The 47,568-nt window shown below is 50.1% G+C and carries 45 protein-coding genes (1 of these 45 running past the window's edge); 20 read left to right on the top strand and 25 right to left on the bottom strand.

Going from position 1 to position 47,568, the window contains the following annotated elements; translation table 11 throughout:
* From A10D4_RS04745 to A10D4_RS04735, 4 genes are all read left to right on the top strand, one after another.
* Positions 1–2,148, top strand: a 2,148-nt coding sequence (locus A10D4_RS04745; protein WP_008488078.1) for a S9 family peptidase, incomplete at its 5' end; no start/stop codon positions are given.
* Between the two features lies 1 nt (position 2,149).
* Positions 2,150–2,770, top strand: a complete 621-nt coding sequence (locus A10D4_RS04740) for an elongation factor P hydroxylase (RefSeq protein WP_008488077.1) — start codon at positions 2,150–2,152, stop codon at positions 2,768–2,770.
* Between the two features lie 134 nt (positions 2,771–2,904).
* Positions 2,905–3,048: an entericidin A/B family lipoprotein gene (locus A10D4_RS13850; RefSeq protein WP_008488076.1), complete on the top strand. Its 144-nt coding sequence runs from the start codon at positions 2,905–2,907 to the stop codon at positions 3,046–3,048.
* A 207-nt stretch (positions 3,049–3,255) separates the two neighbouring features.
* Positions 3,256–4,401, top strand: a complete 1,146-nt coding sequence (locus tag A10D4_RS04735; RefSeq protein WP_008488075.1) for an ATP-NAD kinase family protein — start codon at positions 3,256–3,258, stop codon at positions 4,399–4,401.
* On the opposite strand, the gene A10D4_RS04730 is transcribed toward A10D4_RS04735, so the two are convergent.
* Positions 4,398–4,718, bottom strand: coding sequence for a 2Fe-2S iron-sulfur cluster-binding protein (locus A10D4_RS04730; RefSeq protein ID WP_008488074.1), 321 nt, complete (start codon positions 4,716–4,718; stop codon positions 4,398–4,400). The genes A10D4_RS04735 and A10D4_RS04730 overlap by 4 nt on opposite strands.
* Positions 4,719–4,936: 218 nt before the next feature.
* Here A10D4_RS04730 and gpt point away from each other — a divergent pair, with 218 nt between their 5' ends.
* On the top strand, positions 4,937–5,422 hold the full coding sequence (gene gpt / locus A10D4_RS04725; RefSeq protein WP_008488073.1) for a xanthine phosphoribosyltransferase: 486 nt from the start codon (positions 4,937–4,939) through the stop codon (positions 5,420–5,422).
* 62 nt (positions 5,423–5,484) lie between these two features.
* Here gpt and A10D4_RS04720 read toward each other — a convergent pair whose 3' ends face one another.
* The 4 genes from A10D4_RS04720 to tsaA all read right to left on the bottom strand — a co-directional run bounded on the left by A10D4_RS04720 (position 5,485) and on the right by tsaA (position 10,272).
* Positions 5,485–6,312 carry a 5'-nucleotidase, lipoprotein e(P4) family gene (locus A10D4_RS04720; protein ID WP_008488072.1) on the bottom strand — a complete coding sequence of 276 codons (828 nt, stop codon included), beginning with the start codon at positions 6,310–6,312 and terminating at the stop codon, positions 5,485–5,487.
* Positions 6,309–7,646, bottom strand: a complete 1,338-nt coding sequence (locus A10D4_RS04715; RefSeq protein WP_008488071.1) for an alkaline phosphatase family protein — start codon at positions 7,644–7,646, stop codon at positions 6,309–6,311. The genes A10D4_RS04720 and A10D4_RS04715 overlap by 4 nt, the downstream gene beginning before the upstream one ends.
* A gap of 331 nt (positions 7,647–7,977) precedes the next feature.
* On the bottom strand, positions 7,978–9,489 hold the full coding sequence (gene proS / locus A10D4_RS04710; RefSeq protein ID WP_008488069.1) for a proline--tRNA ligase: 1,512 nt from the start codon (positions 9,487–9,489) through the stop codon (positions 7,978–7,980).
* A 69-nt stretch (positions 9,490–9,558) separates the two neighbouring features.
* A complete protein-coding gene (tsaA, locus tag A10D4_RS04705) occupies positions 9,559–10,272 on the bottom strand; it encodes a tRNA (N6-threonylcarbamoyladenosine(37)-N6)-methyltransferase TrmO (protein ID WP_008488068.1) in 714 nt (237 codons plus the stop codon).
* A 221-nt stretch (positions 10,273–10,493) separates the two neighbouring features.
* Between tsaA and A10D4_RS04700 the strand changes: the two genes are divergently transcribed.
* Positions 10,494–11,141, top strand: a complete 648-nt coding sequence (locus A10D4_RS04700; protein ID WP_008488067.1) for a hypothetical protein — start codon at positions 10,494–10,496, stop codon at positions 11,139–11,141.
* Positions 11,142–11,199: 58 nt separating this feature from the next.
* On the opposite strand, the gene rcsF is transcribed toward A10D4_RS04700, so the two are convergent.
* From rcsF to A10D4_RS04645, 11 genes are all read right to left on the bottom strand, one after another.
* Positions 11,200–11,592, bottom strand: a complete 393-nt coding sequence (gene rcsF / locus A10D4_RS04695) for an Rcs stress response system protein RcsF (protein ID WP_008488066.1) — start codon at positions 11,590–11,592, stop codon at positions 11,200–11,202.
* 183 nt (positions 11,593–11,775) lie between these two features.
* Complete coding sequence (locus A10D4_RS04690) at positions 11,776–12,186, bottom strand: H-NS family histone-like protein (protein WP_008488065.1); 411 nt, start codon at positions 12,184–12,186, stop codon at positions 11,776–11,778.
* 180 nt (positions 12,187–12,366) lie between these two features.
* Positions 12,367–14,049: an electron transfer flavoprotein-ubiquinone oxidoreductase gene (locus A10D4_RS04685; RefSeq protein ID WP_008488064.1), complete on the bottom strand. Its 1,683-nt coding sequence runs from the start codon at positions 14,047–14,049 to the stop codon at positions 12,367–12,369.
* A gap of 15 nt (positions 14,050–14,064) precedes the next feature.
* A complete protein-coding gene (locus tag A10D4_RS04680) occupies positions 14,065–16,287 on the bottom strand; it encodes a putative bifunctional diguanylate cyclase/phosphodiesterase (RefSeq protein ID WP_237738527.1) in 2,223 nt (740 codons plus the stop codon).
* A 123-nt stretch (positions 16,288–16,410) separates the two neighbouring features.
* The gene (locus A10D4_RS04675) at positions 16,411–18,360 is read right to left on the bottom strand and encodes an acetoacetate--CoA ligase (RefSeq protein WP_008488061.1); all 1,950 of its coding nucleotides are present in this window, start codon (positions 18,358–18,360) and stop codon (positions 16,411–16,413) included.
* 8 nt (positions 18,361–18,368) lie between these two features.
* Positions 18,369–19,277, bottom strand: coding sequence for a hydroxymethylglutaryl-CoA lyase (locus A10D4_RS04670; protein ID WP_008488060.1), 909 nt, complete (start codon positions 19,275–19,277; stop codon positions 18,369–18,371).
* A gap of 27 nt (positions 19,278–19,304) precedes the next feature.
* Positions 19,305–21,320: an acetyl/propionyl/methylcrotonyl-CoA carboxylase subunit alpha gene (locus A10D4_RS04665; RefSeq protein WP_008488059.1), complete on the bottom strand. Its 2,016-nt coding sequence runs from the start codon at positions 21,318–21,320 to the stop codon at positions 19,305–19,307.
* 3 nt (positions 21,321–21,323) lie between these two features.
* Positions 21,324–22,124: an enoyl-CoA hydratase-related protein gene (locus A10D4_RS04660; RefSeq protein WP_008488058.1), complete on the bottom strand. Its 801-nt coding sequence runs from the start codon at positions 22,122–22,124 to the stop codon at positions 21,324–21,326.
* An 11-nt stretch (positions 22,125–22,135) separates the two neighbouring features.
* Positions 22,136–23,755 carry a carboxyl transferase domain-containing protein gene (locus A10D4_RS04655; RefSeq protein WP_008488057.1) on the bottom strand — a complete coding sequence of 540 codons (1,620 nt, stop codon included), beginning with the start codon at positions 23,753–23,755 and terminating at the stop codon, positions 22,136–22,138.
* A 14-nt stretch (positions 23,756–23,769) separates the two neighbouring features.
* Entirely contained in the window at positions 23,770–24,936 is a 1,167-nt protein-coding gene (locus A10D4_RS04650; RefSeq protein ID WP_008488054.1) for an isovaleryl-CoA dehydrogenase, read from the bottom strand.
* A 59-nt stretch (positions 24,937–24,995) separates the two neighbouring features.
* On the bottom strand, positions 24,996–25,400 hold the full coding sequence (locus A10D4_RS04645; RefSeq protein WP_008488053.1) for a MerR family transcriptional regulator: 405 nt from the start codon (positions 25,398–25,400) through the stop codon (positions 24,996–24,998).
* Positions 25,401–25,610: 210 nt separating this feature from the next.
* On the opposite strand from A10D4_RS04645, the gene A10D4_RS04640 reads away from it, so the two are divergent.
* Positions 25,611–26,792 (top strand): thiolase family protein, encoded by a 1,182-nt coding sequence (locus A10D4_RS04640; RefSeq protein WP_008488052.1) that lies wholly within the window; start codon positions 25,611–25,613, stop codon positions 26,790–26,792.
* Here A10D4_RS04640 and A10D4_RS04635 read toward each other — a convergent pair.
* Positions 26,787–27,644, bottom strand: a complete 858-nt coding sequence (locus A10D4_RS04635) for an EamA family transporter (RefSeq protein WP_008488051.1) — start codon at positions 27,642–27,644, stop codon at positions 26,787–26,789. The genes A10D4_RS04640 and A10D4_RS04635 overlap by 6 nt on opposite strands.
* Positions 27,641–28,537, bottom strand: a complete 897-nt coding sequence (locus tag A10D4_RS04630; RefSeq protein ID WP_008488050.1) for an AraC family transcriptional regulator — start codon at positions 28,535–28,537, stop codon at positions 27,641–27,643. Before A10D4_RS04630 ends, A10D4_RS04635 begins: the two co-directional genes overlap by 4 nt.
* Before the next feature lie 179 nt (positions 28,538–28,716).
* On the opposite strand from A10D4_RS04630, the gene A10D4_RS04625 reads away from it, so the two are divergent.
* From A10D4_RS04625 to rlmM, 10 genes are all read left to right on the top strand, one after another.
* Positions 28,717–30,213 (top strand): CoA-acylating methylmalonate-semialdehyde dehydrogenase, encoded by a 1,497-nt coding sequence (locus A10D4_RS04625; RefSeq protein ID WP_008488049.1) that lies wholly within the window; start codon positions 28,717–28,719, stop codon positions 30,211–30,213.
* A gap of 27 nt (positions 30,214–30,240) precedes the next feature.
* On the top strand, positions 30,241–31,398 hold the full coding sequence (locus tag A10D4_RS04620; protein ID WP_008488048.1) for an acyl-CoA dehydrogenase family protein: 1,158 nt from the start codon (positions 30,241–30,243) through the stop codon (positions 31,396–31,398).
* 9 nt (positions 31,399–31,407) lie between these two features.
* Positions 31,408–32,541, top strand: coding sequence for an enoyl-CoA hydratase/isomerase family protein (locus tag A10D4_RS04615; RefSeq protein ID WP_008488046.1), 1,134 nt, complete (start codon positions 31,408–31,410; stop codon positions 32,539–32,541).
* Positions 32,542–32,571: 30 nt separating this feature from the next.
* Entirely contained in the window at positions 32,572–33,465 is an 894-nt protein-coding gene (gene mmsB / locus A10D4_RS04610) for a 3-hydroxyisobutyrate dehydrogenase (protein WP_008488045.1), read from the top strand.
* A 55-nt stretch (positions 33,466–33,520) separates the two neighbouring features.
* Positions 33,521–34,285, top strand: coding sequence for an SDR family oxidoreductase (locus A10D4_RS04605; protein WP_008488044.1), 765 nt, complete (start codon positions 33,521–33,523; stop codon positions 34,283–34,285).
* A gap of 132 nt (positions 34,286–34,417) precedes the next feature.
* Positions 34,418–34,879, top strand: coding sequence for a hypothetical protein (locus A10D4_RS04600; protein ID WP_008488043.1), 462 nt, complete (start codon positions 34,418–34,420; stop codon positions 34,877–34,879).
* Entirely contained in the window at positions 34,879–35,793 is a 915-nt protein-coding gene (locus A10D4_RS04595) for a transcriptional regulator GcvA (protein WP_008488042.1), read from the top strand. The genes A10D4_RS04600 and A10D4_RS04595 overlap by 1 nt, the downstream gene beginning before the upstream one ends.
* The gene (locus A10D4_RS04590) at positions 35,790–36,440 is read left to right on the top strand and encodes an alpha/beta fold hydrolase (protein WP_008488041.1); all 651 of its coding nucleotides are present in this window, start codon (positions 35,790–35,792) and stop codon (positions 36,438–36,440) included. The genes A10D4_RS04595 and A10D4_RS04590 overlap by 4 nt, the downstream gene beginning before the upstream one ends.
* On the top strand, positions 36,437–36,805 hold the full coding sequence (locus A10D4_RS04585) for a DUF423 domain-containing protein (RefSeq protein WP_008488040.1): 369 nt from the start codon (positions 36,437–36,439) through the stop codon (positions 36,803–36,805). Before A10D4_RS04590 ends, A10D4_RS04585 begins: the two co-directional genes overlap by 4 nt.
* Positions 36,802–37,866, top strand: coding sequence for a 23S rRNA (cytidine(2498)-2'-O)-methyltransferase RlmM (gene rlmM / locus A10D4_RS04580; protein WP_008488039.1), 1,065 nt, complete (start codon positions 36,802–36,804; stop codon positions 37,864–37,866). Before A10D4_RS04585 ends, rlmM begins: the two co-directional genes overlap by 4 nt.
* A gap of 88 nt (positions 37,867–37,954) precedes the next feature.
* On the opposite strand, the gene A10D4_RS04575 is transcribed toward rlmM, so the two are convergent.
* A complete protein-coding gene (locus A10D4_RS04575; RefSeq protein ID WP_008488037.1) occupies positions 37,955–38,965 on the bottom strand; it encodes an isocitrate dehydrogenase in 1,011 nt (336 codons plus the stop codon).
* A 38-nt stretch (positions 38,966–39,003) separates the two neighbouring features.
* Between A10D4_RS04575 and A10D4_RS04570 the strand changes: the two genes are divergently transcribed.
* Complete coding sequence (locus tag A10D4_RS04570) at positions 39,004–39,204, top strand: hypothetical protein (protein WP_008488036.1); 201 nt, start codon at positions 39,004–39,006, stop codon at positions 39,202–39,204.
* A gap of 16 nt (positions 39,205–39,220) precedes the next feature.
* Here A10D4_RS04570 and A10D4_RS14060 read toward each other — a convergent pair whose 3' ends face one another.
* The 5 genes from A10D4_RS14060 to A10D4_RS04550 form a co-directional block, all read right to left on the bottom strand.
* Positions 39,221–39,397 (bottom strand): hypothetical protein, encoded by a 177-nt coding sequence (locus tag A10D4_RS14060; protein WP_156812076.1) that lies wholly within the window; start codon positions 39,395–39,397, stop codon positions 39,221–39,223.
* Positions 39,391–40,761 carry a hypothetical protein gene (locus tag A10D4_RS04565; RefSeq protein ID WP_008488035.1) on the bottom strand — a complete coding sequence of 457 codons (1,371 nt, stop codon included), beginning with the start codon at positions 40,759–40,761 and terminating at the stop codon, positions 39,391–39,393. Before A10D4_RS04565 ends, A10D4_RS14060 begins: the two co-directional genes overlap by 7 nt.
* Before the next feature lie 4 nt (positions 40,762–40,765).
* Entirely contained in the window at positions 40,766–41,140 is a 375-nt protein-coding gene (locus A10D4_RS04560; protein ID WP_008488034.1) for a DUF3192 domain-containing protein, read from the bottom strand.
* A 182-nt stretch (positions 41,141–41,322) separates the two neighbouring features.
* On the bottom strand, positions 41,323–42,678 hold the full coding sequence (gene ppnN / locus A10D4_RS04555) for a nucleotide 5'-monophosphate nucleosidase PpnN (protein WP_008488033.1): 1,356 nt from the start codon (positions 42,676–42,678) through the stop codon (positions 41,323–41,325).
* Between the two features lie 61 nt (positions 42,679–42,739).
* Positions 42,740–44,332 carry a GGDEF domain-containing protein gene (locus A10D4_RS04550; protein WP_008488032.1) on the bottom strand — a complete coding sequence of 531 codons (1,593 nt, stop codon included), beginning with the start codon at positions 44,330–44,332 and terminating at the stop codon, positions 42,740–42,742.
* 300 nt (positions 44,333–44,632) lie between these two features.
* On the opposite strand from A10D4_RS04550, the gene A10D4_RS04545 reads away from it, so the two are divergent.
* Positions 44,633–46,444 (top strand): M61 family metallopeptidase, encoded by a 1,812-nt coding sequence (locus A10D4_RS04545; RefSeq protein WP_008488030.1) that lies wholly within the window; start codon positions 44,633–44,635, stop codon positions 46,442–46,444.
* A gap of 26 nt (positions 46,445–46,470) precedes the next feature.
* Here A10D4_RS04545 and queF read toward each other — a convergent pair whose 3' ends face one another.
* Positions 46,471–47,382 carry an NADPH-dependent 7-cyano-7-deazaguanine reductase QueF gene (gene queF / locus A10D4_RS04540; RefSeq protein WP_008488028.1) on the bottom strand — a complete coding sequence of 304 codons (912 nt, stop codon included), beginning with the start codon at positions 47,380–47,382 and terminating at the stop codon, positions 46,471–46,473.
* 150 nt (positions 47,383–47,532) lie between these two features.
* On the opposite strand from queF, the gene A10D4_RS04535 reads away from it, so the two are divergent.
* Positions 47,533–47,568: the beginning of a SecY-interacting protein Syd gene (locus tag A10D4_RS04535; RefSeq protein WP_008488027.1), read on the top strand. The gene runs 585 nt beyond the window's last position; 36 of the gene's 621 nt are visible here — the first part of the coding sequence; its start codon is at positions 47,533–47,535; the stop codon falls past the right edge of the window.

Genomic DNA, 47,568 nt, shown 5'->3' with positions numbered 1-47,568 from the left:
GAGGCCAGCGCTGCGGCGGATGAGCAACAGCAGCAATATCAACTACGCGTCATTAACACGCAAAATCAGTCACAGCTGACCTTAGCCAGCGACCTTGCCGAGGTCATCGACTTACGCTTTGCCGATGATGGCAAACAGTTAGCGGCGTTGGTCAAAATGTCGGCTAAAGACGCCGATAATCAAGACGATTACCGGGTGTTGTATTGGCGCTACGGGCAACAACAAGCGTTAGCTATTAGCCCGCGTATTAAACAAGCCGGGCAGACCTTAGTGGTGAGTAAAAATAGCCTGCCGCGTTTTAGCAAAAACAGCGGGCAACAGACACGCCTGTTCTTTGGTTTGCAACCGCAGCCTAGTAATGTTGCCACTAATAACGAAAAAAGTGATGACATTTATGATGTTGAGGCGTTATTGGCTAAGCGCGAACTGCAAGTTTGGCATGCTGACGACGCGCGTATTAAGCCGCAAGAAAAGTTGACCTATAAAGATCGTCAGCAGCAAACCGTAAGCGGCGTTTATTGGGTCGATGATGAGCGCTATCAGTTGCTTGCTAGCAAACGCAGCGACGATTTGAACATTAGCGAAAACCGCCATGCAGCGCTACTGCAAGACAGCGACCCTTACTTGCAAGAAATGACTTGGGATGGCTTTTACCACGATTTGTATTGGGTTGATTTAAATAATGGTAAACGGCAGTTAGTGACGTCACGTTTATCCAGCTATTTTGACCGTTCGCTGTCACCATCGGGTCGCTATGTCGCGTGGTACAGCGATAACCAATTACATATTTATGATAGCCGACGTCAGCAACAAAGCGATGTTGTTGCGCCTGAGGGAATAAGTTGGGCTGATGAAGATCACGACTATCCACGCCCGGCGTCTGGTTACGGGATTGCCGGTTGGTTAGCCGATGATGCTGGTTTTATTACCTATGATAAGTATGACGTATGGCAAATTACCCCGGCCGGTAAAGCCATTAACTTAACTCAAGGTCAAGGCCGTCAGCAGCAACTACAATATCGGCTAGTAGATACGCAGCCAGAGCGACTGACGCTGAGCGATACGCCGCTGCTACGCGCCTATTCAACCAGCGACAAGCATTTTGGTTTTTATCGCTTAGAAGTCGATCAACGCGCGCTGAGCCAGCTGATTGAAAAAAATAAAAAGTACGATTTTGTAAAAGCGGCTAAGGATGCTGATGTATTGCTGTTTAGCGAGCAAGATTTTCAGCAGTTTCCTGATTTGTGGGTTACTGATCACCGTTTTGCACAACCGCACCAAGTGACCGATTTGAATCCGCAAATCGATCAGTTTGCGTGGGGTTCCAGCGAGTTGGTGGAGTGGACGTCAAGCAACGGTGAGCCGCTGCAAGGCGTCTTGATCAAACCGGCCAATTACGAGCCCGGTAAGCGCTATCCGGTGTTGGTTTATTACTACCGATTTTTCTCGCAACGGTTGTATGAATTTAACGAAATGAAGGTTAATCATCGCCCCAACTTTCCGTTTTACACCAGCAATGGTTATGCGGTCTTTTTACCCGACGTTAAGTTTACCGTCGGTGAGCCCGGCGCCAGCGCAACTCAAGCGCTAGTACCGGGGGTACAGAAGTTGGTCGATATGGGCGTTGCCGATCCTGATGCGATAGGGCTGCATGGTCATAGTTGGTCGGGTTATCAAACGGCGTTTGTGATCACCCAAACCGACATTTTTAAAGCGGCGGTCGCCGGTGCACCGGTGACCAATATGACCAGCGCTTACAGCGGTATTCGGTGGGGCTCTGGGTTAGCACGACAATTTCAGTATGAACAAACGCAAAGTCGCATCGGTAAAACCTTATACGAAGCGCCGCAGCTTTATATTGAAAACTCGCCAGTGTTTTATGCCGACCGCATCAATACGCCATTAGTGATTGAGTTTGGTGACGAGGATGGTGCTGTACCGTGGGAGCAGGGGATCGAATTGTATTTAGCGCTACGCCGCTTACACAAGCCGGTGGTGATGCTGCAGTACGAGGGCGAACCGCACCACCTGAAAAAATATCCTAATAAGGTCGACTACACGTTGAAAATGAAAGCATTTTTTGACCATTATTTGAAGGGCGAAGCGGCGCCTAAATGGTGGCAAGAAGGTGAAGCTTACAGCGAATAATATGAGCTTGATAAATAAATCAATCTCGGTTGATTGTCGTCATTACCGGCAATTAATCGAGATTTTTTGCCACTGTTTTAGCGATACCGAACAGAGCTGTTTGTTAGCTGGTGATGCTGAACCCTTTTACTTACCGGCGCAGATGTCGTTGCCGAGTGAGATGGAGGTTAGCGCTAGCTTACAACAACGCTTGCAACAGCAGCGGCGGTTAAATCGAATCGTTTTTGCGCATGGCTTTTTTGCCTCAGCATTACACGAAATTGCCCACTGGTGCATTGCCGGCTCGGCACGACGGCAACAATTCGATTATGGCTATTGGTATGAACCCGATGGCCGTAACGCCGAGCAGCAAGCACAATTTGAACAAGTTGAGGGCAAACCACAAGCGTTGGAATGGCTTTTCTCGGCTTGCGTTGGTGTCGATTTTCAAGTCAGTGTCGACAACTTAGGTGGCGTCGAAGTCGACCGTCAAGCGTTTCGGCAGACTGTGTTACGGCAATTACAGCGCTACTTAACTGAAGCCTTATTACCGACTCGAGCCGAGTACTTTGCTCGTGCGTTGTGTGCCTACTATGGGCTTGATTGGAATAACGTGTGCGCCAATTTGTTAGCATTACACTGATCTTTTTTTCGGGCCTATCACTACTGCTTAAATGAGGACGCATCCTCGTTGTTTTATCGTAACGCGGAACTGATCGTTGTCGGTGCAAGCGCGTTAACTCATAAAAGCGACGTATGTAAGAACAAGGAGAGTGTATGAAACGCCCAATGGCATTATTACTGTTACTGGCTTTTAGCATTGGTGGTTTGAGCGCCTGTTCGACGGTTGAAGGCTTTGGTAAAGATATGCAAAAAGCCGGTCAAGCCATCGAAGACGAAAGCGAAGAAAATCAAGACTGATTGCCAAGACAATAAAATGGGATAGTTTGCTAGTGCCAGTTGCTAGCCGCTGTCCCATTGTTGTTTTTGGCGTTACCCGCTTTAGTTAATGCTTACGCTTAGGATGAGTATGCATGCCTATTATTGCGACTTAGCCATGCTGCTGCAGCGCGCTGACAGACGCGTTATACTAGCGAGCTAAAGCTGTTTCCAATCGGATTTACCTGCATGTCAGAAAAATTAGTTATCGGTTTAGCCATTAACCCTTGGGCGGGCGTGGGGGGTAGTGTGGCGCTTAAGGGCAGTGATGGCGCAACAACCGCGCAGCAAGCTATAGCATTAGGCGCCGAGCAACGCGCTAACGCGCGCGTCGACGTCAGTTTAGCGCTATTAACCGATTACCGCGATAAGTTGCATTGGTTGACGGCCGCGGGCGATATGGGTGAGCAAGCATTGTTGCGTGCAGGTATGCAAGCTGAGGTGGTTTATCACAGCAACCCTGCTGGTACAGAGCAGGTCACATCGGCAGCAGATACTCAAGCAGCGGTAAAAGCGATGCTGGCTAAGGGTGTCGACTTATTGGTATTTGCTGGCGGCGACGGTACTGCGCGCGATATTTGCCAATGTGTGCCCGAGCAACAGCCGGTGTTGGGTATTCCTGCTGGGGTTAAAATTCACTCCGGGGTTTATGCTATCAGTCCCACTGCCGCTGGCCGTGTGATTGAAAAGTTGGTTATTGGCGAGCTGGCGAGTTTGCAGTTGGCCGATGTCATGGATATCGATGAAGAGTTATTCCGGCAGGGGCAAGTGCGGGCGCGACGTTACGGTGAAATGTTGGTACCCGCCGAGTTGCAGTATATTCAAGCCGTGAAAATGGGTGGTAAAGAGTCGGATGAGTTGGTGTTAGCCGATATTGCCGCCGATATTATTGAATCGATGGAAGACGATGCGCTTTATGTGATGGGGTCGGGCTCCACGGTTGCCGCGATTATGGAAGAAATGGGGCTGCCGAATACCTTATTGGGCGTCGATGTGGTGCGTAATGAGAAGCTGTTGGCCGCCGACGTTACCGCTGCACAATTACAAAAATTGCTTGCCGAGCACGATAAGCGTTACTTAGTCATTACCTTGATCGGCGGTCAGGGACACCTGTTCGGACGTGGCAATCAGCAGCTTTCGCCGGCAGTTATTCGTTGCATCGGTAAAGCGCAGATCCGAGTCGTAGCGACTAAAACTAAATTAAACGACCTACAAGGACGGCCGCTACAAGTCGACACCGGTGATGTTGCCTTAGACCGTGAATTAAACGGCCTGATTAGCGTCACCACCGGCTATCACGATCAGGTGCTGGTGCGAGTGGCGGCGGTTGATTAATACTGTGAGCGCGGTAAACGCACAACTAAACCGTCTAAGGCCTCGGTCATCTCGATTTGGCAGCTTAAACGACTGTTAGCTTTTGGCTCGACCGCGGCCTCGATCATATCGGCCTCCGCCTCGCTCACTGGCGGCAGTTTATCCTGCCAAGCTGGGTCAACATAGCAATGGCAGGTGGCGCAGGCTAAGACACCGCCGCACTCACCTAAAATACCATCGATCATGTGGTCGACAGCGCCTTCCATGACCGTATGTCCGACCTCGATATCGGCTTCAAATTGGTTGTCTTGTGCATCAATGAAAATGACTTGAGGCATGGCTATAGGTCCTTCGTTGTTTAGCGCGAGTTTATCTATTCATACAGTTGCTGGTTGACCAGCGCTTGATGGCGGTCATTGTAGCAGAAGGCATCAGCCAGTCGCTACGATAGGGTCAATAAGGAAAGCCGATTCAACGCTTATTGCTGTCGGTGAGTGTGCTAAGATGCTGCCAAGTCAATCGTTTTAGCGGTCTTTAATCAGTAAGGATAAGCAGCATGACATGGCATGCCAATAAAGAGTTTTTTGTTTCCTGGGAAGAGCTTCACCGTGCCACTAAAGAACTGGCGCGACGTCAACTACCGGCCGAACAATGGCGTGGTATCATTGCGGTCAGTCGTGGTGGCTTAGTGCCGGCAGCGATTGTCTCGCGCGAGCTCAATATTCGTTTAGTCGACAGCGTTAGCGTCAGTTCATACAACCACACCGAACAGCGTGGTGATTTGCAACTGTTGAAAGACGTCACCGCCAGCGAAGATGGTGAGGGTTTTCTTGTCATTGACGATTTAGTCGACTCGGGTAATACCTTGGCATTTTTACGCCAGCGTTTGCCGCGCGCTAAATTTATTACGGTTTACGCCAAGCCAAAGGGCTTAGCAACGGTCGATGACTATGTCGCCGATTTAGATCAAGAGACTTGGATTCACTTTCCTTGGGATATGCACTTGCACTACGTTGAGCCGTTGGCGGGGCAAGAGGCGTAAAGCGGCTAGCAGCCACGGATGCGTTGTTGCGCAAGTCCGTGGCTGAGCGTCATTGTTGCTTGTTATTGTGGCTGTGGCGACCAGCTACGTAGGCTTTGCTGCCGCAGTTTGAGTTTTTCTGTTTCGCTAAGGCGGTAATAATTCTCGCCTAAACCCGGTTCCCAGTCACCGTATGACGGGTTAGGTAATAAAATAAACCGGTGCCCGAATTCGGCCTGATGCGCATCAACGATCTGCTTACGCTGTGTATTAAGCGTGTGGTAAGTTTGCAGCTCGGGGAAGTCATTCAGATTATCGCCCATCAATACCACAACCTCATAGCCGTCAGCTTCAATGCTAGCCAGGCGTGAAGCTTTATTAGACGAATCTTGTTTTAAGCGCACGGTAAAGTCGCTGACGTTGGGAAAACCAAGCTGTTCAAGATTCTTTTTGGTGGCCGCTTGTGTACGCACCGACCGATTAGACACATAAAACATCGTGCCACCGTTGTCGGTAATGTAATTGGCAAGTGCTACAGCACCGTCGATGGCTGGTGTTTGCACCGCGTTTACCCAGGCGTTCCAGGTGTCGGTCTGATAACCCTGTTGATTGTTAATTTGCCAAGCGGCATAAGGCGAGTTATCTATCATGGTTTCGTCTAAATCGACCATGACCGCTAGCTTTTTGCCTGATTGTGCCTCGCTTTGTTCGGCTTTCGCCGCCGCAAACGCCAATTTAGCCATGTTATAAGCTTGGTAGCATAAGGCGCGGTACTCACCCGCATTTTGCATCCATAACACGCTTTGTACGTTCTGCTCCGGCAACACGCTGGTATTTATCGGCTGCGTTTGTTCGGCATAACCGATACTGGTGAACACGAACAGGGGTAACAGCATTACCATTTTTTTCATTGATTGTTGTTCCTTTGCATGATGTTTTTGCTGAGAGCGGGCTTTAATGCTGGCAATAACGGGGTGATGCTACCATCGATAGGGTGATCAATAGGTAGCTGCAGTAGCGCTGCCACCAGCGGGTAAACGTTCACGTTGGCAAACGCTGGTAGCGTTACGCCGGCTTTAAACGCCGGACCTTCAGCAACAAATAACGCGCCCATGTCGGGATTGTCACTGTAACCATGGGTACCACCGATGTTATTTTTATCGTCATCGCCCGCTTTGTCGGCAAAGCTTTTACTACTGAAATAACGCGGTGCGTCGATACTTAAAATAATATCGGCAACGCGCGGACTATCGACGTAGTGACGATCTTGCAAATAACTTTCATCGACCAGTTGGTAACGACCCGCGGCGCGCTTGGCGAGGCGCTGGCGCTCGGCGGCAATCTCGGCAGCACTAGTGTTTGGCTTAGCATACAGCATCAGGCGGGTACTGCCATTCACCACCTGAAAATGGTCGTTATTAATATCGAGCTGATGATAGTCCATGGCTTGGTCGTGCTGAATGGTGGTCATACCGTGGTCGGCAACGACAATCAAGTTGACGGGCTCATCAAGCTGTTTTATGCCAGCTCGGATTAAACCGATAATGCGATCGACTTCGCTTACCGCCGCTTCGGTTTGTGGGGCATCAGGACCAAAATGATGACCTTGAGTATCGACTAACGAAAAATAGCCAGCGACAAATTGTGGGCGTGCGGTGGGCGGTAATTGTAGCCATGCCAGAATTTGTTGCACCCGCGCTTCATAGGGTGCCGGTTTGGCGTAATGATAGTAATAAGATGGCGTCATACCGTTGATGCGCGCGTCTGATTCTGGCCAAAAATAAGTGGCGCTTTTAACGCCATTGATTTCAGCTAGATTCCATAACGGGATACCCGATATCCAGCTTGAGTCATCTTTACCCATGCCCATTTTATAGCACTGCTGGCGTTGCTTATCGCAAAAGCGGTTATCGACGATGCCATGATGGGTTGGGTATAAGCCGGTGATCAGGCTGATATGATTGGGAAACGTTTTGCTTGGATAGACCGGCAGTAACTGTTCGGCTCGCACACCGTTAGCGGCGATTGCACGTAAATTAGGAGCCGCGTATTTATCGATATAGTCCCAGCGAAAACCATCTAACGAGATCATCACCACTGCGGCGGTCGATTGCTGATGATCTTGGCTGAGCTTGGAGATATCGGTTTGATGATGGCTACAGGCGTTTAAGCTGACAACGCTGAGCAGTGCGGTGCTGAGTGCGAGCGCGCATCGATAAGCATATTTAAGTTTCGAATCTTTCATTCACTGACCATAAAAACAAGGCGTGAAGCGCGGCATCATAACTTGCCTTAATCGCATTCACGGGTATTAACGGGATGCTGATGTTAGCGCGCGATTATGACAGAAAGAGGAAAGGATACTAAGCTTTTACGCGATTTTATTAGCAGGCTTATTGTAAACCCCCAGCATGTAAACACCGGTATGTAAATCCCAGTATGTAAACCTGAGCCGTGTTAACAAACAAAAAAGCAGATAGTGTGTAGCTATCTGCTTTTTATTAAGTGCTCGATTTATGCGTCTATCGCTACTCAGCCAAGCTAGGCTTTAACCGACAACGGTGTTATGACCTGCGTTAAGCCAACTGCGATTGAATAAAGGACAAGCATTGATCAATTTTTAACAGCGATTTATCGCCGCCGCTACGGTGCTTATATTCCACCGCTTGCTCATCCAAATTACGCTCGCCAATGACGATTTGATGCGGTATCCCGACTAATTCCATATCGGCGAACATGACGCCAGGTCGTTCTTTACGGTCGTCAAATAACACCTCGATACCGGCATTTTGCAACTGTTGGTAAAGCGTTTCCGCGACTTCTTGTACACGTGCCGATTTGTGCATGTTCATCGGAATAATAACCACTTGGAACGGCGCCAATGGTGCTGGCCAGCAAATACCACGGTCGTCATGATGTTGCTCAATCGCGGCCGCAACAATACGTGAAATACCGATGCCATAGCAGCCCATGGTCAGAGTTTCGTGTTTGCCGGTTTCTGACAACACACCAATTTTCATCGCTTCACTGTATTTCTTACCTAGTTGGAAGATATGACCGACCTCAATACCACGTGCGATAGCCAGTGTACCTTGACCACAAGGGCTAGGGTCGCCGCTGACCACATTACGAATATCGGCGACCGTATCAGCGTCCGTCAGGCCTTCGGCACTGCGGTCAACGATACGGTAAAGCTGCCCTTGAGGATTCTCTAAACGTTGTAACGGCGCGGCAACCGCTGAGAGCTTTTCTGCTTTGACGCTATTTAATTGATGGTCGGCGCGTAACACCAGCTCAACGTAGTCGACATCGCTTTCGGCACTGGCTTGCACGGCGATACGTTGGATCTCTTTGATATCGCTAGGAGTCACTAAGGCTTCGGCCATTTCGACGTTAGCGGCGTAGTCTGAACTGTCAGAATAGGCAATTTCGTCTTCGCCCGACTTAGCTAACACTTGAAATTCGTGCGATTGATTACCACCAATCGAACCGGTGTCGGCGATAACTGCACGGAAATTGAGTCCAAGGCGGGTAAATATATTGCAGTAAGCTTGATACATTTTATCGTAGGTCTGTTGCAAGCTTTCTTCACTAAGGTGGAACGAGTAGGCGTCCTTCATGATAAATTCACGTGCGCGCATAACGCCAAAGCGCGGCCGGATCTCGTCGCGAAACTTGGTTTGGATCTGGAATAGATTTAGCGGTAACTGTTTGTAGCTGCTAATTTCTTTTCGAGCCAATTCACCGATCACTTCTTCGTGGGTTGGGCCTAGTACAAACTCGCGTTGGTTACGGTCTTGCAGACGCAGCAGTTCAGGACCATAAGCCTCCCAACGTCCTGACTCTTGCCATAAATCGGCGGGTTGCACCATCGGCATTAACACTTCTAGAGCGCCAGCCGCTTGCATTTCTTCGCGTACCGCTTGCTCGACTTTGCGTAACACGCGCAAACCCGTCGGTGTCCATGTGTATAAACCGGCGGCCACTTTACGGATCATGCCGGCACGCAACATCAGTTGATGGCTAACCACCTCGGCGTCGCTGGGGGTTTCTTTCAGAGTTGATAGTAAATACTGGCTGCTGCGCATGGCTTCAAGTCTCTCGCTGGACAGTAAACAGTTAAATAAAGGCTGGATTCTATCAGCGTCGGCGTCGACTCAAAAGTGTTTGTCGCGATTCTCTTGAATTTCGCTGACTAAGACGCCGTTGCTATCGACTTGCCAGCGAATATTTAGATCATATAAAGCGGTGCCATATTGGCGCTCGCCGGGCGCTTGGCGACGTTGATAAGCCGGGCGCGGATCTTGCCCTAACACTTGTTGTATCAATTGCCGTAAATCAGCATAAGTTTGCTGATGCTGCTGTAATTGCTGTTCGGCTACAGCGCTAAAACGCACGGTTAGTGGTGCTGGCGCGTGTTCAGCATAACCACTTTGGCTATCGCTAATGGCATCGGCGTAACCGATGTAGGGTTTGATGTCGTATATCGGCGTACCATCGACTAAATCGGCGCCGCTGACTTGCAGCCGCAACGGACGTTGTAACACGCTGATTAACTTCACCACCGATAAGCCCAGCGGGTTAGGGCGAAAGGTCGAGCGACTCGCAAAGACGCCGATTTTTTGGTTACCGCCTAAGCGTGGTGGCCTGATCAGAGGTTTCCAGCCTTGTGCCGCGGTTTGGTGGAAGGCAAAAATTAGCCACAAATGAGAGAACTGCTCGATGCCTCGCACAGCATCCATGTGTTGCATGGCGTCGCTAAACACCACCTCGCTGATCGCCGACTCGACCAGCCCGGGCTGCCGCGGTACCGAGAATTTTTCGGGGTAGGGCGAACGTATATGTGCAATGGCTTCTAGCTGCAAGGGCATAACGGCGATATCTGATTCGCTAACAGGTGTGCGAATTTCACCACATTATGCGCGTATTGACCAATGAATAACACCGTAAGCTCTCGTTAAATTCACGCTATAAACCTGTAACTCAATGATTTTAAATAATAAAAAATAATTGGCATAAGCGTTGCTCAACCTTTTGCTATACAACAGCGTCTTAATCAGTAAAGAGATTGAAGCACATGGAGAAAATAACAATGAAAAAATGGGTATGGTCTGCAGCGTTAATGGTGATTGGTTCGGTAACTTTGGTTTCGGCAGCAGTAGCCAAGGATAATGAGCAACGGGAAATTTCCGCACAGTACGAGTTTAGCGCTGGCGGTGAGATGATATTTGACGGCAGCGTTGGCGAAGTGACCTTTGTCTATCATGATGACGACAGTGTCGATATCCAGCTAACTGCCGAACAGAGTGATGGCAATTGGTTTGGTTGGAACGACGGTGATGTTGAGGCGCTTGAATTGGTTGTCGAACAACAGGGCAATCGCATTGATATCAGTACCGAGAACGACGACGATTTAGAGCTAACCTGGGTCATCAGTATGCCGCGTTTGAGCCGCTTGAAAGCTGAGCTGGGTGTGGGTGCCATAAACGGTGATATTAAGATGACCGATATTGATATGGAAGTCGGCGTTGGCCAAATTGACGTGCGCTTATTGGGTGACGACTATGAACGTATTATGTTGGATAGCGGTGTAGGCGATACGCAAATCAAAGGTGTCGATAAAATGTCCAGTGAGCGTGCGATGGTGTCATCGGAGAGTCGTAGCGAGGGGCAGGGTAAACATCGCGTAAAAGCTTCTTCAGGCGTTGGTGAGGTGATTGTTACCATCGACAAACGCTAACAAATACCATGCTCCCTAAATCGATGGCGCCGCTTATAGGCGCCATTTTTATGTCGAGTTAGTTTTGCCATCCTACGGCTTGACCAAAACACGCCATTTTGCTGTAACAATAATTATCGCTACGGCTACTTAAATCGAAGCATTGCGTATAGACCACGGCATCGGCTTTAAAGCGATAGGCTTCACTACGTAATGCTTGTTTGGCATCGCTGGCATTTGCTGGAGGTTGGTTTTTTGCTGCCTGGCAAGATTCACCGGTGACAATACTTAATAGTTTAAAGGCGCGATCGGGCGTTTCATCATTCATATAAACGTCGATATTGCGCTCACCAAAATAACGCTTAAAGTTTTCTGGGTCAGCATTGCTTTCAAATTGGTAACTGCTACAACCCGCTAACGTCAATAACGCGGATAACGCTAGGGTAGTGCTCGCAATAGACAGAAATCGCACGGCGATAGGCCCTGATGATTGAAGATGATAGCAGCTAGACTAATCAAGGATGTCGTTGCAATCAAGTGACTTAACGCTACACGCTTATAACGCGCCGTGAAAAAAAGGCCAACCGCTTAACGATTGGCCCATTAGCAAGCTAGTACTGACAGTTACAGGCAGTTACCTGACCTGCGCATGGCTTTACTTGATCAGATAGTCTTCCAGCTTGTTGCCTTTCTCAAGTGCATGCTTCAATGCGTTAGGCATACGACCTTGACCGGTCCAAGTAATACGTTCACCGTTCTCTACGATAGCGTATTTAGGTGGCTTAGGCGCACGCTTTTTACGGGGCTTCTTAATGGCATCGCCGCCGATTTCTTTTTCAATGATATCGGAAACATCAATCCCGGCATCGGCCATCGCTTTTTTGAATTCTTCAATTTTTTGAGCTTTTTCTTGTTCCTCGCGACGCTGAACTTCAGCTTCTTCACGACGATCAGAAATGACTTTCTCAAGTTTCTGCTGGACTTCTTCTAATTCAGAAACTGATAAGTTTTTTGTAGCCGCTTTTAAACGGCGACCATGGGTTAAAATATTAATAAATTCACTCATAACTCACCTTTAGCCTTCTCAACTTGTTTTTAGCCCAGATAGTGTATCCCGAGAATTTAGATTTAACAAATTAAGATTATTAAAAGCAATTAATAAATTAGAAAAATATCGACCATTTACACTTTCTTAATAAAAAAGGCGCAAATTAGCGCCTTTAAGTTTTCATTCGAATATATCTAATTACATATTCGGATAGGTTGGACCACCGCCACCTTCTGGGGTTACCCAAGTAATGTTTTGACTCGGATCTTTGATATCACAAGTTTTGCAATGAATGCAGTTCTGCGCATTGATCTGGAAACGTTGTTGACCCGCTTCTTCGACGACTTCATAAACACCCGCTGGACAATAGCGCTGCGCTGGCTCCGCGTATGTGGGCAGATTGACTTCGATCGGAATACTGGGGTCGCTCAGACGTAAATGACAGGGCTGGTCTTCGGCATGATTGGTATTAGACAAGTAAACCGACGATAATCGATCAAAAGTAATTTGATTATCGGGCTTAGGATAATCAATGGTTTTATGCGCATTAACCGTTTCGGTACAGGCAAAATCGGGTTTCTCATCTTTAAATGTAAAAGGTAGCTTTCCGGCAAAGAAGTTTTGATCAATAGTGTTATAAACACCACCCCAGAAAGTACCAAATTTATGAATTGCGGGACCAAAGTTTCTTGAGCGATATAATTCGTCAAATACCCATGAGTTTTTCATGGATTTATCGAAATCGGTTAATTCAACAGGTGCCGTTTCAGCGTTATTTAACGCAGAAAAAACGCTTTCTGCCGCTAACATACCTGACTTCATTGCGGTGTGGTTGCCTTTAATTTTGGCAAAATTCAGTGTACCTGCATTACAACCCACTAATAGTCCGCCAGGAAAGCTCATTTTCGGCAACGAATGCAAGCCACCTTTAGCGATAGCGCGAGCGCCATAGCTCACACGTTTACCGCCTTGCAGCACGGCTTTAATGCTCGGGTGAGTTTTAAAGCGCTGAAATTCGGCGAATGGATTTAAGTAAGGATTAGCGTAGTTAAGGTCGACAATTAATCCGACGAACACTTGGCCATCCTCGGCATGATATAGATAACCTCCACCGCTAGCGTTCTCGTCTAACGGCCAACCCGCAGTGTGTACTACCTTACCGGGCTGATGAACTTCAGCGGGTACATCCCATATCTCTTTAAAGCCTAAGGCGTAATGCTGTGGCGAAGCGTCGTCAGCCAACTGATAGTCGTTTATTAATTGCTTACCTAAATGGCCGCGACAGCCTTCGGCAAAAATCGTGTATTTAGCACGTAACTCCATGCCCGGCATATAGCCGTCTTTATGCTGCCCATCCGCAGCGACACCCATGTCACCGGTGATAATACCAGCGACCTCACCCGCCTCATTTTTAATCAGTTCGGCAGCGGCAAAGCCGGGAAAGATTTCAACACCAAGCTGCTCCGCTTGCTCGGCGAGCCAGCGACACAGGTTACCCATGCTGGCAATATAATTGCCGTCATTGTGAAATGTTTTCGGTACCGCAAAGGCGGGTAAGCGGGTGGCCTTGTTAGCATCTTTCAACAATAAAATTTCATCTTCGGTGACCGCGGTTTTTAATGGCGCGCCGCGTTCTTGCCAGTCAGGAAACAGTTCATTCAGAGCGCGTGGCTCAAATACTGCGCCAGACAGAATATGAGCGCCCACTTCGGCGCCTTTTTCAACCACACAAATCATCAATTCTTGCTGCTGCTCTTGAGCTAATTGACCGAGCCGACAAGCGGTGGCTAAACCGGCTGGACCGGCTCCGACGATGACCACGTCAAAATCCATGCTCTCGCGCTCGACAGCTTGCTGCTGTTCCATACTTTCCTGTTGCATACGACCCTCCTGCTATCAGGCGATTTCGATAGGGATCAGACCTTGATATTGTTGTAACAAACGTGTCATTTGTTGGGCGGGTATGGGCTTACTAAATAAGTAGCCTTGGCCAATTACGCAGTCACGAGCTAATAAAAAGTCGACTTGCGCTTCGGTTTCAACGCCCTCGGCAACCACATCCAGATCTAAGTTTTTCGCCAGATTAATAATCGTTTGAGTAATAGTAGCATCGTCATTGTCATGGGGCAGGTCTTGTACAAACGACCGGTCTATTTTTAACGACGACACGGGGAAGTTTTTCAAATAAGCCAATGATGAATAACCGACACCAAAATCATCGATAGCTAGTGCAATGCCATGCTCGCGGATGCTATGCATAAAATTGGTATGCGACTGAATATTTTCAATAAAAACTTGTTCTGTTAGTTCTAGCTCGAGTTTTTTAGCCGGTATTTGCGCGTGGTGTATGCTTTCTAAAACACGCTCCATCAGGTCCGGCGAGTGCAACTGTTTACCTGAAATATTGATGGCCATGGATAACTCGTCGTAACCCAAATCATGCCATAACTTTAGCTGCTCGCAGGCGCGTCGCATGACAAAGTTAGAAATAGGGATGATTAAGCCGGTATCCTCGGCAATCGGAATAAAACGGTCCGGACCGATAACCTGACCATCGTCTTCAATCCAACGCACCAATGCCTCTAAGCCAACAATACGGCGGCTAGTCAGTTCTACTTTGGGTTGGTAATAAACTTCCAGTTTTTCTTCGTCAACCGCGTGGCGTAAGCGTTTCATTAATTCAAGCTTATCGGTCAAATCACGGTGTAGCGACTTATTATAAAGGTGATAGGTATTACGGCCATTTTCTTTCGCTTGATACAGCGACGTATCGGCATTACGAATCAGGTTTTCTGCGCTGTAATCGGCATCTTCTGCAAAAGCGATACCGATAGAAGCGCTAATAAATAGTTCATAATCGTCGACGTAAAAGTGTGTATCTAACGCTACCAATAATTGATTGGTAATATCGATAACATCTTCTTGATGGATAATATCCGGTACTGCAATAACGAACTCATCACCACCCGTACGAGCCAAATAAGCCTGTTTCGGAATGATTTTCTGTAAGCGTCGGGCAACACGTTTTAGCAGCTCATCACCAACGGTATGGCCTAGCGCATCATTGACCTCTTTAAAGCGATCGAGGTCGATAAATAGCACCGCCAAGCGGGTACTCTGTTGTTGTGATAACTCGATGTGTTCTTCCAAAAAGCGTAATAGCGCATTGCGGTTAGCTAAGTGGGTCAACCAATCATGTTCGGCCAAATAGGCCATTTGCTTTTCGACTCGTTCCCGTTCTTCAATTTCGGCATACAAATCTAAGTTAGTATCGGCCAGTTCTTGCGCTCGTTTGCGACTACCGGTCAATACCGATAATACAAACGCTATCAGCAAGGTAGTAAAAAATCCCACGACTAACATGACAATCGGCGTGTGGCCAGTCATGCTGCTGAGTTTGCGCTGAGTCGGCCACAAGGTCAGTTGCCAGTTATTGGTTAACGCCTGCACATCAACATTGACGCCGTGGCTGTCGAGCAAGTCGGTATCGCCTTGAAATTGATAAATCAAACGCTGTTGCTGAGTAATTCGTAGTTGATAGCCTTCGCTGATATTGGTGCGGACAATATGGTTAAACAAATCTTGTAAGCTAATTACCACGGCCAGAAAGTAGTGTTTATCGCCTTGCGGAATGCGCATCAGCATGGCTAAGTCGGTATTTTGCGAGCCTAGGTTTCCGGCATCACCGATCATGGCGTGTTGATTATTTAACGAGAGGGGTAAACGATTGAGTAAAGGTGAGTCAGCAAACTGCTGCCCGAGTAATTGATAGTTGCCTTGCTCGGGGTGCACTTGCAAAATGGTTAAGTCGCTATCCAGCCAAGCCAGCGTACGTACACTTTTAAAATACAAGGAAATCGCCAGCGCTTCGTCGCGCCAGCGTTGTTGCATATCGCGCTCACTATTGGCCCAATCGCGACCGATCCACTCGACCATGAACAAGTGTGAAATTAAGTCCTGGCGAATTTTTCGTTTAATACTCTGCGCTTCGGCGCCCAAATACTGCTTAACTTGTTTGGTTTCTTCGTGTTGTAAATAGAAAAACAACGCCAGCGTCAAAATAACGCCAGCAACCATAGCGATGACGGCCTGTTTAGAATGATTAAAATACTTCATCATGAGTCTGGTGTGGGCGCTTGATTATTATTGTTATGTTGATTGACCGCTCCATCATTACCGATTCAAGGCTTAGGCGCAAGAGACAAACGGCCTGATAACACAAGTGTCATAGGCCGATTATCATTAGCGCAACTCGGCTCTATCGGCAAATTCGGATAAGGCTTCTGGATTTGCCAAGGCGTCGGTGTTTTTAACGGCTTCACCGTGAATCACTTGGCGCACCGCAAGTTCGACGATTTTGCCGCTAATGGTACGCGGAATATCGTGCACCTGCGCAATCACTGCCGGCACATGCCGTGGGGTGGCGTTGGCGCGAATCACTTTTTTGATGTCGCTACGTAATTCATCGTCCAGAGTGATACCGTCACGTAAACGCACAAACAGCACCACACGCTCGTCATCCTGCCATTGTTGACCAACCGCAATACTTTCTAATACGGCGTCGATTTTTTCGACTTGACGATAAATCTCGGCGGTGCCGATACGCACTCCACCGGGGTTCAGTACCGCGTCTGAGCGACCATAAATGATCACACCTTGGTGTTCGGTGATTTCGGCATAATCGCCATGCGCCCAAGTATTTTCAAAGCGCTTAAAATAGGCGTTAAAGTAACGCTGACCGTCGTCATCGTTCCAGAAGCCTATGGGCATGCAAGGAAACGAATTACGGCATACTAGCTCACCTTTTTCGCCGTATACCGCCTCACCGGCATCGTTAAATACCGCTACATCAAGGCCTAAACCACGGCATTGCAGCTCGCCACGGTAAACCGGTAAAATTGGACAGCCAAGCGCAAAGCACGAAACAATGTCGGTGCCGCCAGAAATCGACGATAAGCAGACATCGCTCTTAATATCACGATAGACGTAATCAAAACTCTCCGGCGCCAGTACCGAGCCAGTGGTTAAAATGCTACGTAACTGGCTTAGTTGGTGAGATTGCTTTGGTTTAACATCCGCTTTTTCCAGTGCCGCTAGATATTTGGCGCTGGTGCCGAACACGCTAATGCCTTCCTGGTCGGCAATATCCCATAATACTTCTGGCTTAGGTGCGAACGGTGAACCATCAAACAACACCAGCGTAGCGCCGACGGCCAGGCCTGATACTAACCAGTTCCACATCATCCAGCCACAAGTGGTGAAATAGAACAACGTATCTTGACGACCTAAATTGGTATGTAGACCATGTTCTTTCAAATGCTGCAGCAGGGTGCCACCCACGCCATGTACAATACATTTAGGGACACCGGTGGTGCCCGATGAGTACATGATGTAGAGCGGATCATTAAAGCCGACACGGGTAAAACTGAGCGGATCAGGATTGCTGGACAGGTAATCTTGCCATTGACTGCGGCGCGTGCCATCACAGCTACTGGGGTCCAGTTTACCGCTAAAATTAATCAGTATGGTGTGTTCCAAGCTATTAATTTGTGCTTCGATCTGATCCAGCTTGTCACCGATATCGATGCGTTTACCGTTATAAAAATAACCATCAACGCTAAATAACAGCTTGGGTTCAATTTGACCAAAGCGGTCAAGTACACCTTGCACACCAAAATCCGGCGAGCAGGACGACCAAATGGCGCCAAGGCTGGTTGTTGCCAGCATCGCGACGATGGTTTCAATGCAGTTTGGCAACATCCCGGCAATACGGTCACCGGCACCCACACCCGCTGCCCGCATGGTGGTCGCCAAGGCGGCTACCTGCTGCCGTAGTTCGGCATAGCTGAGCTGCTGACGGTCACCGTTCTCACCACGGAAAATTAGCGCGATGTGATTATCGTCGTGGCGTAATAAGTTCTCGGCAAAGTTTAAACGAGCCGCAGGAAACCAGCGTGCGCCAGGGAGTTTATCGATGTCGCTGACAACTTGCTCGCCAGCCTCGCCAATGACATCAAAATACTGCCAAATTTCGCGCCAAAAGAGCTCGCTATGGGACACCGACCAGTGCTGTAAGTCATCATAGTTGGCTAATCCCAGTTCAAACTGACGATTAACATGCTGCAAAAAATCGGTCATCCGTGCTTGTGCAATCTGCTCTGCGGATGGCTGCCAAAGTCGTTTGCTTGTCATCATTGCTCCTATTCGGCTGACGTTTGTTGCAACAGTGCCTGCGCGACTTGTGAGCGCGTTTTATGGCCCAATTGCTGACAAATAGCCTGGCCAGCTTGCGCTAGCGCTGGCAAGTCGATACCGGTCTCAATATCCATACCGTGCAACATATAAACCAGATCTTCGCTGGCTAAATTACCGCTCGCACCGCGTGCATAGGGGCAGCCGCCTAAACCGGCAACGGCGCTATCAATGGTGGCAACGCCTAATGGTAAACAGGCGGCAATATTGGCCAAGGCTTGTCCATAAGTGTTGTGAAAGTGTAGTGCCAACTGCGGCATCGGCACGGCTTCGGCAACCGCGGCTAGCATGCGTTGTGCGTGCAACGGTGTGCCCACACCAATGGTATCGCCCAAGCTAATTTCATAGCAGCCCATTTCGTACAGTGCTTCAGCCACTCGCACCACCTCAGCAATCGGTACTTCGCCCTGATAGGGGCAACCCAGCACGCAAGAGACATAACCGCGAACGCGGATGTCCGCCGCCTGTGCCGCCGCCATTAACGGCTCAAAGCGCGCCAAACTCTCGCTAATAGAACAGTTGATGTTTTTTTGGCTAAACGCCTCGGAAGCGGCGGCAAACACCGCGACTTCGTCTGCGCGCGCCGCTAAAGCCGCGTCAAAGCCTTTCATATTGGGCGTTAAAGCGGCATAGGTAACACCCTCATGGCGCTCGATTTGTGCTAAGACATCGGCACTATCAGCCATTTGCGGCACCCATTTAGGGCTGACAAAACTGCCGCTTTCAATATAACTCACACCGGCGTTACTGAGGGCGTTGATCAAGTCGACCTTGGCCGCCAGCGCTACCGTGGCTTCATTTTGTAAGCCATCACGAGGACCGACTTCAACCACTTTTACCCGACTGGTCATCGTCATCAATCACTCCTTACGCGTCATCGCGTTTTATGCGTTGTCCGTATCCTGAGCTAAGCCTAATAGCTCGGCACCGTCGCTAACCAGCTCGCCGGGCTGATAAAATACCTCACTGACACGGCCAGCGGCGGGGGCTCGAATGGTGTACTCCATTTTCATGGCTTCCATGATCAGTAAGGCTTGATCTTTCTCGACCCAGTCGTCGACCTGTACCAACACCTCGACCACAGTACCATTCATCGGTGCTTGCAAACCACCAGCATCGGCCTCGCTATTAAGCGTATCGGCTACTCGGTAGCGGCTAACACTGACGCGTTCAAGTTGATTAAACAATGTCACCTCGGCACCATCATCGGCAACCGCCACTCGAAAGCGGTGACCGTTCTCGCTGATGCTTAGATAATCGCCATCAAAGTCGAGTACTTGCCATTGCTGTTGCGCGTCATTGGCTAAGCTGAACTGCTGGCCTTGTTGGGTGAGCTGAATGGTCAAGGTTTGCTCACCGTACTGCCATTGCAATTGATGACTAAAGCCCTGATTCAGACGGAAGCTATCGGCGTTGTCCCAAGGCGAGTACCAAGCGGCTACCTGACTCTGTTGTTGGCGTTGATAAATATCAAACAGGCTAGCGATAATGGCATAGCGGTTAACGTCAATGTCAGTTTGTTGAAACAACTGTGTGGCATGTTTGTCGATGAACTGAGTCGTCAATTCGGCGCGCTGAAATTGCGGGTGCGCACAAATACGCTGGAGAAAGCTAATATTGGTGCTTAGCCCGGTAATGCGATATTGACTGAGCGCTTGTTGTAAACGACGTAGAGCGCTGCTGCGGTCGACATCCCAGACCACCAGCTTGGCGATCATCGGATCGTAAAAGGCGGTGACTTCATCGCCCTCGACCACGCCAGTATCAATACGCACATGAGCAGAGGTTAACGGTGCCCGCAGGTGGTTTAAGCGACCGGTACATGGCAGAAAGTCGTTGTCGGGATCTTCGGCATAAATCCGTGCTTCAAAGGCGTGACCGTTGAGTTGAATGTCGTCTTGCGCCAGCGGTAAGGTTTCGCCAGCAGCGACGCGCAACTGCCACTCGACCAAATCGAGGCCGGTGATCATTTCGGTGACCGGATGTTCGACTTGTAAGCGGGTATTCATTTCCATGAAATAAAACTGGTTATTGGCGTCAAACAAAAACTCTACCGTGCCAGCGCCAACATAATCGATAGCTTGTGCTGCGCGCACCGCCGCTTCGCCCATCGCCACGCGGGTTTTTTCGGCCAGCGCTGGTGCGGGCGCCTCTTCTAGAATTTTTTGATGGCGACGCTGCACCGAACAGTCACGCTCGGCTAGATACACCGCGTTGCCGTGTTCATCGGCAAACACCTGCACTTCAACGTGGCGTGGGTTACGGATAAACTTTTCGATAAGCATGCGTTCGTTGCCAAAGGAGGCTTTGGCTTCTCGTTTGGCCGACGCTAGTGCGTCGTTAAATTCGCTCGCTTGCTCGACCAAACGCATGCCTTTACCACCACCGCCATAAGCAGCTTTTAACAACACCGGATAGCCGATTTTATCGGCTGCTGCGGCGAGTGTATCGGCATCTTGTTCACTACCGTGATAACCCGGTACCAAGGGCACCCCAGCCTCGTCCATAATGGCTTTAGCGGCGCTTTTCGAGCCCATCGCCGCAATGGCATTCACCGGCGGCCCCACGAAAATGATGTGGTTACTCGCGCAAGCATCAGCGAAGGCTTCGTTTTCCGACAAAAAGCCGTAACCGGGATGAATGGCTTGCGCGCCGGTTTGCTTAGCGGCGGCAATGATACGCTCGATCTGTAAATAGCTGTCGCTGCTGGCCGCAGCGCCTACGTGTACCGCTTCATCGGCCAGTTGCACGTGACGGGCATGCTGGTCGGCGTCGGAATAAATCGCTACCGTGGCAATGCCCATGCGTTGCGCGGTACTGATCACGCGACAGGCAATTTCGCCACGATTGGCGATAAGTAATTTGGTAATGGTTTTCGCAGACGTAGTATTAACGTGCATAAGTTAACCTCGAGTCCAATCAGCCGGACGTTTTTCCAAAAAGGCGCTGAGACCCTCTTGGCCCTCTTCAGATACCCGTATCGCAGCAATACGCTCGATAGTTTGTTGGCGCATGTCTGCGCTGACCGGGGCATAGCTGAGGTCACTGATAAGTTGTTTACAAGCCGCCAAAGCGGCCGGGCTATTTGCGAGTAAGCTATCGATCAGCGCTTGGCTGCGGCTGCTTAAGTCGTCACAGACTTCATGTACCAAGCCATATTGCTGGGCGACGTCGGCAAAAAAGCGTTCTGCGCTCAGCATGTAGCGACGCGCCTGACGTTCACCCATGGCGCGTATGACATAGGGACTAATCACCGCAGGAATTAAGCCGATTTTAACCTCGCTTAGGCAAAAGCTAGCGCGCGCTTCGGCTAACACGATATCGCAGCATGCGGCTAAGCCAACAGCGCCGCCAAAGGCCGCGCCTTGCACCAAACAAATGGTCGGTTTGCTCAGCTCATCTAAGCGTTGCATTAAGGTCGCTAATTGCGCCGCGTCATCGAGGTTTTGCTGATAATCTTTGTCAGCCATCGAGCGCATCCACTGCAAATCGGCACCGGCCGAAAAATGCTTACCTTGTGAGCGTAATACCAACAGCCGCGCTTGTGGTTGTTGTTCAACTTGGGCCAAGGCCTCAATAAGCGCCGCAATCATGTGGTCATCAAAGGCATTATGTACGCTTTCGCGCACCATGGTTAAATAGGCGACGCCGCGCTCATCAATCTCTAGGGTCACGGTTCGTTCGGGTTGTTGTAGGTTTGACATCATGCGCTCCTTTACATCCGGAACACGCCAAAGCGCGTCTCTTCAATCGGTGCATTTAATGATGCCGCCAGACTCAGCGCCAACACTTCACGGGTTTGAGCTGGGTCGATAATGCCATCGTCCCATAACCGCGCCGATGCGTAGTAGGGGTGGCCTTGTTGTTCATACTGTTCGACGATGGGTTGTTTTAGTTTGGCTTCGTCGGCGGCGCTGAGCTGCTCGCCTTTGCGTGCTAGATTATCTTTAGTGACTTGCGCCATGACGCCGGCTGCTTGTTCACCGCCCATCACCGAAATACGCGCGTTTGGCCACATGAACATTAATGTCGGATCATACGCACGACCGCACATACCGTAGTTGCCGGCACCGTAACTGCCACCGATGAGCACGGTAAATTTAGGAACTTTGGCACAGCTCACCGCGGTCACCATTTTCGCGCCGTGCTTGGCAATGCCTTCGGCTTCATATTTTTTACCGACCATAAAGCCGGTGATGTTTTGCAAAAATACCAACGGGATCTGGCGTTGTGCACAAAGCTCGATAAAGTGCGCGCCTTTTTGCGCCGACTCCGAGAATAAAATACCGTTATTGGCGACGATACCGACCGCATAACCGTGAATGCGGGCAAAGCCGGTGACTAGCGTGTTACCGTAGTTTTGCTTGAATTCGTCAAAATCAGAATCATCGACTACGCGGGCAATGACTTCGCGCACATCATAGGGTTTGCGCAAATCGGTGCCGACAATGCCGTAAATTTCTTCGCTGGCATAGCGCGGTGGCTTAACCGCGCTGGGCGTCGCTGCTTGTTTCGCTGACACCGGCTGCTGATGATTTAAGCGCGCTACCGAGCGACGAGCAATCGCTAGTGCGTGCTCATCATTATCGGCGTAATGGTCGGCTACCCCAGAAACTTTGGTATGCACATCGGCGCCGCCTAACTCCTCGGCGCTGACTTCTTCGCCGGTGGCGGCTTTCACCAACGGTGGCCCAGCCAAGAAAATAGTACCTTGTTCGCGCACGATCACGCTTTCATCGGCCATGGCCGGCACGTAGGCGCCGCCTGCAGTACACAAGCCCATGACCACAGCGATTTGTGGGATACCCTTGGCTGACATATTGGCCTGATTAAAGAAAATCCGACCAAAATGGTCACGATCGGGAAATACTTCATCCTGACGTGGTAGATTAGCACCGCCGGAATCGACTAAGTAAATGCAGGGTAGGTGACAGCGCTCGGCAATTTCTTGCGCACGCAAGTGTTTCTTTACCGTCAGCGGGTAGTAAGTGCCGCCTTTAACCGTCGCATCGTTGGCTACGATCATACATTCGACGCCTTCAACCCGTCCAATACCGGCCACTACTCCCGCGGCTGGTACGTAATCATCGTAGCACTCCCATGCGGCAAATTGGCCGATTTCTAAAAACGGCGAACCGGCGTCGATAAGCTTATTAATACGTTCACGGGGCAGTAACTTGCCCCGTGCTAGGTGACGCTCTTGGTATTTGGGGCCGCCGCCCTGACTGATTTGTGCTACTTTCTCGCGCAAATCTTTCAGCAAGTCGCGCATGGCGGCATCGTTTTGCTGAAAGTTGCTGTCTTTGACATTAACCTTGCTGCTAAGAACAGTCACTGCTCGCTCCTTGCTTATTTGGATTCGTTGAACAATTCACGGCCGATCAGCATACGGCGGATTTCTGAGGTGCCGGCGCCGATCTCATATAATTTAGCATCCCGTAGCAGGCGTCCTGTCGGATACTCGTTGATATAGCCGTTACCACCGAGTAACTGAATGGCATCTAAGGCGATTTGAGTTGCCAGTTCGGCGGCATATAAAATTGCTCCGGCGGCATCTTTGCGCGTGGTTTCACCGCGGTCACAGGCTTTTGCTACTGTGTATACGTATGCTCGCGCAGCATTGGTGCGGGTGTACATATCGGCTAATTTACCCTGAACTAGTTGAAACTCACCGATTTTCTGACCAAATTGAGTCCGGTCATGTACATAGGGTACGCAAATATCTAAACAAGCCTGCATGATGCCTAACGGACCAGCCGCTAACACCGCGCGCTCGTAGTCTAGACCACTCATTAATACGCGTGCGCCTTTGCCGATATCGCCTAGTACGTTTTCCAGTGGCACTTTAACGTTATCGAATACTAGTTCACAGGTATTCGAGCCACGCATGCCAAGTTTGTCCAGTTTTTGTGCTTGGCTAAAACCTTGCCAATCTTTTTCAACGATAAACGCGGTAACTTCGCGAGAGTTGGCATCGCCGGTTTTCGCGTAAATCACGAATACATGGGCATCGGGACCGTTGGTGATCCACATTTTGTTACCGTTCAAAATAAAATGGTCATCGCGCTGTTCGGCGCGCAGTTTCATGCTCATCACATCTGAGCCTGCGTTAGGCTCGCTCATCGCTAAGGCACCAACGTGTTCGCCACTGCACAACTTAGGTAAATATTTTTCTTTTTGTTGTTGATTGCCGTTGCGCGCAATTTGGTTAACACAAAGGTTAGAATGAGCGCCATAACTAAGGCCAACCGATGCCGAGGCTCGGCTGATTTCTTCCATGGCGATGACATGCTCTAAATAGCCCAGATTAGAACCGCCAAACTGTTCATCGACGGTGATGCCTAATAAACCCATATCACCCAACTTGCGCCATAAATCATTGGGAAACTCGTTGCTGGCGTCGATATCGGCGGCGCGCGGCGCAATTTCATCGCGGGCAAAGGCATTAACTTGTTCGCGAATCATCTCGGCGGTTTCACCCAAACCAAAATTCATGACGTTAAATTGACTGATCATAACTGCTCCTGCTGCTACTTATTCTGCTACTCGTTCTGTGACTAAGGTAACGATTGATGTTAATGACTATCGACGCGGGTTTGGCTGACTTGATCCAGCTCTTCTTGGCAGCGTTCTTCAAGGTTGCCTAACTCGCCCAGTAATACATTGATGTCTTCGAGTTGTTGACGAAGTGAATGCTTTTTCTGTTCAATAAGCTCAAGCACCGTCTCTAACTGCGTGGCGCTGCTATTATCGGCATCGTAAAGCTCAAATAAACGACGCGTTTCGGCTAATGAAAAGCCCAGTCGTTTGCCGCGTAGAATCAGCTTCAAGCGGACTCGATCTTTATTGTGGTAAATGCGCGTTTGGCCTTGGCGCTTCGGTGACAACAGCCCCTCGTCTTCGTAAAAACGGATACTGCGGGTGGTGATGTCAAACTCCCTTGCCAATTCGCCGATTGAATATGTGAGTTTACTGTTCATAAGAAACTTGCATTGATGGCTGTCAGAAGGCTAAGCTTAGTGTAAGTTTACGTTAACGTAAAGTGCTAAGTGTTTGCTGGTCGGTAATTTGTCGGTTGCTATCGACGCTGGATTGTAAACTTCAGTATCCGCTCCCCAAGCATAGCGCAACGCGCACCGACAGCAATAGCAGCGCATACGCTGCACGCATTTATTGATAAGGAGAGATGTATGAGTGATCAGGCTATCGTCATTGTCGCCGCTAAGCGAACCCCAATGGGTGGCTTTCAAGGCAGCTTAAGTAGTTTGCCCGCGCCCGAGTTAGGGGCTGCCGCTATCAAAGCCGCGTTAGATAGCGCTAAGCTCGACGCCGCTAGCGTCAGCGAAGTGATCATGGGCAACGTGTTGCCAGCAGGCTTAGGGCAAGCGCCCGCGCGGCAGGCAATGTTGAAGGCTGGTTTAGCGCGCGCGACTGGCGCTACCACCATTAATAAAGTTTGTGGTTCGGGTTTAAAAGCGGTCATGTTAGCGCACGATCTGATTAAAGCGGGTTCTGCCGAAGTAGTGGTTGCCGGTGGTATGGAAAGCATGTCGAATGCGCCTTATATGTTGCCAAAAGCGCGAAATGGTTATCGTATGGGCCATGGTCAAGTGCTCGACCACATGATGTTAGATGGTTTAGAGGACGCCTACGAACATAAAGCCATGGGCTGTTTCGCCCAGGTGACCGCCGATGAATATCAATTAGGTCGCGAAGCGATGGATGAGTTTGCCATTAACTCGCTGAAAAAGGCGCAACAAGCCATCGGCGATGGTCACTTCAGTCAGGAAATCACTCCCTTAACGCTGACTACCCGTCAAGGCGAAGTCACTGTCGATACCGACGAGCAGCCCGGTAAAGCCAAACTCGATAAAATCCCGCAGTTACGCGCGGCTTTTGCGAAAGATGGCACCATTACTGCTGCTAACTCAAGTTCCATTTCAGATGGCGCTGCGGCGCTGGTATTAATGACCGAGGCGCAGGCTAAAGCACTGGGCTTACAACCGTTAGCGCGGATAGTTGGACACAGTACTCATTCGCAGGCGCCAGCAGAATTCACCGTCGCCCCTATTGGCGCGATGACCAGTTTGCTACAGCGCATTGGTTGGGACAAAGAGCAAGTCGATTTATGGGAAATCAACGAAGCCTTTGCCATGGTGACCATGTTAGCTATCGAAGAAATGCAACTAGATGCTGACAAAGTCAATGTGCACGGCGGCGCTTGCGCCTTAGGCCATCCGATTGGTGCCAGTGGCGCGCGCCTGTTAGTGACCTTACTGCATGCCCTAAAACAACGCGGTAAACAGCGTGGCATCACCTCGCTTTGTATCGGCGGCGGCGAAGCCGTGGCGTTAGCGGTAGAGATGCTATAAACGAGGTGTTGGCTGGCGGCTGGCAAGTGCCACCGCCAGTGTGATCACCGCGGCACCGCAGAGTAACCGTACCCAATCGGTGCTGTGCTGCCAAAATACCGCATTGACGATAATACCGGCAGGGATCAGCATGTTATTCATGGTTGCCAACTGGCCGGTATTGACGCGTTTTGCCGCTAGGTTCCAGCACAGATAACCGACACCCGACGCCACCAAGCCTAACCAGAGTAATACGCCCCATTGGGTAGCATTACTGGGTGTTTGTTGCCAGTCGGTAAAGAGTAGGGTGCTGAGGCCGGTGACCAAGCTGGCACCGACAAAGAACCAGGCAAAATTACGCAGTTGTTGTTGGTTGCTGCCGGTTGGTAAACGTTTGTAAGCCACTTGCCCAGCCGCAAAACAGAAATTCGCGGCTTGGATCAGTAAAAAGCCGGTTATAAAGTCGGCGCTGATGGTTTGGTAACGAATAATCGCTGCGCCGAGTACTGCGATCGCGGCAGCTAACCACCAACGCCATGGCAGGTGCCGACGGTTGAGTAAACATTCGTCGACCAGATTAATGTAGAGCGGCGTAAAGATAGTGAACAGCAATACCTCAGCGACGCTCAGGTATAAAAAAGCTTGATACAAAAATAGGTACATGACGCCGATTTGTAACGCGCCGATAGCGGCTAATGTCAGACGTTGGCGCCAGACCAATTGTTGTGGTTTGAGCAACGGTAAAAACAGCAGCAGAGCAAGCAGCATACGAATAAAAACGGCCAAGTAGGGGTCGACCTGACCGGCTAAATACTCGCCGATCAGCGAGAAACTCAGGGCCCACAGCAGGGTAATAAGCCATAGTGTGATCATGTACTGGGTAGCTCCTGTTCGCCGATACGGTGGTTACGATAATGCTGTGGGCTGAGGCCCATGACTTTTTTGAATAAACGGGAAAAGTAATAGGGGTCATCAAAGCCCAAGTCGGCGGCAATCTGGCGTACTGTCTGCTGTGACTGGTCAAGTAGGCGACAAGCTTGTTTAATTTTCAGATCGTTAAAGTAGTGCAACGCGGTGGTCCCCGTTTTTTGCCGAAACTTTTTACTAAAATGGAAACGAGAAAGGCCAACAAAATCTGCAAAATCAGCCAGGCTCAAGGAACGATGAAGATTATCTTTCATCCAACGTTCTAGCGCCAGCAGGTCAAAATGACTGACTTGACGTGCGCGCTGGCGGATATTGGCGATATCCAGTAACAGCTTACGCAATAAGGTTGCGGCTAGCTGGGCTTGTGCCAAGGTTAAACGCTGATGTTGTAAATTAAGCAGTGCGGTGACATCGCTACGCAGCTCGCGCCAATCGGGTAAGGTGATAACCGGTTTGTCTGGGCTAGTGCCAAGAATGTCCATGCAACTGGCGGCAGCGGGGCCATCAAAATGTGCCCAATAAATGCTCCAGGGGTGCTCTGAATGGGCTTGGTAGCGGTGTTTACAATGTTTCGGCAATAGCAATAATTGACCGGCTTGCAGTTCGCCGCGGGCTTGCTCGGTTTCATAATAACCGCGCCCCTGATGGCAAAAAATCAGTAAATAATTGCTATGTATGGCGCGTTTAACTAGGTGCCCTTGGGCATCTAAATAATGGCCAAAGGCCAGCGGATAAAAATCTTTAGAAAAGGGGTGCTGACGCAGTTGCGAGACCACTTCTTGGGGCAAGCGAATGCGCGAGCTACCGGCTGGTAACGGCCAGTTTGAGGGTTGACTCATAGCGTGGCTCAAGCAATGGAGCTGGCGTAGTGGTCAGCTCACCGAAATAACAATAAAGTCCATTATAGTGGCAACGAAATCAATGTTAAAGGTGTTGCGGCTTTGCTTTAATGCAGGCAACAACCGATCGTACAACCCACGGCAGCCTGTGGCTGCCCGGAACAACAGGAAATAGCATAATGACAACACGTGTGCCTTTATTTATCGCGGGCGAATTTACTCAGTCCAACAGTCAACAATGGATCGATGTCACCAATCCAGCGACACAAGAAGTCATTGCGCAAGTGCCTTGCGCGACTCAAGACGAGATGGATGCGGCTTTAGCCAGTGCCGAGAAAGCGTTTCAAAGCTGGAAAGAAACGCCGGTGTCGGAACGTGCGCGTTTAATGATGCGTTATCAGGCGTTGCTGAAAGAACACCACGACGAGATTGCGGAAATTCTGGCCAGTGAAACCGGTAAAACCTTCGAAGATGCCAAGGGCGACGTATGGCGTGGTATCGAAGTGGTCGAGCACGCCGCCAACATTCCGTCGTTATTGATGGGCGAAACGGTCGAGAACGTAGCTCGTGGTATTGACTCTTACAGCTACACGCAACCTTTAGGCGTATGCGGTGGGGTAACGCCGTTTAACTTCCCAGCTATGATCCCATTGTGGATGTTCCCGTTGGCGATTGCCTGTGGTAATACCTTTATTCTGAAGCCGTCAGAGCAAGATCCATTAACGCCAACACGTTTAGCCGAATTATTTGTCGAAGCTGGTGCGCCTGAAGGGGTACTACAAGTGCTTCATGGCGGCAAAGAACAGGTTGATTTTATTCTTGATACACCCGCTATCCGCACCATTTCTTTTGTCGGTTCGGTACCGGTGGCACAGTATATTTATCGCCGTGGTACCGACAATATGAAACGCGTACAAGCGTTTGCCGGTGCTAAAAATCATTGCGTGATCATGCCTGACGCTAACAAGCAGCAAGTCATCAACAACTTGGTGGGTGCCTCGGTGGGTGCAGCGGGACAACGTTGTATGGCCATTTCGGTGGCGGTATTTGTGGGTAAAGCTAAAGCTTGGCAAAGCGAGTTAGCGGAGGCCTTAAAAGGTGTTAAACCGGGCCCATGGCAGGATAAAAACTCGGCTTACGGTCCATTGATCAGCCCGCAGGCTAAACAACGCGTCGAAAGCATGATCAGCAAAGGTGAGCAAGAGGGCGCGCAATTACTGGTCGATGGTCGCGATTATAAAGTGGAAGGTTATCCGGATGGTAACTGGGTCGGCCCGACCTTCTTTAGCGGTGTTAAACCGAACATGAGCATCTACCAAGAAGAAATCTTCGGTCCGGTACTTTGCGCCATCGAAGTCGACACCCTAGAAGAAGCTATTGCGCTAGTTAATGCTAACCCGTTTGGTAACGGTACCTCTATCTTTACCAGCAATGGCGCTGCGGCACGTAAGTATCAGCACGAAATTGAAGTCGGCCAAGTCGGTATTAACATTCCGATCCCAGTACCCTTACCGTTTTTCTCGTTCACCGGTTGGAAAAACTCGTTCTTTGGTGACTTACACGCCTACGGTAAACAAGCGGTACGCTTTTATACCGAGACCAAAACCATTACAGCACGCTGGTTCGAAAGCGACATCGAGGCCAGTGGCCCGAACATGTCGATTGATCTAAAGTAAGCAGCGTAGCTACAGAGGAACAGTATTGTGAATTTTGATTTAACTGAAGATCAACAAGCCTTTGTCGACACCGCCCGTGCTTTTGCCGAAAAAGAGCTAGCGCCGCACGCGGCACGTTGGGACGAAGAATCTTACTTCCCGGTAGAGGTACTAAAAAAAGCCGGTGAAATGGGTTTTATGGGCATGTATACCCCGGAAGACGCCGGTGGTTTTGGCATGTCGCGCTTAGATGCGGCGCTGATTTTTGAACAATTGGCGATGGGCTGTACGGCCACCACCGCGATGATGACCATTCATAACATGGTCAGTTGGATGATCGGTTCGTTTGCGCAAGACGCGGTGAAACAACAGTGGGTGCCGGAACTGGTTACCGGCGATAAGCTGGGCTCATATTGCTTAACCGAACCGGGCGCCGGCTCTGACGCCGCAAGCTTACGTACGACGGCGAAAAAAGACGGCGATGAGTACGTCTTAAACGGTTCAAAAATGTTCATTTCGGGCGCCGGTGCCACCGACGTATTAGTGGTGATGGCGCGTACCGGCGAAGCGGGTCCTAAAGGCGTTTCCGCCTTCGTTGTGCCCGCTGACGCCAAGGGCATCAGCTACGGTAAAAAAGAGCAAAAAATGGGTTGGAATGCCCAGCCAACGCGTTTGGTCACCTTTGAAGATGTGCGTATTCCGGCGCAAAATCTACTGGGTGAAGAAGGCGAAGGCTTTAAGTTTGCCATGATGGGCTTAGACGGTGGACGCATCAACATTGCCGTGTGTTCGGTCGGTACCGCACAAGCGGCGTTGAACACTGCTAAGCAGTATATGCAGGAGCGCACACAATTTGGTAAACCGCTGGCGGCGTTTCAGGCGTTACAATTTAAGCTCGCCGATATGGCCACCGAGTTGGTTGCGGCCCGCCAAATGGTGCGCTTAGCGGCTTTTAAAGTTGACCAAAACGACGCCGACAAAACCACCTATTGTGCCATGGCTAAACGCTTTGCCACCGATGTCGGTTTTGAGGTGTGTAACCAAGCGCTGCAGCTACATGGCGGCTACGGTTATATCAAAGAGTATCCGCTTGAACGCCACGTACGCGATGTCCGCGTACACCAAATTCTGGAAGGCACCAACGAAATCATGCGAGTCATTATTGGCCGTCGTTTATTAGCCGATATTGACCGCGATATCGTATAAGGAGGCAGCATGTCAGTGCAGCAACAGGACGTTGTCGTTTTTAACGAACTGGCGGCGGCAAATGGTAAGAAAATAGGCGTCGCTACCCTCAATGCCGAAAAATCGCTGAATGCCTTAAGTTTGCCGATGGCACGCTTATTATTGCCGCAGTTGGCGGCTTGGCAAGACAATCCCGATATTGCTTGCGTATGGTTACAAGGTGCTGGCGAGAAAGCGTTTTGTGCGGGCGGCGATATCGTCGCCATGTATCATGCAATGCGTGAGCAACCCGGCCAACTGGTGGCGGAGGTGGAACAATTCTTCACGGAAGAATATCGTTTAGACCACGCCATACACAGTTTCAATAAACCCTTTATCGTCTGGGCTGACGGTATCGTCATGGGCGGTGGTATGGGACTGATGAACGGCGCTAGCCACCGCATCGTTACCGAGCGCTCGTTGTTGGCGATGCCGGAAATCAGTATCGGCTTGTATCCCGATGTCGGTGCGACCTACTTTTTAAACCGCATGCCCGCCGGCTGTGGTTTATTTTTGGGCTTGACCGGCGCGCATATGAACGCCACCGACGCTCAGTTCTTACGTTTAGCTGACCATTTTATCGGTCGTGAACATAAGACCCAGGTATTAACCGCGTTACAGCAGTTGGAGTGGGGCGACACTACCGCGTTAAATAAGCAAAAAGTCAGTGATTTATTGGGGCGTTTGAGTCAGCAAGACACGACCCAACCACCGTCGGCACAAGTGGAGCCATTGCAGCCACACCTGCGTCAATTAACTGATGCCAGCGATATTAGCACGGTGGTTGAACAAATCGTCAACGATGATAAAGACAGCGATTGGTTGGCGCGGGCACGCAAAACCCTAGCGGCCGGTTGTCCGTTAACTGCCCATATTGTTTGGCAACAACTCCAGCATGGTGCCGACCTAAGTTTGGCCGATTGTTTCCGTTTAGAATTAACGTTATCGGTCAACTGTTGCATCAAAGGTGATTTTGCCGAGGGCATCCGGGCATTATTAATCGATAAAGATAAGCAACCGCAGTGGCAATATAGTCGTGTCGCCGAGGTCGATGGCGACGCTGTCGACGTACTATTTACCTCGCCTTGGGACGCGCAGCAGCATCCCTTGCGTGATCTCGGCTAAGCCGACATAACAGACAACAGGAGCTTACACATGGCAACAGTCGCTTTTATTGGTTTAGGAAATATGGGCGGCCCGATGGCGGCTAATTTAGCCGCCGCAGGTCATCAGGTGACGGTCTTTGATTTGTCGGCCGCGGCGCTGGAGCAGGCACAAGCGAATGGCTGTGGCACCGCCACTAGCGCCGCTACGGCGGTCAAGGATGCACAATTCGTGATTTCTATGTTACCGGCGAACAAGCACGTACAGCAGGTTTATCTTGGCGAACAGGGCTTACGCGAGGTCTTGGCTAAAGGTACGCTAGTCATTGATTGCAGTACCATTGCTTCAGAAGTCGCCATCAGCGTCGGTGAGAGCTTGCGCGAGGCCGGTATTCGCTTTATCGATGCACCGGTCTCAGGTGGCGTCGGTGGCGCCAAAGCCGGTACCCTAACATTCATCTGCGGCGGCGCCGAAGATGATGTTGACGAAGCCCGCCAAGTGCTTAACGACATGGGCAAAAATGTCTTCCGTGCGGGGGATATTGGTGCTGGGCAAATAGCAAAAATCTGTAACAATATGCTGTTGTCGGTACTGATGGTGGGTACCGCTGAGGCCTTACAACTGGGCCGTGCTAACGGTCTCGATAGCAAAGTATTAAGTGATATCATGTTGCAAAGCTCGGGTCGTAACTGGACCTTAGAGGTCTACAACCCGGCGCCTGGAGTGATGGATAACGTACCTTCTAGCAACGATTATCAGGGCGGTTTTATGGTCGATTTGATGGCCAAGGATCTCGGCTTAGCGCAGCAAGCGGCTTTAGCTAGCGGTGCCGCAACGCCAATGGGCGCGTTAACGCGTAACCTGTATCAGAGTTGGTCACAGTTAGGCCATGGCCGCCAAGATTTCTCCAGTATTTTTAATTACGTCAAACCACAGCAGTCTTAACCGCAGGTTGACTTAAAAAACGACATTTAATGCATCAATTAACGGATAACTTATTATGCAAGTAGCAGGCAGTGTCATTGTTATTACCGGTGGCGCACAAGGCTTAGGTCGTGCTATGGCCGAGCGTTTTGCTCGTCAGGGCGCGCAATTAGCGTTGATCGATATGAATCCGGAAACCCTCAGCGAAGCACAGCAAGCTTGTGCCGATTTAGGTGCGCAACGGGTTCAGGGTTACCAGGCTAACATCACCGAAGAAGCGGCAGTCGAGCAAGTGTTTGCCGATATTCAACAGGATTTTGGCGCCATTCATGTGCTGATCAACAACGCCGGTATTCTGCGTGATGGTTTATTGTTGAAATACAAAGACGGCGAACTCAAAGCGAAGATGCCGTTACAACAATTCCAGTCAGTGCTGGACGTCAACCTGACCGGGACTTTCTTGTGTGGCCGTGAAGCCGCGGCACAAATGGTTCAAGCGGGTACTAAAGGCTTGATCATCAACATTTCAAGTGTCGCGCGAGCGGGTAATATCGGCCAAACCAATTATGCCGCTACTAAGGCCGGTGTGGTCGCAATGACGGTCACTTGGGCGCGTGAATTGGGCCGTTACGGTATTCGCTGCGGAGCTATTGCGCCGGGCTTTATCGAAACGCCGATGACGCAAGCGATGAAACCCGAAGCGGTGGAACGAGCCTTAGCGATGGTGCCGTTACGCCGTTGGGGACAACCCGACGAGATTGCGCAAACCGCACAATACATCATGGAAAATGATTTCTTTAGCGGCCGCGTGGTAGAAATCGACGGTGGTGTGCGCTTATAGTTCGCACGTCGGCTTAAGCGTAAAGTCCAACATAAACGCACAATCCGTGTCGCGGCTTGTGCGTTTTTTCATGTCTGCTGTTATAGTGTCAGCCAATCGTTTGCGGTCATATAATTCGAACAAGGACTGACCATGATCATGCGCTACGCGGGCGTAACACGTCTGTTACCCATTTGTAGCTGGGTGTTGCTACTGGCAATGCTGGCTTTTGCTTGGTGGTTACCGCCACAAGACCTGTTCAGCGGCCTATTATTGGCTGTCATTATATTACCCACCACGTTATTAACGGTTTGGTTAAGCGCCGAAATTTGGTGCTCGCGGGTGAGTTTGTCGCAGCACCGACTGCAAATAAAAAAACGTTGGTTAGCGGTGCATTCGATGCCGTGGTCACAACTCGAGCGCGTGACGTTTAACCCACTGTGGGTGGCGTTTGAGCTATACGAGCGGCAAAGCGACGGCGCTTCTCGGCGCTGGCGGGTGTCGCTATTAATGACCGAACAGCGGGCCTTGCTGGAACATTTTGCGGCGCACTTAAAGCGCGAGCAATACATCGATGCATTGAATAAATTTGCCGCCAGCATGGGGCGCCAATAATGCGTTCAGCGATGCGCAAGCTACCGCCATTAAATGCGTTAAAGGCGTTTGAAGCGGCCGCCCGGCACCTTAGTTTTACCCGCGCAGCCGAAGAGCTATTTGTCACTCAGGCGGCGGTCAGCCATCAGGTTAAAGGGTTGGAGGAACACCTCGGCATTAAGCTTTTTATTCGGCGCAATCGTGCTTTATTACTGACCGAGGCGGGGCAGTCGTATTATCTGGATTTGAAAGCCATTTTTGATCAGTTGTTGCAAGCCACCGATAAACTGTTGTTAGCAACCGAACAGGGTTCGCTGACCATTTCGTTGCCGCCCAGTTTTGCTATCCTCTGGTTTGTGCCACGCCTGAGCCGGTTTCGTGACGCTTACCCCGATATTGATGTACGTATTAAAGCGGTCGACGAAATCGACGGTTCGCTCAGCGATGACGTCGATGTGGCCATTTATTACGGTGATGGTCGCTGGCCTGGTGTCACCGCCTACAAATTACATAACGAATATTTGCTACCGGTTTGCTCTCCATTACTGTTGCATGGCCCGAAGCCGTTACGGCAACCGGCTGACTTGCTGCAACATACGTTACTGCATGACGAGACCCGCAACGCTTGGAAAGATTGGTTTAAACTAGTGGGTATCGATAAAGATAAAGGCGATAACGGACCTATTTTCAGCCATTCCAGTTTGGCGTTAAAAGCGGCGGTGCACGGTCAGGGCATCGCTTTGGCCAATAATGTTTTGGTTAAACCAGAAATTGATGCGGGTCATTTGATTCGAGTTTTTCCCGAAGCATTACCACGAAAAAAGGCTTTTTATTTGGTTTGTCGTGACAGTCAGGCTGAAATCGGTAAAATCGCCACCTTTCGTCAATGGTTGTTGGCCATTGTCGATGAAGAAGAAGACCAGTTTTCCTTATGATGCCTGAATTATCTTTAGCAGACGATGTGATCGTCGATAACCCCACTGGTCGTCGCTTAGTGGTATTTATGCATGGTGCTGGGGCTGACAGTCGCAGCGAGTTTATGCAATGTATTGCAACGGGCTTAGCCGCGCACGATTGTCAACTGGTGCGGTTTGATTTTCCCTACATGCAGCAGGCTAAGCAGCAAGGGCGGAAACGACCGCCTAACCCTGCGCCGCAACTGGATTTAGCATTGCAGCAGCTTGTCGTGCAGTTACGTGCCAGCGACGACAAGCATAAACCGCTCTTTTTGCTCGGCAAGTCGATGGGCGCGCGAGTGGCTTTTCGCTGCGCCGATGCGCTACAGGCCAAAGCCGCCATTGGTTTAGGGTTTCCGTTTCATCCACCGGGAAAACCGCAGCGTTCGCGTTTGCCCGAGTGTTTTAATCAGCGAGCGGCTAATTTGATCATACAAGGGCAGCGTGACAACTTTTGTCAGCCGGCTTGGTTGGTACAGCAACAGTTGCCGGATAACTTGCAAATACAGTGGTTGGCAGATGCCGATCATTCATTAGTACCGTTGAAGCGTAGCGGCTATAGCGCTGCCGAATATTGGCAAGATACCGTGCAACGGTTAGCGACTTGGATAGGAGCACAGACATGAATCAATGGATGGCGGCATTAGCCAGCGTATTTGGTTTAACCGCGGTGGCGCTAGGCGCATTTGCCGCGCACGGCTTAAAAAGTCGGTTAAGCGAAGCCAGTTTAGCGGTGTTCCAAACCGGTGTAACTTATCAGTTTTATCACACCTTAGCGTTATTAGCGGTGGCCATCGTGGCAGCGCAAGCGCCCACCCGCTGGTGGTCTTTAGCGGCAATATTATTCAGCGTCGGGATTGTCTTTTTTAGCGGGAGTTTATACGCATTAGCCTTAACCGGAATTAAGTGGTTTGGGCCGATAACGCCACTTGGTGGGTTATGTTTTATGGCCGGTTGGCTGTGTTTACTGATAGGAGTTGTACGTCAATGATCGGAATTGTTGCCTACTGTCGGGCTGGCTTTGAGGGCGATTGTGCCGCCGAATTACAGGCAAAAACCGCCGCTATGGGCGTCTATGGTTACTGTCAGACACAGCCGGATTCGGGCTATGTGATGTATCGCTGTGCCAGTGAGGAAGCTGATCACTTAGGCCGCAAGTTGGCGCTAAATTCGTTAATTTTTACTCGTCAGTTTTTTGTCGTGGCGAATGAGTTGAACGAATTGCCCGAGCACGATCGCGTGAGCCCAATGTTGGCGGTTTGTGCTGAATTGCCATTGATGGGTAGTGTACGGGTGGAAACGGCTGACACTAACGAAGGTCGTGAGTTATCGACTTTTTGTCGTAAATTCACCGTGCCTTTACGTCAAGCATTACGTAAACAACAGTGCTTAACCGACAAAGAAAGTAGCAATCGACCCACATTACACGTGTTGTTTATCAATAAGCAGCAAGTGTTGTTGGGTTATTCTTATAGCTATAACCAGTCACCATGGTTGATGGGCATCCCGCGACTACGTTCGCCGTCTGACGCACCGAGTCGGTCCACTCTCAAATTGGATGAGGCCTTTTCACTATTTGTACCCGCCGAGGAACACGCCACTCGCTTACAGTCGGGCTTAAAAGCCGTTGACTTGGGTGCCGCGCCAGGCGGTTGGACCTATCAATTAGTGCGTCGTGGGATGATGGTTGAGGCGGTGGATAATGGGCCGATGGCAGAATCGTTGATGGAAACCGGACAAGTTAAGCACGTTAGAGAAGATGGCTTTCGTTATCGTCCGAAGAAATTTAACGTCACTTGGCTAGTTTGCGATATGGTCGAAAAGCCTGCTCGGGTCGGTGAACTGATGACCGCGTGGTTACTTGAGGGTTATTGTAAAGAGGCTATTTTTAACCTGAAGTTACCGATGAAACGGCGTTACGCGGCGGTTGAAGAATACCTTGAACGTATTCAACATGATTTAAGCGAAGGCGGGCACGGGCGTTTTGAAATTAATGCCAAGCATCTTTATCACGATCGTGAAGAAATTACTGTCCACGTGCGTTGGCTATAGCGTTGTTGATTCGTGTACCGCCTCAAAACGGCAATAAAAAACGGCTCAGCAGTTATCTGAGCCGTTTTTTTAGCGTTGGCAAGGATGATTAATCGGCTAACCGATCTAAAACCGCTTGGGTAAAGTCGGTGGTGCCGTGACTACCGCCCAAATCGCGGGTGGTGCGGTCACCGCTGGCGATAACATCGGCTAATGCGCTGCGAATACGCGCCGCTTGCTCGGGCATTTCTAAATATTCGAGCATTTGAATCGAAGCCAAGATCACCGAGCTAGGGTTGGCTAGATTCTTACCGGCGATATCTGGGGCTGAGCCGTGTACCGCCTCGAAAATTGAGCAATCTTGACCGATGTTTGCGCCTGGCGCCATGCCTAAACCGCCGACCAAGCCAGCGCATAAATCCGATAAAATATCGCCGAACAGGTTGGTGGTGACGATCACATCAAAGTCTTCCGGATTCATCACCAAGCGCATGCAGGCAGCATCGACGATCATCTCTGCTGATTCGATTTCTGGGTACTCTTTGGCGACTTCACGGGCAACCGTTAAAAACAGCCCCGACGTCGACTTTAAAATGTTGGCTTTGTGTACCGCGGTGACTTTTTTACGGCCCTCACGCTTAGCCAATTCATACGCAAAACGCACAATACGCTCAGCACCTGCGCGAGTAATACGGCTTTTGGCTTCGGCATAACTACCGTCGTCAGCGGTGATCTGGCCTAAGCCAGAGTACATGCCTTCGGTGTTTTCGCGCACGGTAATAATGTCGATATCTTCGTAGCGCGCTTTAGTGCCTTTGAATGAGGTTACCGGGCGGACATTGGCATACAACCCGAACTGCTTACGCAGACTGACATTAATCGAGGTAAAGCCTTCGCCTACAGGCGTGGTTAATGGGCCTTTTAGCGTCACGCCGTTACGCGCAATGGCGTCAAGCGTCGCAGCAGGCAGCAGTTCTCCGGTTTTTTCTAGCGCAGTCAGACCCGCGTCGACCATTTCGTAGTCGAACTCACAGCCAGCTTTATCCAAAATTTGTAAGGCCGACTGAATGATGTCCGGGCCGATACCGTCGCCGGGGATCACGGTGATTTTTTTGCTCATTGAGGAGTTCCTTTTGCTGCTAACAACGTTGCTACTGAGTGGCTATTAACCAGTCCGATCGCCTAGGCGAGCTAGGTCTGCTCTATGACGACCTTAAGCGCATAGCGCTTGGGATTTATACCACGATTCAGCTAAGCGAACCAGAAAGCGGCGCTGGCGCGGCCAAGTTGATGGCGATGATGATCGGCGCAGGTGGCGTTGTAGCGGCTGCTTGGCTGTGGCAATTACTTGTACTATAGCGGGTATTCGCGAAAATTATAGTGGGCAATAAGTTTGTTGCGCTAATGCCGCACGGCGAGCCAACTGTTGCCACTGCGCGGGGTTCAAGTGACAACTTTGCAGTGCTTGTTGCCACTGTTGTTTCGCATCGTTATGCCAACGCCAATCGCTCTGTAATAGCCAGCAAACAGCGGCACTGGCGGCGATTAACACACCTGTTGCGGCTGCCAGTCAGCGGCATTCAATAGCCGTGGTACGCTGTCGGGTTGCAACCAGCGTTGTGCCAATTGGCGTGAAAAACGGGTGTCGATAGCGTCGCTACCGAGCCCTAACCAACCACTACAATGCCATTGTTGAATCAGCCCCTGGCGGGGCCAATGCGGGTGTCGTAGCAATGCGCTTTGACGCTGTAAGTCGGCACAGAACAAGGCACTTAACAAACGACTATTTACGCCCAGTTGCAGTTGCGTGTGGGCCAATAGTAAGCTCAAACAATGGGCAAATAATTGTTGCCGTTGCTGTAAATCGCGGTTGAGCGGAAACTGTCGGCGTTGTAGCTGTTGCTCCAGACTGGCAATCGCAAGATGAGCAGCGCTGCGTTGCGGACCCAACCATAGCAAGGCCTGCTGCGTGGTCAGCGCGGCCGGGCGTAACGACGAGCCGGGCTGGCTACTGTGGCTCGCACTGTGGCGCAAGGCTTCGGCTAAGGCCGGGTAGCGACGTAGGGTATCGGCCAACGATTTGCCGTCGCCATCGCCGTCGGCGAAGCGTCGTAGAGCGCGCAGCATGGTTTTTGGTGCTTGCCAGCTTAAACTTTCCGGCTTTGGCCAGTAACGACTATAGCTGGTATTGGATAAACGCTGTAGTTGTGCGTCGTCAAGGCGCAGGCTAACGGGGTCAGCTTGGGCATCATGCGGCTGGCTTAAAGCCAGCAAGCGCGAGGTCGGTAATTGCATGCGCTTATGCTCTTCATCGACCAATAAACAAGCGTCCGCGTTGCACTTCAGGAGCCAGAACCGCCGGCTTTTACCCGCTTTATTGGTTAGCTGCAGCGGCGTGCCATAACTAAAATACTGTTGCTCGGCGAGCTGTTGTAGCCATTGCCAAATTTCACGCTGAGGTTGCTGCAAGGCGGCCTGCCACCAGTAACGCCATTGTGGTTGTGGGGTTTGCTGTTGATGCTGTACCACCACCGCTAGTATCAAACGCAGGTGTTGCCGGATAGCGGGAGGGGTATGGCTTTGTTCTAACGCCGCCAACCACAACGGATGTTGTACGCCTCGTTGGCGCCAATAGTCAGGGTCGTGTTTGAGTAGCGCGCTAAGACAAGCCACCGCTGCCAACTGTTGATACTTGGGATGCCAGTTCGCCGCCATTGATAAACGCAAGCTATACAGTAGCGTTAACAATGGCTGGCGCTGCGCTAGCGGTACTTGCTCACCATCATAATGCAGGGCAAGCCAAATTTCGGGATGTTTTGGTAATGCTTGGTAAAGCGCTTGTACCTGCTGCCAAAGCCGCTCCGGTTGATGCTGATGGCAGGCGTCGGCGCTACTGACAAACCAACTCGCGGGCATCAGTTTAAAACTTCAGATACTCGCTGTAGGCATCTTCGCCCCAGCCGATCAACAGGTTATCGCGAAACAACAACGGTGTGCATTCATCGCGTGTGGTGATGCCGTCCGATTTAACATGATGAGTACGATAAAACAGCACCAGTACCGGTCCCTTCTCGGTTTCTTTGCCTTCACTAATATCCGGCGACCCCAGTTTTCGGATGACGTCATCTTTGGGGGTACCAATATCCAGCAAACCAATATTTTTTAGATTGAAGGTTTCCCGCTCTTGCCAGTTCATACTGTTTGGATCGGCTTGATACAGCGACAGAATAGCCAGCGCAGCGGCGGCATAAATTAAAAAGCCAATCGCCACAATTTTAAATACTTTTGTTTTCATTCGTCCACATCACTTATGGGCAGCTAGTCGCGCATCGACAGCCAAAAAAAAAGCTATCAGCTAGTGTAGCGAATTCAAACACACAAGCCTAGTTGAAGCATAAGCTGAATCTCCACTTCTTAAAGTAAAAAAGCCTGAGAGGTAAGGTCAGGCTTGTAGCTAAATGTCCGACTCACTTAAAATCAGTCGGTAATAACTTTATAGCAGGGGTGATAAACCGACCCGGGCAATTTCATGCGGCCTTGCTCGACGAAGGCTTGCAGTAACTTATCTAGCCGCTGCATCAGCTGCTTCTCACCATGGATTTCGAACTTGCCGTGCTCTTTAATGCGACGAATGCCTTCGTCTTTAACGTTGCCTGAGACAATTGCCGAGAAAGCACGGCGCAGGTTGGCGGCCAGCTTTTCTGGGGCTTGCTCGGTGTGCAGGTTCAAATTGGCGACGTTTTCGTGGGTTGGCACAAACGGATGCTGGAAGTCTTCATCGATAAACAGCGTCCAGTTAAAGTAGTAAGCGTCGCCTGAATCGCGGCGATACTGCCGTACACTGGCCATACCGGCGTGCATATGTTGCGCAACCGCTTGTGGGTCGCCGACGATGATGCGATACCAGTTACGGGCTTCTTCACCCAGCGTTTGTTTAATAAATTCATCCAAGGCTTCAAAGTAAGCTTTGCTGCTTGGCGGACCGGTTAAAATAATCGGCAGACTTTGCTGCTGGTTTTTCGGGTGCATCATAATGCCCAAAATATACAACAGCTCTTCTGCGGTGCCAGCGCCACCGGGGAAGATGACGATGCCGTGACCGGTACGCACAAAGGCTTCTAAGCGTTTTTCGATATCGGGCAGGATGACCAGCTCGTTAACAATCGGGTTAGGTGGCTCAGCGGCAATAATGCCCGGTTCGGTTAAGCCCAAATAACGGCCATTAGCTAAACGTTGCTTGGCATGGCCGATAGTGGCGCCTTTCATCGGGCCTTTCATCGCGCCCGGACCGCAACCGGTACAAATATTCAAGCCGCGCAGGCCTAATTGATAACCGACTTCTTTGCTGTATTTGTATTCAACTTCGCTGATCGAGTGGCCGCCCCAGCACACCACCATGCTAGGCTCGTCCATCGGTTTGATGGTGCGTGAGTTACGCAGAATATCAAATACCACATGGGTGAGGGTGGCACTGTCGGCATCGACTAACGATTCGACATTATAACGGTCACCGGTGAACAGAATGTCACGTAATACGGCTTCTAGATGCTCTTGAATACCGTTAATTAAAACGCCATCAACAAAGGCTTCTTGCGGGGGTTCGATTAATTCTAATTTGACGCCACGTTCACGGCGTAAAATATTAACCGCAAAATCTTGATAACGGTCGTAAATTTCAGCACTGCTGTCGGTGTTACTACCGGCGTTTAATACCGCTAGGCAGCAGTTACGAAAAAGTTTGTATAAATCACTGTTCGACGATTGTTTGAGTCGTTCAATTTCTAATTGTGACAGCAGTGACATGCTGCCCTGCGGGGAAATACTAGCTCGCATTAATGTCGTTCTCCTGAACTTACTACGCTTATCACGCCGCTAAGGCTGTGTTTACAGCGCCTTAGCTGGCGTCGATAACTACTTGGTCACGTCCTTGACGTTTGGCACGATAGAGCGCTTTATCGGCGCGCTCAAACACTTGTGCGATGTCGTCCTGTGGACGAGTAAAACCTGCTGCGCCTATCGATATGCTGATGCGAATGTCTTGTTGACGAAACTTAAACGGGATTTGTTTAATCCTTTCCCGTGTGCTGTTCAACACCGCAGTCACTTCTGCAATAGCGGTTTGTGGAAAAATAATGACAAACTCTTCACCGCCGTACCGACACACAAAGTCGGTTTCCCGTAATGACTTCTTCAGCATGTTTGCGATAACTTGCAGCGTTTTATCGCCAGCAATGTGACCATAGTTATCGTTGATACGCTTAAAATGATCGATGTCGGCAACCGCTAACGCCAGCGGCGTTTTAGCGCGTTGCCAACGCTTATATTCAAGCTCCAGACGTTCCTCAAACGCGGTTCGATTAGGCAGCCGTGTTAGCGAATCCTGTAAGCTTTTGAATTTTTGTTCGGCCAACCGCTTTTTATAGCTGTCGGCCTCGTGCTCCACTTCTTGTAAACGTGTTTGCATCTGCGCTAACTGGCGCTGCATGTCTTGCTGCTGTTGTTGCTCTAACGAGGCTTTTTTCTGCAGTGCTTGAGCAATGATGCTGACATGCTGCTGAATATCACGTTTCAAATCTTGCAGCTGTGTAGCCGACTCTACACTGTTACTCATGCCCTGTACATCATTCTGAATTTGTTCGCTTAATTGCCGTTGCGCCTGATGATGTTGCTGACTGCTTTGATCAACTTCGGCAAGTCCAGCATGGACTAACGCCAAGGTGTCGTTTAACGACAGCAAGAATTGTTGCGCCGAGAGTCGTTCTTGATGAATGTTTTTGACGATGATACGAATAATCGCCAAGCATTGCTGCAGTAACTGGTCGCGTTGCTCGGTTTGTAGTAGCGCTTGGCGTAATTGATTGACGTCGGCGGCACTGGCTTGTGGGAATTCGATCATGCTGAGTTGATTAAGCAGCTCATCGCGGATCTGTCGAATATCGTCTGCCGCCATTGACGTCTGTGTCGTACCCGCATCCTCGGCGTGAGCCTCAGCCGTTTTGTGCTTAGCGACTGGCAACTGTTGTAACAGCTTTAACAACGATAATAATATTGGCACATAGTGTAATAGGGTTAGATTGGGGCTATCTAAAGCATCGAGCAACTGTCTGAGTTGTTGCCGTTGCTGCGGCTGCTGACTGAATTTTGTCCGTAAGTATTCGGTCACTTCGTTGCTGATGTCGTAACAGTCGCGTAACTGTTGTTTTAGCTTTAGGCCAAAGGCTTGTAAGTTATGGGTTAGCTGCTTGAGTTGTGGCGCCAGTAAGTCCAAATCAGGTTTACTTTGTAGTTGTTGGCGCAACTTCATGAGTGGACCGTCTAATTGACCATCTAAGCCTTGCCCCGCCGTGATCAGCTGCGCAATAAAGCGACTCAGTTGGCTAACATCTTGCTCATAACGATACTCTAGCTGAGTGCGTGCGGTTAACGCGTCTTGTAAGCGTTTGCTGATTTGTTCGAGTTCGAGTTGCTGGGTATTTTTCGAATCCACTAGCGTACCTATGTCACTATGACGTTATCCATACTATAGACGATTTATGACAAATGGATGTCGCTAGCCATTTTACCGCGCTGGGCGCTAGTCGCCTATGTGTTGTTTAGCGTAAGTAGAGGCGAGCAAACTAACAAAAAGAGCGTATCTTTTGATCGCGATCGGCTTAGGCAAGCGAAGAATTGCTGAATTTTCGTTAAGTTGTCGTGGGTAAGCGGTTAGCGGCGCTCGCTGGTAGCGGTCTGTGCGCTTTAAACGTGTTAGTATATTTGCCGTAATCTGACCAATAGAGGCTGACTTATGATTCGTAAACTGGCGACGTTAAGTGCGCTGACAGTAGCAATTAACGGACTAGCGAGTACGGTAGCTTATGCCGATACCGACTATCACATTGATTTAACCTCACCAGAGCACCACAGTGCGCGCGTAACCACCACTTTCGCTGAGCAAAGCGGCGATTATGTTGACGTTAAGATGCCGGCTTGGCGAACTGGCTTTTATCACATTTTAGACCTAGCCAACGGCGTTCGTGATTTTTCTGCAACCGCTGAAAATGGTGCTGAACTGCGCTGGAAAAAAATCGATAAAAGTACTTGGCGGGTGTTTTTAGACAACGCTGGTGATGTCACCATTAACTATGAATTGTACGCCAACCAGTTGGGTCGCCGTAGCCGTCATATCGACGATAGCCACGCCTATTTAGATGCCTCGGCGGTATTCATGTACAGCGAGCAGTCGCGTCAACAGCCGTTGCAAGTCAGCTTAGATGTGCCCGCTGGCTGGCGCAGCGTATCGGGCATGGCGGCTAACGGTGAGCACAGCTTTGTTGCGCCAAACTGGGATGTGTTGGTCGATTCGCCGATTGAAACCGGTGTTAACGAGTTACGTAAGTTTGCGCAAAACGGCCGTCAATACGAAGTCGTATTTTGGGGGCAAGGTAACTACGATGTCGATAAAACCGTGGCCGATATTCAAAAATTAGTCGCCGAAGCGGGTAGTATTTGGAGTAGTTATCCGTTTCAACGCTATGTGTTTATGATCCACGCCACCAGTGGCGCTGGTGGTGCTACCGAACATAAAAACTCGACCATTATTCAGCGTCCACGCGATACCTTTGCCGAGCGCGATGATTATTTGTCGTTCATGTCGACCACCTCGCATGAATTTGTGCACACTTGGAACGTTAAAGCGTATCGTCCTGATGGCCTAGTGCCTTATGATTATCAGCAAGAGAACTACACCGAATTGTTGTGGATAGCCGAAGGCTCGACCAGCTATTTTCAAGATCACTTGTTGTTACGCGCTGGCATTATGGAGCCGCAAGAGTACTTTGCTAATTTAGCCAAAGACATTGAACGCCACCGCAACAAGCCAGGTCGCAAGGTGATGTCGGTAGCACAATCGTCATTCGAGGCTTGGATTGACCAGTCGGGTGATCGTGCTCACAATTCGTCGGTGAATATCTATTCAGAAGGCGAGCTAGTGTCGTGGCTGCTGGACATTGAGTTGCTTAAGCGTAGCGACGGCAAAGTCAGTTATCGCGATGTACACGATGCGCTATATCAACAATTTGACGCCGATGAACAAGGGTTTAAACCAGCCGATGTGCTGGCTGTTTTGCAGCAATTAACCGGGCAAAGCTGGCAAGATTGGTGGCAGCAGTATGTCACTTCTCCGGCTGATATCGACTTGGATAAGTTGCTGGCGGATGTTGGTCTTAAGCTGATTTATGGCGACGATGATGGTGCCCAGCAAGTTAATCTTGGCTGGCAAACTAAAGCCCACGACAACGGTGTACAACTAACCCGTGTGTCGCGTGGCGAGCCAGCTTGGCAGGCGGGCTTTACGCCGGACGATATTATCGTGGCGATTGATGGCAGCCGAGTCACCGAGAAGCGCTTAGCGACGTTGTTGGCGATGAAGCAGCCAGGCGATGAAATTCAGGTGAGTTTTTTCCGCCGCGATCAACTGCAGCAGAAAACTGTAACGTTAGGGGCTAAACCTAAGGGCAAGGCGAAAGTTATCGTTAACCCAGACGCCAGTGCCGCCGAGCGGCAGCGTTTTGAGCAGTGGCTAGGTATCGACTACCCAGCCGCAGACAAAGACGCTTAAGGCTATTGCTGATAAACACGCTTAGGCTATTGCCGACAGAGCCGCTGTACTAGCAGTGGCTCTGCGGCATTATCGTCGGCATTCTCTGCGGCACTGGTTGCCACATTAGAACGAAACGGATTGATATCCAACCCGCCACGGCGCGTATAGCGCGCATAAACGGTCAATTGCTGACAACCACAATAGTGCATCAAGTCGGTAAAAATACGCTCCACACATTGTTCATGAAATTCATTATGGCGGCGAAACGAAATCAGGTAACGCAACAGCGCTTGCCGATCAATTTTCGGTCCCCGATAACGTATTAACAGCGATCCCCAGTCCGGTTGATTAGTGATCAAGCAATTGGATTTAAGCAGGTGACTGTGTAGCGTCTCGCTGACCACGTCGCTAGTTAAATCTGCTGCACCTGCTAACAGCGTCGGCTGGTAATCGTAAGTGCTGATCGGCGCTGCCGTTGGTTGGTCAGGATGAGCGTTTAAACAGTCGTCGATAGATTGCCCGGGCAGGTTTTGTATCGGCTGTTGCGTAAATTCCGCCAAACTGAATAATTTAACCGTCACTGGCGCACCGGCGCAGGCACTGAGGTCGCGGATCATGGTGTCGGTAACGCTTTGCCAATCTTGCCATTGCTGTTCATTAAAACTGTTTAAGTACAGCTTGAATGACTTCGACTCAATCAAATTAGGGCTATCGGCAGGCACCCGAAACCGCGCTACCGCTACTTGTGGAACACCCAATTGATTGAGCCAAGACAATTCGTAACCGGTCCAGTCGTCAACACCATGAAAGGGTAGTTTGGTTGCAGCGTGCAAGCCGATGCTATCACGGTTAATTTGACGCGGAACGGCTTGCAGCCAGTCGGCGCTATAGTGCTCGGGGTAATCGGTGTGTTTACCAAGTTTTAGTTGCTGCATTAACTCATTTGCATTTGCCATCACACCCCTCCGGCGGCTAGTCTTAGGCTCATTCTTGTGGCGCACGACAGTTTACGGGCTTGCCTTGTTGCAAGCAAATACAAAGCGCTTGGCACGATGCTAGCTGTCGCTGTTTGCCACCACCGCTTTGACAACAAATAAGAGGTTAAGATGGCAGTTGCCGATCCACATTCTCCAGCAATCAAC

The sequence above is a fragment of the Idiomarina xiamenensis 10-D-4 genome, assembly GCF_000299895.1.
Classification (GTDB): domain Bacteria; phylum Pseudomonadota; class Gammaproteobacteria; order Enterobacterales; family Alteromonadaceae; genus Idiomarina; species Idiomarina xiamenensis.
This window is presented reverse-complemented; position numbering and strand designations above follow the sequence as displayed.

What these genes read in the sequence shown, in the direction of transcription:
- A10D4_RS04700 (WP_008488067.1), top strand. Translation starts at nt 10,494, where the DNA reads ATGAAAAAATGGGTATGGTCTGCAGCGTTAATGGTGATTGGTTCGGTA.
- A10D4_RS04730 (WP_008488074.1), bottom strand. Translation starts at nt 4,718, where the DNA reads ATGCCTCAAGTCATTTTCATTGATGCACAAGACAACCAATTTGAAGCC.
- A10D4_RS04660 (WP_008488058.1), bottom strand. Translation starts at nt 22,124, where the DNA reads ATGTCAAACCTACAACAACCCGAACGAACCGTGACCCTAGAGATTGAT.
- A10D4_RS04645 (WP_008488053.1), bottom strand. Translation starts at nt 25,400, where the DNA reads ATGAACAGTAAACTCACATATTCAATCGGCGAATTGGCAAGGGAGTTT.
- A10D4_RS04600 (WP_008488043.1), top strand. Translation starts at nt 34,418, where the DNA reads ATGATCATGCGCTACGCGGGCGTAACACGTCTGTTACCCATTTGTAGC.
- A10D4_RS13850 (WP_008488076.1), top strand. Translation starts at nt 2,905, where the DNA reads ATGAAACGCCCAATGGCATTATTACTGTTACTGGCTTTTAGCATTGGT.
- A10D4_RS04625 (WP_008488049.1), top strand. Translation starts at nt 28,717, where the DNA reads ATGACAACACGTGTGCCTTTATTTATCGCGGGCGAATTTACTCAGTCC.
- mmsB (WP_008488045.1), top strand. Translation starts at nt 32,572, where the DNA reads ATGGCAACAGTCGCTTTTATTGGTTTAGGAAATATGGGCGGCCCGATG.
- A10D4_RS04605 (WP_008488044.1), top strand. Translation starts at nt 33,521, where the DNA reads ATGCAAGTAGCAGGCAGTGTCATTGTTATTACCGGTGGCGCACAAGGC.
- A10D4_RS04715 (WP_008488071.1), bottom strand. Translation starts at nt 7,646, where the DNA reads ATGAAAGATTCGAAACTTAAATATGCTTATCGATGCGCGCTCGCACTC.
- proS (WP_008488069.1), bottom strand. Translation starts at nt 9,489, where the DNA reads ATGCGCAGCAGCCAGTATTTACTATCAACTCTGAAAGAAACCCCCAGC.
- A10D4_RS04640 (WP_008488052.1), top strand. Translation starts at nt 25,611, where the DNA reads ATGAGTGATCAGGCTATCGTCATTGTCGCCGCTAAGCGAACCCCAATG.
- A10D4_RS04720 (WP_008488072.1), bottom strand. Translation starts at nt 6,312, where the DNA reads ATGAAAAAAATGGTAATGCTGTTACCCCTGTTCGTGTTCACCAGTATC.
- queF (WP_008488028.1), bottom strand. Translation starts at nt 47,382, where the DNA reads ATGGCAAATGCAAATGAGTTAATGCAGCAACTAAAACTTGGTAAACAC.
- A10D4_RS04630 (WP_008488050.1), bottom strand. Translation starts at nt 28,537, where the DNA reads ATGAGTCAACCCTCAAACTGGCCGTTACCAGCCGGTAGCTCGCGCATT.
- A10D4_RS04560 (WP_008488034.1), bottom strand. Translation starts at nt 41,140, where the DNA reads ATGAAAACAAAAGTATTTAAAATTGTGGCGATTGGCTTTTTAATTTAT.
- A10D4_RS04665 (WP_008488059.1), bottom strand. Translation starts at nt 21,320, where the DNA reads ATGCACGTTAATACTACGTCTGCGAAAACCATTACCAAATTACTTATC.
- A10D4_RS04735 (WP_008488075.1), top strand. Translation starts at nt 3,256, where the DNA reads ATGTCAGAAAAATTAGTTATCGGTTTAGCCATTAACCCTTGGGCGGGC.
- A10D4_RS04545 (WP_008488030.1), top strand. Translation starts at nt 44,633, where the DNA reads ATGATTCGTAAACTGGCGACGTTAAGTGCGCTGACAGTAGCAATTAAC.
- A10D4_RS04675 (WP_008488061.1), bottom strand. Translation starts at nt 18,360, where the DNA reads ATGACAAGCAAACGACTTTGGCAGCCATCCGCAGAGCAGATTGCACAA.
- rlmM (WP_008488039.1), top strand. Translation starts at nt 36,802, where the DNA reads ATGATCGGAATTGTTGCCTACTGTCGGGCTGGCTTTGAGGGCGATTGT.
- A10D4_RS04670 (WP_008488060.1), bottom strand. Translation starts at nt 19,277, where the DNA reads ATGACGATGACCAGTCGGGTAAAAGTGGTTGAAGTCGGTCCTCGTGAT.
- A10D4_RS04685 (WP_008488064.1), bottom strand. Translation starts at nt 14,049, where the DNA reads ATGCAACAGGAAAGTATGGAACAGCAGCAAGCTGTCGAGCGCGAGAGC.
- A10D4_RS04575 (WP_008488037.1), bottom strand. Translation starts at nt 38,965, where the DNA reads ATGAGCAAAAAAATCACCGTGATCCCCGGCGACGGTATCGGCCCGGAC.
- A10D4_RS04590 (WP_008488041.1), top strand. Translation starts at nt 35,790, where the DNA reads ATGATGCCTGAATTATCTTTAGCAGACGATGTGATCGTCGATAACCCC.
- A10D4_RS04690 (WP_008488065.1), bottom strand. Translation starts at nt 12,186, where the DNA reads ATGAGTGAATTTATTAATATTTTAACCCATGGTCGCCGTTTAAAAGCG.
- ppnN (WP_008488033.1), bottom strand. Translation starts at nt 42,678, where the DNA reads ATGCGAGCTAGTATTTCCCCGCAGGGCAGCATGTCACTGCTGTCACAA.
- A10D4_RS04595 (WP_008488042.1), top strand. Translation starts at nt 34,879, where the DNA reads ATGCGTTCAGCGATGCGCAAGCTACCGCCATTAAATGCGTTAAAGGCG.
- A10D4_RS04565 (WP_008488035.1), bottom strand. Translation starts at nt 40,761, where the DNA reads ATGCCCGCGAGTTGGTTTGTCAGTAGCGCCGACGCCTGCCATCAGCAT.
- A10D4_RS04635 (WP_008488051.1), bottom strand. Translation starts at nt 27,644, where the DNA reads ATGATCACACTATGGCTTATTACCCTGCTGTGGGCCCTGAGTTTCTCG.
- A10D4_RS04585 (WP_008488040.1), top strand. Translation starts at nt 36,437, where the DNA reads ATGAATCAATGGATGGCGGCATTAGCCAGCGTATTTGGTTTAACCGCG.
- gpt (WP_008488073.1), top strand. Translation starts at nt 4,937, where the DNA reads ATGACATGGCATGCCAATAAAGAGTTTTTTGTTTCCTGGGAAGAGCTT.
- A10D4_RS04740 (WP_008488077.1), top strand. Translation starts at nt 2,150, where the DNA reads ATGAGCTTGATAAATAAATCAATCTCGGTTGATTGTCGTCATTACCGG.
- A10D4_RS04615 (WP_008488046.1), top strand. Translation starts at nt 31,408, where the DNA reads ATGTCAGTGCAGCAACAGGACGTTGTCGTTTTTAACGAACTGGCGGCG.
- tsaA (WP_008488068.1), bottom strand. Translation starts at nt 10,272, where the DNA reads ATGCCCTTGCAGCTAGAAGCCATTGCACATATACGTTCGCCCTACCCC.
- A10D4_RS04680 (WP_237738527.1), bottom strand. Translation starts at nt 16,287, where the DNA reads ATGATGAAGTATTTTAATCATTCTAAACAGGCCGTCATCGCTATGGTT.
- A10D4_RS04650 (WP_008488054.1), bottom strand. Translation starts at nt 24,936, where the DNA reads ATGATCAGTCAATTTAACGTCATGAATTTTGGTTTGGGTGAAACCGCC.